Here is a 55,602-nt window from a genome sequence, read left to right as displayed (position 1 = left end):
GTCGAATATCGACGGTCCTTCCGTGGACTTGACGGCGTTTCGCGGCCGTCTGTCGACGGACTTGAATATCGATACGAGCGGCTTGTCCGGCGTGGTGGGCGGCATCGAATCCGTGCTGCCGCCGATTCCCGGCTTGCCCACGCCGCATATTCCCAATTCCCTTAACCGCGAAGTGGTGACGGACCTGACCTCCTTCGGCTTGCTGGGCATGTGGCCCATCTACACGGGCGGGCGCCTGGATGCCGTCAAGGGCCTCGCTTCCAGCCTGACCCTGGCCGCGCAAGCGGAGCGCACGGAAGCGGAAGAGCAGCTGGCCACCCTGGTGGCGCAGCGCTATTTCCAGCTGCTGCTGGCCAAGCGGGTGGTGGCCGTGCGGGCCGAAGTGACGGCCGGCGTGACGCAGCACCAGCGCGACGCGGCCAAGCTGGAAAAGGGCGGTCTGATTTCGCGCGCGGAACGCCTGCGCGCCGACGTGGCCCTGGACAGCGCCCGCAGCGAGGAAGCGCAGGCGCGCAGCGACGAGGAAATCGCCCAGGTGGCGCTCGACCGTTTGCTTGCCGTCAACTCGCAAGTGCTTCCCAGCACGCCGCTGTTCGTCAACAGCTTGCCGGTGGGTACTTTGCAATCGTTCATCAGCACGGGCATGCGCGAGAATGCGAACTGGAAAAAGATCGACAGCAAGCGCGTGCAGGCGGAACAAGCCTTGAAGCTGCACGGCAAGGAATACGCGCCCACCGTCTTTGCCATCGGTAACTACAATTTGAATCGCGGCAATGAAAAACTCGTACGTTCGAACTGGGCCATCGGCCTGGTCGTGTCCGTGCCGCTCGTGCACCGCATCAATACGGGCAAGATGATTGCCGCCGCCAAGCTCGACCAGGAGCGGGTGGAAGTGGTGGCGCGCCAGGCCGAGCGCGACATTCCCACCCTGATCGAAAAGAACTGGCGCGCGCTGGAAAACGCCCGCATCCAGTACCTGTCCACGGCCTCGTCGGTGGAGCTGGCGCGCGAAAATATCCGCTTGCAAACGGTGGCTTTCCAGCAAGGGCAAGTGACGTCGCTGGAAGTGGTCGATGCGCGCCTGAACCTGGCCAAGGTCGAGACCCAGCGCGCGCAGACGGCCTATAACTATGTGATGGGGCTGGCGCAATTGCTGGAAGCGACGGGCGAGACGCAGCGCCTGGGCAGCCTGGCGGCAGCGGCCGATATCCAATTACCTGTGGACAAATAATAATGAGTACCTCCAAAAAACCCTTGGTCATAGTCGCCGCAGTGATCGTCCTGGCCTTCGTGGGCTGGGGCTTGTACCAGGCATTCCAGCCGCAGCGCCTGCCTTTGCAGGGACAGATGGATGCGCAGGAAGTCAATGTCTCGTCGAAAGTGCCGGGCAGGGTGGGCGAGCTGTACGTCAAGCTGGGCCAGACGGTTCCGAAAGGCGAGCTGCTGTTCCAGCTGACGAGTCCGGAAGTGGATGCGAAGATCGCGCAAGCGACGGCCGCCACGCAAGCGGCCGACGCCGTGGCGAAAAAAGCGGAAGCGGGGGCGCGACCGGAAGAAATCGCCGCCGCCAAGGCGAACTGGGAGCGGGCGCAAACGGGGGCCACCATCGCCAAAACCACTTACACCCGCGTCAACAATATGTTCGAGCAAGGCGTGATCGCCCAGCAGAAACGCGACGAGGCGCAAGCCCAATGGCGCGCGGCCGACCAGCTGGCGCAAGCGGCCCGCGCGCAATATGACATGGCGCAAAAGGGTGCCCGTCCCGAAGACAAGACGGCCGCCGCCGCCCAGGCGCGCCAGGTGGGCGCCGTGCTGACGGAAGCGCAGATCGCCCTGGCCGAGACGAAGATCGCCGCGCCCGTGGCGGGCCAGGTCAGCAAGATCCAGATACAGCCGGGCGAACTGGCGCCGCAGGGCTTTCCCGTAATCACCCTGGTGAACCTCGACGACGCCTGGGCCGTGCTGCAAGTGCGCGAAGATGAAATGGCAGCGTTTTCCATGGGCAGCACGCATACGGCCAATGTGCCCGCGCTGAAACAGCAACTGAGTTTCAAGGTCAGCTCCGTGGCCGTACTGCCGGACTTCGCCACGTGGCGTGCGGCCCGTCCGGGCGGCACGGACTTGCGCACGTTTGAAATCCGCTTGCGTCCCGCCATCAAGGTCGAGGGCTTGCGCCCGGGCATGTCGGTCGTGTTCCCACCGCTCTGATAAGCGATGAACGAAGCGGATAAAGAGCCGGTTTCAGCGCTGGCACGCGAGTGGCGGCGCTTGCGCGGCGACTTCTGGGATATCGGCATGCTCAGCTGGATTCCGGTGGTGCTGTGCGGCATGTTGTGGCTGGTGTTTTCCGCCGGCATCGCGCGCGACTTGCCCATCGTCGTCATCGATAACGACAATTCCACCCTGTCGCGCCAGCTCACGCGCTGGCTCGACGCTTCGCCCGGCATTGCCGTGGCGGCGAAAGTGGCGTCCAGCGACGAAGCCCTGCACCGGCTGCGCGAGCGCACGGCGTTCGGCTATCTGCTGATCCCGAACGATTTCGAGCAGAAACTGCTGGGCGGCCGGCAAACCACCGTGCAATGGCTGTACAACGCGCAGTTTTCCTCGCACGCGGGCGCCTTGCTGCGCGACGTGCGCACGGTCAGCACGACCTTGTCGGCCGGCATCGAGATGACGGCGCGGGTAAAGAAAGGTATGTCGGGCGTGCAGGCGGCGGCCCAGTTCGAACCGATACGCACGACCTTGAACAGTTTATACAACGAAAACACCAGCTATGAAGCATTTTTGACCCTGGCCCTGATGCCGGCCATGCTGCAGATTTTCATCGTCGTTGCCGTCGTCACCAGTATCGGCCGCGAGTTGCGCGACGGCACGGTGCCCCAATGGCTGGCCTCGGCCGATGGCAGCTGGCTGCGCGCCATCGGCGCCAAGTTGCTGTTTCCCCTCGTCGCCTACTGCGCCCTGGCGCTGCTGTACTTGCTGTTCTTCAGCCTGGCGCGGGGCTGGGCCGTGGCGGGCAGCTTGCCGGCCTTGCTGCTGAGCATGCTGCTGCTGGTGCTCGCGTATTGTGGCCTGGCCACCTTGCTGATCGCCGCCACCCTGTCGCTGCGCCTGGCGCTGTCCGGTGCCGCCTTCATCACGGCGCCGGCCTTTGCGTTTGCGGGTCAGGCCTTTCCCCTGATGGCCATGCCGGCGCCAGCGCGCGCCTGGGCGGAAGCCTTGCCGCTCACGCATTATCTGCAGCTGCAAACGAAATACTGGCTGGCCGGCGCACCGTGGCGCTATGGCGTGCAGGAAATGCTGATACTGGCCGGCTTTGCCGCCGGCTGCGGCGCCGTGGGCGTATTCCTGCTGGCGCGCCGCGCGAATGCGCCTGCCGCCTGGGGACGCACATGATGTGGCCAGCCTTTCTCGCCACCTGGCGCGCCATGCTGACGGACAAGGGCGCGCTGACCTTGCTGTTCATCGGCGGCATCATCTATTCCTTCTTCTATCCGCTGCCGTACTCGACGGAAATCGTCCAGCGCGTGCCGGTGGCGGTCGTCGACCAGGACCGCAGCGCCATGTCGCGCCAGCTGACGCGCTTTGCCATGGCCCATCCGTCGCTGCAAGTGATCGCCGTCACGCCGGACTTGCCCGTCGCGCAAGATTTGCTGTGGCGCGATAAGGTCATGGGCGTCTTGATCATCCCCGACGGCTTGCAGACGGACGTGCTGGCCGGCCGCGCCGCCCACGCGCAAGTGGCGGGCAATGGCTTGTATCTGATGTTGAACAAGGTGGCCCTGAACGGGCTGGCCGAAGTGGTGGGCACGGTGTCGGCCGGTATTGAGCTCAAGCGTCTGGGCGCGGGCACGCCGTCCACCATCCAGGCCAACCAGCAGCGCTCGCCCATCGCCTTCGACGCCGTGCCCCTGTTTAACGTCAAGGAAGGCTATGGCGCGTATGTCGTGCCGGGAGTGGCTACGCTCATTGTGCAGCAGACCTTGCTGATCGGCATGACCATGCTGTTCGGCACCTGGTATCAGCGCAAGGCCTTTCCCGTGGCGGGCAGGCGCACGGCGGGTGGGTATATGGGCATGCTGCTGGCGTTCGCCTGCGTGGCCTTCTTGAACTGCTGCTATTTCTTCGGCTTTGTCTTCTGGTTTCAGGATTACCCCCGTGGCGGCAACTTTGGCGGCATGCTCTTGCTGCTGGTGTTGTTTTCCCTGGCGGAAGCGGCCTTCGGCATGCTGCTGGGCATGCTGTTCCGCACGCGCGAACGGGGTACGCAGCTGATGATCGCCACCTCAATGCCGGTGCTGTTCCTCGCGGGCCTGACCTGGCCCGTGTCGTCCATGCCCGTCGTGCTGCAATGGCTGCGCTGGCTGCTGCCATCGACGGCCGGCATCCAGGGCTTTGTCGCGCTCAACCAGATGGGCGCCTCGCTGTATGAAATCCGCCATGAAGTGGCGGGCTTGCTGGCCTTGCTGCTGGCCTGCGTGGCGCTGGGCTGGTGGCGCTGGCGCGCCGAGGCGCCGGCACCCGTCATCAAACAAGGATGAGCATGAAATCAGAGCAAGCGCTGGAGCCCCCGCTGGCTGTGGCGGAAGAAAGGTATGCCACGATTTTGGCATCGATACTGGCTTATACGCAGTTCTGTGATACACATGGCGACGACGACAACGCCGAATACGACAGACTCGCGGATCAATTGCAGGCACTAAGCGGAAAGGATATTTCCCGCTTCAATTTGCGCGAGTGGTGGGAAGAGGAGGGCGCGGAAGTGCTGGCGTTCAGGATCGCCTTGCCCGATCCCGTGAAACTCGACGGCGTCAGCAGGGCGGACATCGCGCACATCGTTGCCAGGTTAGGCAGCTTCGAGCTGCCCGAAAAAGACGCCAGCGAACCACGCTTCCAGCAGATATTCAGCGCTTTTCTTGATGACTACTACCACGCCTGGCTGAAGCTGCACTGCAAGACCTACAACTACCAGAAAATATTCGGTGTGCACAAGGACAAGGACGGAAAGCGCTGGTGGCTGAGCGACGAGGAGAAGGTTGACCTGCTCTGGCCGCATCGCTAGCGACGGGATCCATCATGCCTCCTGTTCTGCAATGCTGCCAGCAGCAGCTGGCAAAAACCGTCACGCACGGGGTCGGGCAGGTTGTCATTGGCCCGCAGCAGGCTGGCGACACGGGGCAGAGGCGCCAGCCGTTCCAGTGCCGCATGCCGGTGCACGCCCTGGCCCAGGTTGCGTTCATTGACCACCGCCATGCCCAGGCCGGCGGCAATCGCGGTCAGCACGCCCGCCACCGACGGGCATTCCAGGCCCACGCTCCAGGCCATGCCGGCCTGGCCCAGCTTTTCCTCGGCCAGCCGGCGGTAAAAGCAGTGCGGCCCATAGGTGATCAGCTTGACGGTCTCGCCCGGCAAAGTCTGCTCTGCCGTGGCAGCGCACCAATGCAGTGTTTCTGTCCATAACAGCGTGTCGGCCGGCGCCGCCATGCCGGCAAAATCCTGATGCAAAATCACATCGAACACGCCGTCGGCAAAGCGTTCGCGCAATACCTGGCTTTGCTCCACCACCAGTTGCACGTCCACCTTGGGGTGGTGATGCGAGAACTGCGACAGTACCGCGCACACGTCCGTCAATGAAATCTGCTCCGTCACGCCGACGCGCAGCCGGCCATGCATCGCCGATGGCGAAAAATGGGCGACGGCGTCATCGTGGGCATCGAGTATGTTGACGGCATGCCGCAGCAGCACGGCTCCCTGGTCGGTCGTGCCAAACAGCCCGCCGCTACGCGCCAGCAGCTGGCAATCGAGCTGCTGCTCCAATCGCTTGATTTTCCAGCTGACAGCCGACTGGCTCAGATGGAGCAGGCTGGCGGCCTGGCTCATGCTGCCGGTTTGTACCACTGCCCTGAACACACGCAGGGCATCGACGGATAGGCGCAAATTCATGGGTCATGACAAAAGTTGGATTGAAGGTCAAAAGAATGTCACTGGCGTCATGTCCAGTCAAGCCTTAGCCTGCAGGTTCCGCAAACAAAAGGACATCTGATGACGAGTCAAGAACCGCTGTTGAATGGTCACGCCCTGATCCACGGCCACCGTATCGCCACCGGCATCCATGGCGCAGGCACGCCGCTGGTGCTCGTGCATGGCACGCCGGCGCACAGCATTATCTGGCGCGAACTGGTACCGCTGTTCGTCGATGCCGGTTGCCAGGTGCACCTGTATGACTTGCTGGGCTTTGGACGGTCGGAGCGGCCCGTCGAGGCCGATACCTCGGTAGCGGCGCAGGTGACCTTGCTGGCAGCCTTGCTCGACCACTGGCAACTGCCGACCACCCATTTGTTCGGCCACGATATCGGCGGCGCCATTGCGCTGCGCCTGGCGTTCGACCACGCGTCGCGCCTGCGCAGCTTGAGCATCGCCGACGCGCCCAGCTACGATTCCTGGCCGTCGCCCACCTGGAAGCATCTGCGCGATGATTTCGCCCGGCGTGCCTTGACGCCGGCCAGCGAGCATCGCGGCACGATGGCGCGGCAGTTGGGCATGGCCGTTTTTCACAAGGACAGGATGCAGGGCGAGCTTCTGCGGTGCTACCTGGAGCCGCTGTGCGGCGTGGTGGGCCAGCCCTCGTTCTACCAGCACCAGGTGGCGCACTATAACGCCTGCTATACGATGGACTTTGCCGAAAGACTGCCGCAGTTGACAGTGCCGGTACAGGTGTTATGGGGCCAGCAGGACGAGTGGCAGCCGGTGGCTTACGGCCATCGCCTGCAGCGCGATATTCCCGGCGCCACCTTGCATCTGTTTGACGAGGCCGGGCACTTCCTGATGGAAGACGCGCCCTTGCCCGTCGCGGCGCAAGTCATCGCGTTTATTCATCAGATGGAGAGGAGAAGGCCATGATATTGATCGGCATGTTCGATTCGCCCTACGTCAGGCGCGTTGCCATCGGTATGAAAGTGCTGGGCCTGGAGCACGAACATCGGCCCTTGTCGGTGTTTTCCGATGTCGACCAGGTACGGAGCATCAACCCGGCCGTCAAAGTGCCGACCCTGGTCACGGACGACGGCCAGGTGCTGATGGACTCGACCCTGATCCTGGCGTATCTGGAGGAACTGGCCGCGCATGCTCCCCGCATCAGGCCGGAGCCGGGTCCGGCTCGCCTGCGCGCGCTGTGCCAAACCAGCTATGCTTTGGCCGCCTGCGACAAAGCCGTGCAGATCGTCTATGAACGGCGCTTGCGCCCGCAGGAAAAACAGCACCAGCCCTGGCTGGACCGCGTCCAGCTGCAGTTGCATGGGGCCTGGGCGCAGCTGGAGGCGTCATTGCGCGAAGAGGCGCCAGACTGCTTGAGTATTGCCGGCATCACCATTGCGGTGGCCTGGAGTTTTGCTCAGCAGATGGTGCCCGACGTGATGGCAGACAGCGATTATCCGGCCGTGGCCGCTTTGACGGCGCTGGCCGAGCAGCAGCCGGTGTTTTTGGCCACGCCGATGGCGGGCTGAGTTGCTTGTCATCCGAACCGGTGCTTGCAGGTGGCTTGTGCAATAATTTCATTTCCTTAATGGAAGAATATTGCCATGCCGTCTTTTAACCTGTTCCAGCGCCTGTCCCAGGCCCCCACCAAACCCAAGTCCGCGCCCGCCGCGCGGCAGTTCGACGTGGCGGACCTGTACCAGGGCCCCATCGCGCTGGGAGCGGAAGGCGAGGCGCAAGCGCGGCCGTTCGATGAAAAGCTGCGCCAGGCGTATTTCTGGATCGTCAATCACGCCATCATCAGCCCCCATTACGACATCGAATACAACGATGGCCCGTCGCAGACGTATTCCGTGGGCGACAGCCGCCGCACCCTGAATCTGCCGTCGGCGCAAAGCTATTCCAGCTTCATTTTGCTGCCCCTGCTGACGTTCGCCACGCGCCGCAAATGCCTGTTCGTCGGCGGGCCGGGGCGGGGCAAGACGGCCAGCGCCCTGCTGATGGGCGTGCTGGCCGGTTCGACGGTGAAAGAGGTGAAACGCGCCATGCAGCATGGCCACCCGCAGATGACGGTGGCGGACTTGCTGGGCAATCCGCTGCCGGCGGACCTGGTGAACGCGCAAAGCATGGACGATATCCGCATCGCCTGGCGCGCCTGGCTGGGCATGCGCGTGAAAATCGTCGATGAATACAACCGCATCCCCACGCGCACGCAAAGCGCGCTGCTCACCGTCATGGGCGACAATTACGCGGAAGTGCTGAACCATATTTACGAATGCCCGGAAGCGGCCTGGTATCTGACGGCCAACGACGACCAGGGCGGCGGCACCTACCAGGTAATCGAAGCGCTGCGCGACCGGGTCGACGTGACGGTGCAGGCGCTCGCTTTCAACCCGCGCTTCCTGAACGAACTGCTGCTGCGCGTGGAAGAAAACGTGCGGCCCGAAGAGCTGGTGCCGCCCGATATCATCTTCACGGAAGGGGAGGTGGATCAGATCGGCGCATCCATCCGCCAGGTGGCCATACCCGACGCCGTACGCCGCCGCCTGGAATTCTTTGCCAGCCAGTTCGAGCTGTTCGAGACGGCCGGCGGCCAGTTTGAATACATGACCAAGGATACGGCCCGCCTGGCCGGCGCCGACCGGGGCGCCGCGCAGGCGGCCGACAATGGGCGCGACCGCCTGAAAGACCTGGGCTGCCAGACCTTGAACGGCATTTCCGTGCGCACCCTGATGGCGCTCATGATCTACGCCAAGGCCATGGCTTATTTCCGCGGCAATGGCGAGGTGGCGCTGGAAGACTTGCGCCAGGTGCTGCCGTTCGTCCTGCATAACAAGCTGCAGCCGGACCCGGATGCGCCATTTTTCGCGCTGCCGGAAAACGCCGCCTACCGCAGCGACAGGCTGGGCTGGCTGCGCCGCCTGTTCGATTTGTCGAACGATGAATTCAACCGCCTGGATCTGGACCGCGATGATCCTGTCGGCGTGCTGTCGGCCGAATTCGACCTGGGCCTCGATGGCGTCAGCGAGCGCGAGACCCTGGCGCGCCTGAACCGCATCGAAAAGCTGATCGGCGAACGCACGAAGGGCAGAAAATTGTACGGTCCCCTGTACGACGACCTGCTGAAGCTCAAGTACCTGCACCAGCGCTATACGAACTACCGCACTTGGCTGCGTTCGCAATGAATTACGCTCTGAATATCGATCACTGCCGCGGGTTTCTCGATGCGCTGGCCATGTTGAACAGCGAGGCCAGCGACCTGTGCGCAACTTACGAGCTGCAACGCCTGCCCGACGCGCCAGACCTGGCCACGGCGCTGGGCTTGCGCATCGAAGATTATGCATTGACCGTCATCGAACCCGCGCGCGACTTGCCGGCGGCCTTGTGGCAGATCGCGGCGGTGCCGTGCGGGCGCGCGCAGCTGGAGCAGCTATGCCAGCGCTGGTTCTTCTCGTCGGATCACATGCGCACGGCGCCGCCCGGCCGTTTTCGCGCCTGCCTCGTCAACGCCTTCCTCGAAGCGCTGGACATGTCGTTGACCGGATTCACCGTGCACGCCGTGACGATGACGCCGCCACCTGGTGTCTGGTACGCGATTCACTGGGACGAGATCGCCTTCGAGTCAGGGGATGAGCGCTATCTGCTGCACTTTTCGCACAGCGATTGACAGGCTGCGATGATTTCTCCTGCCTTTTCCTCGATACTTGCCAGCGGCCGCGCCCAGTTCAATGCGCGCGCCGTGGAAGCGCGCCGGCGCTTTCCCGCGCTCGACATGGCCGCCTTTGGCGCCTTCCTGCACGACGGCGTCGATCCGCTGGTGGTGGCCTTGGCCGCCGCCGCGCCCGAGCGCGTGGGCGGCGCTACCTTTGCCGCCTATGACATGGCGCTGGAACTGGTGGGCCATGGCCTGGCCGGGCCTGCCGCGAAAAATCCGTTCCTGAATACCGTCTGGCGCGAACTGGCGCCCTCGTTTGCGCCGTTGCTGGCCACCGCGCCCGTGGATGTATTGGGCATGCTCAGCAACGCCGCCATCCACATTGGCGCCGTTGCGGGAGCGCGGCCCGCGCAATGGCAGGCCGGGATGGCTGCCGTGGCGCCGCAAGTCGCCAGCGTCGCGCAGCTGCGTGCCGTGGGCCAGGTGCTGGCCTGGCGCGCCGGCGTCGCGCATTTCCGCCTGGGCGCGCTGGCCGCCGCCGACACCTTGCCACAAGCGCTGGCGCTGGCCGCCTTTGGCGAGCCGGGCGCGCAATGGCCGCAGGTGCATGCGCAGTTGCTGGCGAATCCCTGGCGCGGCAATGCCGAGGGCAGGGCGTTCGGCAGCTTCAGCGGCCTCGGTGGCGACTTCGGCACACCGCCGCAAGTGCGCGCGACAAAGGACGGTTTTGTCGTGCGCAGCGCCGAGCGCCACTACCTGCTGGTGGCCGACGCCTATGGCGCCGTGCTGCACAGCGCCACGGCGCAGGAGTTCGAGCAGGCGCCAAGTGCCATGCCGGCGTCCGTGCGCCTCGAGGGGGCGACCGTGCATATCGGCGCGCGCAGCATCGCGCTCGACCTGCCGGCCGGTGATATCGCGCTTGCCGCGAATGCGCATACGCTCGCCGTCACGTCACCGTGGACGCATGCGATCCGTTTGCTGCCGCTCGCATGAAGAACGATGCCGACTTGATCGACCGCTGGCGCGCCGCCTGGCCCGAGGCCCTGGCCGCGTGGAGCAAATTTACGCGCCTGCGCGACCCGAACCTGTGCGCCAGCCGCGTCGAGGCCAGCAAGCAGGGCTTGTCCGGCAGCTTCGCCATGATCCGCTTGCTGGACCAGAGCGTGGTGGTGGACTTGCCGCTGGTGACGGAGCTGGGCCTGGACGACTATGCGCTGGAAGTGCTTGCCCATGAAATCGGCCACCACATTCTCGCGCCGGGCAGTGCCAGCGACCAGTTCCGCCTGCTGGCGCGCATGCGCCGCGCCTTGCCGACCCTGGAGCAGCATGCGCCCATGGTGGCCAACCTGTACACGGACCTGTTCATCAACGACCGTTTGCAGCGCCAGGCGAATTTGCGCATGGCCGATATCTACCGCAAACTGCAGCAGGGGCGCTCTGCGCAAGCCGATGCCAAGGGTAGCGGCGGCGTATGGACCCTGTACATGCGCATCTATGAAAATCTGTGGCAGCTGCAAAAGGGCGAACTCGGAGGCGGTAGTGCAGACGAACGCCTGGACACGGATGCCTGGCTGGGCGCGCGCCTGATCCGTGTTTACGCGAACGACTGGATGCTGGCGGCGGGCCGCTTCGCCACCTTGCTGCTGCCTTACCTGGTGGAAGACATGGATGCCTTGAGCCCGAGCCGCTATCTGCTCGACACGCGCGACGCGGCCCGTGGCTGCCAGACTTATGGCGCGCAGCAGATCGAGGACGACGAGGCGGACGGCGCCATCCACCCGGTGCACGACAAGCGCATTTCCGGCCTTGATGGCGAGGAACCTGTGACCGAGGCGCCCGCCAGGCAGGGCGGCGGGCAACTGCGCGAACCGTTCGAGCTGGGCGATATCTTAAAGGCGTCGGGCGTGAACCTGAGCGACCATGAAATCGCCATCCGCTATTACCGCGAACGGGCATTGCCGCACCTGGTGGCGTTCCCCAGCCGCCCCGCGCCCGAGTCGCAGGAGCCGCAGATGGAAGGTCTGGAAGCATGGGAAATCGGCGACCCTCTGGAAGACATCGACTGGCTGCAATCGGTGATGCAATCGCCGCGCCCCGTGCCGGGCGTGACCACCGTGCGCCGCGTGTATGGCCGCGAACCGGCGCGCGCCACCGATGCCGTGCCCGTCGACCTGGACATGTACGTGGACAGTTCCGGCTCCATGCCGAACCCGCAGGCGCACACCTCGTTCCTGACACTGGCTGGCACCGTCATCGCCTTGTCCGCACTGCGCGCCGGCGCGAAAGTGCAGGTGACCCTGTGGAGCGGCAAGAACGAGGTGATGCAAACGCCAGGCTTCGTGCGCAATGAAGACATGATCCTCGGCGTGCTGACGGAATTTTTTGGCGGCGGCACCTGTTTCCCCATCCACCGCCTGCGCCAGACCTATGCGGCCAGGCGCGAACGGCCCGCTCACATCCTGATGATTTCCGACGACGGCATCACCACCATGTTCGACAATGATGAGCTGGGCAACAGCGGCTGGGATATTTCCGCCAAGGCGCTGGAGCAGGGCGGTGCGGGTGGTACGATGGCCCTGAACCTGGAGCGCGACTGGGAAGGCGCGGCGGCCCATAAGTGGCTGCAGCAGACCTATGACGATCTGAAGCGCGCGCGCCGCGAGCAGGGCTGGGATATCCACGCCGTCGAGCGCTACGAGGACTTGCTGGACTTTGCGCGGGCGTTCAGCCGGCGCCACTACATACAACAATGACATGCATACTCACGGTCCCCACCTCGAAACCCTGACCCACCGCCTGGCCGACACCCCCGTCGAATTCCTCGCCGAGCCGCGCATCGCCGGCGTCGCCAATGCGCAAGCCGTGGCGGTTGCCGCGCTGGTCAACGACATCTTGCTGCTGCATGGCGCGCGTGCGCCGGCCGCATCCTTGCAGGGTTTTATCGGTGCGCAGGTGAAGGCGGACCGCAACCGGCTGGCGCTGGCCATGGTCCTGTGCTGGCTGTTGGCCGACGACTGGTTCATCGGCCAGCAGTTGCCGCAGCACGATTTGTTGCAGGTGCTGGGCGAGGAGGCGCGCGAACTGGCGGCTGCCACGCCGGCCCACCAGTTCACGCAAGACCCCGAGCGGCGCGAGGAACTGGCGCGCATCGTGCTGGCGCGCCTGGGCTTTCGGCCCCGCGACGAAAGCGTGGCGCAGGCCACGGACAGATTGTCCGCCATCAGCGGCACGGAGCGCCGCCGCCTGCTCGAAGCGAGTCGGCTGGCCGAGCAGCGCGCGCGGGAGATCCGCGAGGCGCTGGCGAAAAAGGCGGCCGAGGAATCGGCCGACAAGTGGTCGCGCGAATGACGCTCGCTGGCAAACCTGACGTCAACCTGCCGGGCGGCGCCTGGGAATCGGACCGCGACTACTGTCCCACCTTGACGCAGGCGGGGGCGCGCATGCTGGAAAAACTGCGCAGCCATCCCGCAGCACCCCGGTACCGCAACCGCAGCGGCAACAAGCTGCTGGCCGGGGAGGTTGAAGCGCTGCGCGCCTATGAGCAGGAAGTCATGCAGGCGGTAGTCGCTTGGAGCGCGGCTGCGCCGCCATCCTGGCTGCCCGATTTTCTCAAGGCGACCTACGCCACCGTGCCGTACTACCGCGCCTGCGGTTCGCCTCCTTCTCGCCTGGCGGACGTGGCGCCCATCAGCCGCGCCGAACTGGCCCACGATATCGCCGCCTTCGTGCCCGACGAGGCGGATCTGGCGCGCATGATCAACTTCCAGACGACAGGCACGACTGGCCACCCGCTGCTGATCGCCTCGCACCCGCTGGTGGCGGGGCGCTACCTGGCCTTCCACAAGCGTGCGCTGTACCGCTTCGGCGTCACCCTGCGCCATGGCGCGGGCCAGGTGGGCGTGATGCTGCTGGGGCATCAGCGCCGCTGCTTCACCTATGTCTCCGTCACGCCGACGATGAACGAATCGGGCCTGGCGAAGATCAACCTGCACGAGGACGACTGGCGCGACCCGGGCGACCGCGCGCGCTACCTGGACGCCATGGCGCCCGAGCTGATTGCGGGCGACCCCATCTCGTTTGCCGAGCTCCTGACCTTGCCCATGGCGCACAAGCCGGCCGCGCTGCTGTCCGTGTCGATGATGCTGTTGCCCGGCATGCGCGCGCGCCTCGAAGCGGCGTTCGGCTGCCCCGTGCTCGATATCTATTCGCTCAATGAAGTGGGGCCCGTGGCCGTCTACGATGAACAGGCGGGTGGCCACGTGCTGCTGCAGCACCGGCTGTACGTGGAAATCCTCGATGGCGCGGGCCAGCCCGTGCCGGATGGCGCACGCGGCGAAATCACCGTGACGGGCGGCTTCAATTTTTGCCTGCCGCTGGTTCGCTACCGCACGGGTGATTACGCTTCGCTGGCGCATGGCCCGCATGGTCCCGTGCTGGTGGGCCTGGCCGGCCGCAGTCCCCTGCGCTACAGGACGATCAATGGCGAATGGATCAACAATATCGACATTACGCATGCCCTGAAACCGCTGGCCATCGCCCTGTTCGGCGTGCACCAGCATGGCGACGGCGCCATCGCGCTGCGCCTGGCGCCGAACGCCATGCCGCAGGCTGACCGGGCGCGCTCCTTGCTCGCGCCTTTTTTCGGCGCCATCGCGGTCGAGACCTTGCTGGCGGAAGACAAGATCATTCAATACACTTCGGATTTGCAGGAAGCCGTGGCATGAACCTTTATAAACGCGGCCTCGTGGTCGGTAAATTCTGCCCGCTGCACCAGGGCCACGAACTGTTGATCCATCGTGCGCAAGAGGCCAGCGAAGAACTGCTGGTGGTCAGCTACACCAGGCCCGAATTTCCCGGTTACGAGCCGGCGCGCCGGGAACGGTGGCTGCGCGCGCAATTCCCGCAGGCGCACATCGTCGTGCTGGACGATGCGCGCCTGGCCGCTCTGTGCGCCGCGCGCGGCATGCCGGCGCGTACGCTGCCGCACAACGACGACGATGGCGACGCGCACCGCCATTTCATGGGCTGGTTGTGCTGGACGGTGCTGGCGCTGCCCGTCGATGCCGTCTTCACCAGCGAGGACTATGGCCCAGGCTTTGCGCGGGTGCTGGAACTGCATTATGCCGGCGGGCCGGTGGCGCACGTGAGCGTGGACCAGGCGAGAACTGCGGTGCCCGTGTCCGGCACGCGGGCCAGGCAAGACCCGCATGCGCACAGCGCCTTCCTGTCGCCGATTGTGCGCGCCGATTTTGTCACGCGCGTGTGCGTGCTCGGTGGCGAATCGAGCGGCAAGACGACCTTGGCGCAAGCACTGGCGGCGCATTTCGAGACGGCCTGGGTAGCCGAATATGGCCGCGAGTTGTGGGAAAGCCAGGATGGCATATTGAACTATGACGATCTGCTGAAGATCGGCCGGGAACAGCTGCGCCGCGAAGCGCAGGCGCTATTGGCTGCGCGGCGCTGGCTGTTTTGCGATACCTCGCCCATGACGACGTATTTTTACTGTGTCGAGATGTTTGGCAGGGCCGAACAGGAATTGGCGCAGCTGGCAGAACACCGTTACGACCTGGTGCTGCTGTGCGCCCCAGACTTCCCCTTCATCCAGGATGGCACGCGCCGCGACGAGGATTTTCGCGCGCGCCAGCATGCGTGGTACCAGGACGAGCTGGCGCGGCGGGGGATCGCTTTTATCGATGTGTCCGGCACGGTGGCCGACAGGGTCAGGCAGGTGGCGCAGATGTTGGAGGTGCAAACGTGGCGCTGACTGCCGCCAGGATCTCATCGGAAAACGCGGCATCGTCGACGGCGCGCGCCAGCGCCACGGCGCCCACCATGGCTGACAGCATGACGATGGCTTCCTGTTGTCGGTTGCGCTTTTTCTGCCACGGAAAATGCGTGACCAGCTTGCCGATGATGGTTTTCAGGTGGACGGTGAAGGCGGGGCGCACGGCCGGCTGCTTGCGCGCGTCGCTTGCCAGGGCGGCCAGCAAACAGCCATCGCCCGGCGCGTCTCGGTGGGCAGCGCTCACGTAGTCGCGCACATACTGGCGCATGGCTTCCGGGCTTGCCGTTGCCGCATCGAGCGCCACGCGCGAGTGTTCCGAGCCATGCAGGGTGCTTTCCGCCATCAGCGCTTCCTTCGAAGCGAAGTGGTTGTAGAAGGGGCCATGCGTGAGCCCCGTCGCCTGCATGATCTGTCCCACGCTGACGCCATCGTAGCCCTTTTCACGGAACAGTCGCGCCGCTTGCGTCAGGATGCGCTGGTGCTTTTCAGCGGTTTCTTCGGCGGGATAACGCATGGCAGGTTCCTGATCGCGGTTCAAAAATAATGGTTGACATCATACATGATGTTCGTCATGCTTCAACACATTAAACATGATGACCGTCATATTTAATGTGTTGAAGCATGATGGCTGTCATGTTTGGTGACGCCAGTCCACCCCCTATATTGAAGAAGGAATGATCATGAATGCAGTTACTACCCAAGGCACGGCCCTCGTCACCGGCGCATCGTCGGGCCTGGGCGCCGTGTATGCGGACCGCCTGGCCAGCCGTGGCTTCGATTTGATCCTGGTGGCGCGCCGGGTCGAACGCCTGGGCGTGCTGGCCAAGTCGCTGGCGGAAAAGTATGGCGTGTCCGTGCGCGCCATGGCGGCGGACCTGTCCGCACCGGCCGACCTGCAGCGCGTGGCCGATGAACTGGCCAGCAATCCGGCCATCACCATGCTGGTCAATAATGCGGGCGCCTCGACCCTGGCGCCCGTCGTCGATACGCCGAAAGCGGGCATCGCCACCATGGACAAGGTCAACGTGACGGCCGTGGCGGAGTTGAGCTACGCCGTGCTGCCGCAGTTCAAGCTGCGCAACAGCGGCACCATCATCAATATCGGCTCCGTGCTGTCCTTCCACATCTTGCCCGTCAGCACGATCTACAGCGCCACCAAGGGCTATGTGATGAATTTCACGCGCGGCTTGCAGCAGGAGCTGGCCGGCACGGGCATTACGGTGCAGCTGGTGCTGCCCGCATCGACGGCGACGGAAATCTGGGAATTGAGCGGCGTGCCGTTGGCGCAGCTGGACCAGGCCACCATCATGCGCGCGGAAGACTGTGTCGATGCGGCGCTGGCGGGCCTGGATCAGGGCGAACTGGTGACCTTGCCTTCCGTCGAAGACCAGGCCTTGTGGGAGCAGTTTGACTCTGCCCGTCTGGCCCTGTTCGCAGGCGCGATGCGCGGCAAGCCGGCATCGCGTTATGGTATCGCGGGCTGATACACGCGAAAGAGGAAGCTACAGGGGCCGCACGGGGATGCAGATGTCGCAGGAGAATTCGCCGGTGGCCGGGTCCAGCGCCGTGGCCGCGGAAAAGCGCTCGAAGCACGGGCGCTCATCCCACTGCAGGCCGCTGGCCGGCAGCCATTCGCGCGTCATGCGCGTCCATGTTTCGGCAATGGCGCTGGATGGTCCCTTGAATTGCGCCACCGCATAGCGCCCGCCCGGCAGGGTGGTGCTGCTGGCCCGGCCGCCCGACTGGAACGCATCGGGCACGGTGACGCAGGCGTCGTAGCGGCATTTGTCTGGCGGCGTGATGCTGGGATCGTCATGGCCGATGCCGTAGCACGTCGCGTCGCCCAGGCCGTGCGACTGCATCCATGGCGCGATGGTGTCGCGCCAGAAGGCGCCGATGGCGGGACCGTAGGGGCCGATATGGCGCTGGCACGCCACGGTGGCGGGCGGCAGGTCGAGGATGGTGACTTGCATGGGACTCTCTCTATGAAGTGGATTGGAGTGCCCATGGTGCTGGAAGTCCGGCCCGTTTTCCTGACCAGGATTGCGCATGGCCTGATCCGGATTGCTATCTTGCCGGCGCAGGCGCATGGCTGCGAGCATGGCAGCGTTTTTTGCGGCGATGCCGGCGCGCCAGGCCGTTGGCGTGCAGCCGAATTTCAGCTTGAAGGCGCGCGCAAACGCTTCGCCGGAACCGAAGCCCGTCGCCAGCGCGATGTCCAGTATCGTTTCGTCGGGACGGCAGGCCAGCCGCAGGGCTGCCGTTTCCAGGCGCCGGCGGCGCGCATAGTCGCCCAGCGTCTCGCCCATCCAGGCAGCGAATACGCGGTGAAAGTGGAAACGTGAAAAATGCGCGACGTCGGCCAGCTGGGCCAGGTCCAGCGGCGTGTCGAGGTGGCGGTCGATATGGTCAAGCACGGCATTCATGCGCCGCGCGTATTCGGCGCGGAAATGGCCGGATGCCGGCTGTTCAGGGGGAGTAGGAGGGGAAGACATGCCGCCGATTATGGCATGAAGTCCCCTCCGGGCGGCGTGGAAAAGAGGCTTACGCCGCGTTCAAGGCTTGCTCCAGGTCTTCGCGCAAGTCGTCGATATGCTCGATGCCGACGGACAGGCGCAGCATGTCTTCCGACACGCCTGCCTTCGCCAGTTCTTCGGGATTGAGCTGGCGGTGCGTGGTGGAGGCAGGGTGCGTGGCCAGCGACTTGGCGTCGCCGATGTTGACCAGGCGCGTGAACAGTTGCAGGGCGTCGAGCACGCGGGCGCCGGCCGCGCGTGGATCTTCACCAGCCGCCAGTTTCAGGCCGAACGATAAAATGCCCGAGGCGCGGCCATTCATGTATTTCTTCACCAGCGCGTGGTCCGGGTGGTCTTCCAGGCCCGCGTAATTGACCCATGCGACTTTCGGATGCTGTTTCAGGTGCCTGGCCAGAGCCAGCGTGTTGTCGCAGATGCGGTCCATGCGCAGGGCCAGCGTCTCGATGCCCTGGATCAGCTGGAAGGCGGAGAGTGGCGAGATGGCCGCGCCCATATTGCGCAGAGGGACGACCCTGGCGCGGCCGATGAAGGCGGCCGGGCCGAAGGCTTCCGTGTAGACGACGCCGTGATACGACACGTCCGGTTCGTTCAGGCGCTTGAAGCGTTCTTTGTGCTCGGCCCACGGGAACTTGCCGCTGTCGACGATGGCGCCGCCCACGGTGGTGCCGTGGCCGCCCAGGTATTTGGTCAGCGAGTGCACGACGATATCGGCGCCATGCTCGATGGGACGGAACAGATAGGGACTCGGCACCGTGTTATCGACGATCAGCGGGATGCCGTGCGCATGCGCGATCTCGGCCAGTTTCGCTACATCGGTGACATTGCCCAGCGGGTTGCCGATCGATTCGCAGAAGATGGCCTTGGTGCGCGCGTCGATCAGAGCGGCAAACGTCTCGGGCTGGCGCGCGTCGGCGAAGCGCACTTCGATGCCGATCTGCGGCAGGGTGTGGGCAAACAGGTTGTAGGTGCCGCCATACAGCTGGCTGGCGGAGATGAAATTGTCGCCCGCTTCGGCGATGGTCTGGATCGCATAGGTGATCGCCGCCATGCCCGACGCCACGGCCAGCGCGGCCACGCCGCCTTCCAGCGCCGCGACCCGTTTTTCCAGCACGTCCTGCGTGGGGTTCATGATGCGCGTGTAGATATTGCCGGCGACCTTGAGGTCGAACAGGTCGGCGCCATGCTGGGCATTGTCGAAGGCGTAGGCCACCGTCTGGTAAATGGGGACGGCGGCGGCCTTGGTGGTCGGGTCGGGGGTGTAGCCGGCGTGCACGGCCAGGGTTTCGATTCTCATGTGGTCTCCGGTTGCTATGGTATGCGGTGGTGAAATCCGCAGCCATTGTGCCATGCGTCCGTTAACTGGTTGCTACGCTTGATAGAATATTAATTCATAAGCTAGTGCTATCTTGATATAAGTCATGCAGCTCTGCCAGCCCGATGAACCGTTCATGCGTGCCGTTCTGCGCGCAGGCAAATGCGCCGCCGATGGCGCCGCGGCGCATGGCATCGTCCAGGCCCGCGCCGCCCAGCCAGGCATGCAGGAAGGCCGCCACGAACGAGTCGCCGGCGCCGTTCGTGTCTACCACGGGCAGCTTCAAGCCTGCCGTCGGCGTGTGACGCACGGTCTCGCCGCCCCGTTCCAGCAGGTAGGCGCCGTCCGCTCCGGCCATGGCGATGACGGCCTGTGCGCGGCCTTCCGAGATAATGGCGCGCATGACGGACTCCGTACGCTTGCCCAGCGCGGCCGTGCTGAGGAAGACCAGGTCGGCGCGCAGCGCAAAGACCTTGTGGTGCGGGTTGACGCCATCCCAGTCGTGCAAATCCGTCGACACCGTGGTGCCGCACACTTGCGCATCGTCAAACAGCTCGGCCACCCAGCCCATGATGGAAAAGTGCGCATGGCGCGCCGGGCCCAGGTAGGGAAGATAAAAAGCGGCCGGCATGCGCACGTCTTCCGGATGGCGTCCGTCGTACAGCGACAGCCGGCGCCCTTGCGGGTCGACCAGGTTGACGCTGCGCCGCGTGCCCGAGGGTTCGACAAGGTGTGAAAAATCGAGCCGGGCTTCCTTGTAGCGCTGCAGGATGGCCGCGCCCTGCGCATCGTCGCCGATGAAGTCGATGAACTTGCAGCGCAATCCCAGCGCATGGCAGCCCAGCGCCACGCCGTTGCCCGTGTGCGCCACGTAGTCGCGGATGGGCGGCACGTGCAGCGAATCGGCGACGGGCAATTGCAGGTCGGGGACGCGCACGATCGTGTCGATGCCGGCGCCGCCGACCACTAAAATGTCATAGGTACTCATGGTGCAGCTTTCTCCAGCAGGACGGTGCCGCCCGCGTTCACCGCGACGGTGCCGTTTTTTACGATATAGGTTTGATTCGTGTAAGCGTCGCGCAGACTGGTGCCGTCGGCGAACACGCCGTGCACTTTCAGTTCGAGCGGGCCTTGCGCCTCGGGTACGGCGATGACGGCGTCGCCCTGTGTCACGCGGGCGAATGCGTACGGTTTGTCGTTGATGAAGCGGTGTTCTCCGCGCGCCAGGGCAGGGTGGCGCAGGCGGAACTGGCCCAGTTTGCGCGCATGCGCGAGGGTGGCCCCATCCATCGAGCTCCAGTTCATGTCGGAGCGGGTGGCCTGCTGTTCGTCGCCGACGGGCGCCGCGCCAGGCTGGCGCGCGCTTTCATCACCATAGAACAGCTGCACGCCGCCCGGCGCCAGCAGCAGGGCGGACAAGCCATGTTTCAGCCGGTCGCGCGGGAACAGGCTGGTGTCGTGCGACGAGATATACGACAGGATGTCGTAGCGGGGGCCCGGGCCCTTGCCCAGCAAGCCCGCGTACTGGCGGTAGACGCCATCGATGCTTTTCCAGTCGCCGCCAGCGCGGCTTTGAAAGTCGAAATTGATCATCGAATCGAAACCGGCGTCATGCCAGCTGCTGCGCTCGGGGCCGTGGCCCCACGCTTCGCCCGTCATCCAGAACGGCGCGTCATCGATCTTTTGCTGCGGATGGCGGGTTTTCCAATCCTTGAGGGCATCGGTGGCTGCCGCGCGCAGGGCCAGCCAGCTTGCCGGCTCCACGTGCTTGACGGTGTCGGCCCTGAAGCCGTCGACGCCGAATTCGCGCACCCAGTCGGCCAGCCAGTGGACAAGGTAAGTGCGGACAGTCGCATCGGGCAGGGCCACGGCGCGCGTGTCGGCCTTGCGCTGCAAAATCGGCGGCAAGCCCACGGCCTTGCCGCTCTCCGTGCGGAAGTCGGGCAGGTAGGCCAGCTGCATGGTGAAATCATCCTTGCCGCCGTCGGGGTAGCCGGGCAAGCCGGCGCGCACCCAGTCCGGGCCCCACCACTGCTTGAATTCGAAGTTGTTGTAGTCGATGAAGCTGTGATAGTCGCGCAGCACGGCCTGCTCATGGCCGGGCCACAGGACCGGCACCTTGTATTCGGACAGGGTGCGCAAGTCCGCGTAGCCGGGATGGTTCAGCACCACGTCGAACAGCACGCGGATGCCTTGCGCATGGGCCGTGTCTATCATCTCGCGCAGTTCCTCGCGCGTGCCCATGTTGGCATCCATGGTCGTGAAGTCGAGCGCCCAGTAGCCGTGGTAGGCGTAGTGCTGGAACTGCTGCTTGCCGCCCACCACCCAGCCGTGGATCTGTTCGTACGGCGCCGTGATCCACAGGGCGTTGACGCCCAGGTCGCGGAAGTAGCCGGCTTTGAGCTGCTGCGTAATGCCGGCGATGTCGCCGCCGTGAAAGCTGCCCACATCGCCGCCTTGCGGGTCGGCGGCGCGGCCATAACTATGGTCGTTTCCAGGATTGCCGTTGGCGAAGCGGTCCGTCACGGCGAAGTAGACGATGGGGTTGTCCGCAAAGCTCCCTGCCTGCGCCGAAGCGCTGAGTAACAGGGCGGCCAGCGTAGTCAGGGCGCGGCGCATGGTCAGCCCTTCACGCCGCCAGCCGTCAGGCCGGAGATCATCCATTTTTGCGCCAGCAGGAATACGGCCGTGATGGGCAGGCCGGACAAAATGGCTGCCGCGGCGAAGTCGCCCCACAGGTATTTTTGCTCGTACAGGAACAGTTTCGAGCCGACGGCCAGGGTCAGGTTGTTCTGTTCATGCAGCAACACGGAGGCGATCGGGTATTCGATGATGGCGCCGATGAACGACAGCAGGAATACCACCATCAGGATCGGCACCGTCATCGGCAGCAGCACGTAGATGAATGCCTGCCATTGCGTGGCGCCGTCGACCTTGGCCGCTTCCTCGATCTCGATGGGGATGGTTTGATAGTAGCCCTTGATGGTCCAGATATGCAGGGCGATGCCGCCCGTGTAGGCCAGCACCAGGCTGCCGTGGTGGTCGATGCCCAGCCACGGCACGTAGCTGCCCAGCACATCGAAGATGGCGTAGATGGCCACCAGGGCCAGCACGGCGGGGAACATCTGCAGCAGCATTAGCGCGGAAAGGGTTTGCGACTTGAAGCGGAACTGCATGCGCGCGAACGCATACGCGCAGGTGGTCGACAGCAGCACGGTGACGGTGGCGCTCATGCTTGCCACCTTGATGGAATTCCACAGCCACAGCAGCACGGGGAAGTCCGGCTCGACCAGGGTGCCGTTGGGCGCCTGGTAAGACATGCCCAGCGCCAGGCGCCAGTGCTCGAAGCTGATCTCGGGCGGTATCAGGCTGCCCGAGGCGAAGTTGCCAGGGCGCAAAGAGATCGACAAGATCATCAGGAAGGGGAACATCACCAGCGCGATCAGCGCGATCACGGCGACGTGGGCCGCCAGGATGCGCCAGCGGTTGGAACGGTCGACAACGATAGCCATATGCTGTCCTTTATGCTTTGTTCATGCGCGTCAGGCGCATGTTGACCAGCGAAATCGCGGCCACGAGGAAGAAGATCAGGGTCGAGATGGCGGCGGCCAGGCCAAAGTTCTGGCCGGAATCCTCGAACGCGATGCGGTAGGTGTAGGACACGAGCAAGTCCGTCGTGCCGGCCGGCAAGGTGGTGTCGAGGAAATCGGGACGTCCGCCCGTCAGCAAGCTGATCAGTACAAAGTTATTGAAGTTAAAACCCAGGCTGGCCACCATCAGCGGCGTCAGTGGCTTGATGATCAACGGCAACGTGATCTTGAAGAAATTCGTCAGCGGTCCCGCGCCGGCCAGGGCCGACGCTTCGTACAGGTCCGACGGGATCGCCTTGATCAAGCCCATGCACACCACCATCATGTAGGGGTAGCCGAGCCAGGTGTTGACGATCAAAATCATGGCCTTGGCCAGCGTGGTGTCCGAGAACCAGGCGGGCTTGATGCCGAACAGGGCGTCGAGCACGAGGTTGATTTCGCCGAAGTTATTGTTGAACAAGCCTTTGAAGACCAGGATGGAGATAAAACCCGGCACGGCGTACGGCAGGAACAGCAGGGTGCGGTACAGGCCGCGGAAGCGCAGCGCATCCCAGTTCAGCAGTACGGCCAGCACCATGCCCAGGCCCGTCGTCGTGGCCACGCTGATCAGGGCGAAAACGATGGTCCACACGAAAATGCGCAGGAAGGGGCCGCGGAACGCTTCATCGGAGAAAATCTTCACGAAGTTGGCGAAGCCGACATTGACCTTGAAGCCCGGTTCCAGCTTGGTACCGTCCGGCATTTCATAAAAGCCCGTCTTGAAGTTCGGTGTCACGAGCTCGCCCGTGGCGATTTTCTTCAGGGTCTTGTCGGGCAGTTGTTTGTAGACATGCGCGACGGGGCCGAATTCGCGCAAGCCCACCATGCGCAGCTCGATCTTGTTCGGCATGACCAGGGTGAGCAGCTTCAAGTCCTTTTGCAGGGCGATGATGTCCTTGATGGGCAGCGGCGCGGCCAGCACGGGCGCCTGCACGGGATCCAGCGGCGCCACTTCCACGTTCAGGGGGACGGCGCGCTTGAGGGCCAGCGGCTGCGTCAAGAGCACTTCGCCCGTGTCCGGGCTTTCCAGGCGCAGGCGGTATTCCTTGTTGTCGGCATGCACGGTCATGGCATAGCCGGCGCTTTCCACGCGCTGCGTCTCGTCGAGCAGGTATTGCGTGGCCCGCTCATACGTGAGCAGGTTGCGCGAACTGAAATTGGTAAAGCCGATCGACACCGTGTACACCATCGGCAGCAGCACGAAGACGATGACCGCCGTAATGCCGGGAAACAGATAGCGGTAGGCATAGGCGCGCGGTGACGTGAAGACAAACGTCGTCAGGGTCAGCAAGCCGAGGAAAACGGCGGCCAGCATGGTCTGGCCGGAAATGTACAACATGAAGAGCAGATACAGACCCAGCGCCATGCTGATGGTCAATACCGTAGGGCCGATAAACTTGCGCACGATGGATACCTGTGAAGATGGAGTGATACGAGATGGCGTAGGTCGGATTAGCGGCTATGCAGCGTAATCCGACAACATTGTTGGCTGCTGGTGTCGGATTACGGCCCTTCGGGCCTAATCCGACCTACGCCTTGACCTGCTTAATTGGCGGTCGTAATCCGCTTTGCCGCCGCATCCAGGCCATCCTTGGTCGTCTGGCGGCCTTGCGTGATGTTTTCCAGCGCCGATTGCATCGACGACCAGAAGCGGCCCATTTCCGGGTTGTTCGGCATCGGACGGCCCGCTTGCGCGCTTTCCATCGTCGCCTGGATGTTCGGGTTGGCTTTCAATTCCGCGAACAGCACCTTGTTCGCTGGCGTGCCCAGCGGGACGTCGGCGTTGATGGTTTTCAGGCCATTGATCTGCAGCATCTGGTTTTCCAGGAATTCCGTGGCCAGGTCCTTGTTCGGGCTAGCCTTGGAAATCATCGCGCCCAGCACGCCCACGAACGGGGTGGCCGTCTTGCCTGCCACGGTAGGGATCGTTGCCACGCCAAAGTTGATCTTCGACTTGCGCGCATTGTCCCACGACCATGGGCCGTTGATCATCATGGCGATCTTGCCCTGGTTGAAACCGGCTTCCATTTCCGCGTAGCCCGCGCCCTTCGGCATGGCGCCGCTGTTGATCAGGGTCATCAGCGCATTCACGCCAGCCTGCGAACCGGCATTGTTCACGCCCGTTTTTGCCGCATCGTAGCGGCCGTCGGCCTTGACTTCAAACGGGAAGCCGCCGCCCGCGCCCAGCAAAGGCCACGTGAAATAGGTGTTCGTGTAATCCCACAGGATGGCTTTCTTGCCCTGAGCGGACAATTTCTTGTCCAGCGCGGCGATTTCTTCGAAGGTTTTTGGTGGCGTCGGCACCAGGTCCTTGTTGTAGACGAGGGCGACGGCTTCGATGGAGATCGGGTAGCCCCAGGTCTTGCCGCCCACCGTGAAGGCGTTCCAGGCCAGCGGCAGGATGGCGGCGCGCGCTTCCTTGCTTGGCGTCAATGGCTGCAGCAAGCCGGCGTCGATCCAGGTGCCGATGCGGTCATGCGGCCAGATCCAGATGTCCGGACCCTTGCCGGCGGCCGCCGCTTGCTGGAATTTGTTCGGTGCATCTTCCGGATGCTCGACGACGACCTTGACGCCTGTCTTCTTGGTGAATTCCTCGCCGACCTTTGCCAGGCCCTTGTAGCCCTTGTCGCCATTGATCCAGATCAAGAGGGTGCCTGCTTCGGCCGCGTTCGCCATGCTGACGGCGGCCAGGTTGCCGATGCCGGCCAGGGCGGCGGCGATCAGGGTGGTTTTGATGAAGCTGCGTTTCGCGTGTGTGAAGGACATGTCAATCTCCAGTGTCTTTTTTTATGTTAAGTATCAAGGCTGAGACGATACAACCAGGCCAGGCGGCGCCTGTAGCGCCTGGCCCTTTAAATTCGGAATCAGGTACGGGTCTGTCCATGCTCGTCGAACACGTGGACGCGGGCGGGCGCCACTTGCAGCGCCACGGATTGGCCAATGGCCCAGTCCGTTTCCGCATCGGCGCGCACCACCAGCGGCTCGTCGCCGCCCGGTACTTGCACATACAGATAGCTGATGTCGCCCAGTTTTTCCACCGCCTGCACGGTGGCCGTGATGGCGGCAGTGGCGCCGGGCGAGCACGCTTGCACGTGTTCGGGACGCGCGCCGACGGTGACGGGGGTGCCGCTGGCCAGCGGCTGCGTCAGGACGGCCTGCAGCATGCCGCCCGCGTTGGTGGCGATGGTGGCCACGCCATCGGCATAGCTGTGGATCTTGCCTTTGAGGAAGTTCATGCGGGGCGAACCGAGGAAGCCGGCCACGAACAGGTTGGCGGGATGGTGGTACAGCTCCAGCGGCGCGCCCACCTGTTCGATGCGGCCCGCGTTGAGCACGACGATGCGGTCGGCCAGGGTCATCGCTTCGACCTGGTCATGCGTGACGTAAATCATGGTTGAGCGCAATTCGCGGTGCAAGTTCGCCAGTTCGATGCGCATCTGCACGCGCAGCGAAGCGTCGAGGTTGGACAGCGGCTCGTCGAACAGGAAGACGTCGGGCTTGCGCACGATGGCGCGGCCGATGGCCACGCGCTGGCGCTGGCCGCCCGACAAGTCCTTCGGTTTGCGTTCCAGCAAAGGTTCGATGCGCAGGATCTGCGCGGCGCGTTGCACGGCGTCGGCGATCTGCACCTTGCTCATGCCGGCCAGTTTCAAGCCAAACGCCATGTTCTGCGCCACGCTCATGTGCGGGTACAAGGCGTAGCTCTGGAACACCATGGCGATGCCGCGCTTGGCGGGCGGCACGTCGTTCATGCGGGTCTTGCCGATGAATAAATCGCCGCCGCTGATTTCTTCCAGGCCGCAGATACTGCGCAGCAAGGTGGATTTGCCACAACCCGACGGGCCCACGAACACCATGAATTCGCCATCGGCGATCTCCAGGTCGATGCCGTGCAGGGTTTGCACGTCGCCATATGCCTTCTTCAGGCCTGTTAACTTCAGTCCAGCCATGTCTGTCGTCCTCAATCTCACTGAATGTGCCTGGCCAAATCTACTGCGCGTCGAGATTTGCGGCTGGCGATGCTCACTGTGCCTTCGCACAGCTGCGCTTCTCTGCCACAACTCTCATCCGCTCGCTACGATTTTGCCAGGCACTGATACGCTGTTATTTGGCCCCGCTGATGCGCGGGGCTCGTTATTGTAATTGGCGGCATGGCCGCCAAAGCCTGCGATTTACGCCAGGGTGCCGAACCAGCCGCCATGTGGGGGCAGGCTGAGCTGTTGGCCATCTTTGCTACCTGGCAAGCCGTGACCGGCCAGGTCGGCCGCTGGCGCCGCGTCCGGCCAGGCGAAGGTGACCGCTTGCGTGCCCAGGTTGAAGGCGGCCAGGACGGACGGTTGACCAGGCAAGTCGCGGCGCAGGGCCAGCACGGGTTCCGGTGCATCGAAGAAGACGATATCGCCGCGCAGCAATTGCGGCAGGGTGCGGCGCCAGGCGAGGATCTTCTGCGCAAACTGCAATGGTGAAGCGGCATCGTTTTCTTCGACATCAACGGCGCGGGCCAGATGCTCGGGCGGCACGGGCAGCCAAGGTTTGGCATTGCTGAAGCCGCCATGCGGCGCCTCGGCCACCCACGGCATCGGCGTGCGGCAGCCATCGCGGCCCTTGAACTGGGGCCAGAACGGGATGCCGTACGGGTCTTGCAGCGCCTCGAAAGGAATGTCCGCTTCCGTCAGGGCCAGCTCGTCGCCCTGGTACAGGCAAGGCGTGCCTTTCAGCGCGGCCTGCACGGCCAGCACCACCTTGGCCAGCGATGGCGACGGGTTTTCGCCACCCCAGCGCGTCATGACGCGCACGCTGTCGTGGTTGCCCACGGACCAGGAAGCCCAGCCGTCGGCCACTTGCGCCTCGAATTCTTCCACCTGGGTGCGGATGTGCGCGGCCGAAAATTCCGCCGTCAGCAAGTTGAAACTGTAGGCCATGTGCAGCTTGTCGGCGCCCGTGTAGGCAGCCATGGTGGCCAGCGCATTGTCGTCGCCCACTTCGCCGATGGAAATGGCTTGATATTCGTCAAGTATGGCGCGCACGCGCTGCAAATAAGCGATGTTTTCCGGCTGCGTCTTGTCGTACACGTGCGCCTGCATGCCGTACGGGTTGATGGCCGACACGCTGCTCGCGTCGCGCTGCACGGCTGGTGGATTGTCGCGCAGCAGCTGGTCGTGATACGGGAAGTTGCAGGAATCGAAGCGGAAGCCATCGACGCCCCGTTCCAGCCAGAAACGCAGATTGTCCAGCTGGGCCTGCTGCACGGCCGGATTGTGGAAATTCAGGTCGGGCTGGCTGGCGAGGAAATCGTGCAGGTAGTACTGGCCGCGGCGCGGCTCCCATTGCCAGGCGGAACCGCCGAACACGGACAGCCAGTTGTTCGGCGCCGTGCCGTCCGGCTTCTGGTCGGCCCACACATACCAGTCGGCCTTGGCATTGTCGCGGCTGGAGCGGCTTTCCACGAACCACGGGTGGTTGTCGGACGAATGCGACAACACCTGGTCGATCATCACTTTCAAGCCCAGCTCATGGGCGCGCGCCACCAGGCGGTCGAAATCGGCCAGAGTGCCAAACATGGGATCGACGTCGCAGAAGTCGGCTACGTCGTAGCCGAAATCCTTCATCGGCGACGTGAAGAAGGGCGAGATCCACACGATGTCGGCGCCCAGGGCGGCGATGTAATCGAGCTTGGAGGTGATGCCAGGCAAGTCGCCGATGCCGTCGCCATTGCTGTCGAGGAAGCTGCGTGGATAAACCTGGTAGATGACGGCGCTGCGCCACCAGTCGGCGGGCAGGTGGGCGAGATTGTTCTGGATGGTCGGCATGAATGATTTCTTAAAAGTTGCCTGTAGCCGTGGCTATCAGGGCGGCGCTGCTGGTTGGTAGGCGAACGTCTTATTTTAAAATTCAAAGCGCTTTGGGTATGAAATGAGTATAGTTCAAAGCGCTTTGAAAAGTAAAGCGATACACGCGCCAGACATACGATTTTTTTATGAGGGTGATTCAGGGAGGGGATGTTCATCCCCTGGCCGAAGACGAAACCCTATGCAAGGGCTGGGGTCAGACCCTGAGGGTCTGACCCCGGTATTTCGCGGGTTACGCGGTGAGAGGCTGAATCATGCGTGTATTACGGGCCCTGCCGACTCGCCCGGCAGCAGTTCGCACGGCCACAGTTCCTGCAGGTCGGTGACGGGCGTGCCATCCATCAGGGCCAGCAGCATGTGGATCATCTTCGCGCCAGCGCCGCGCGGGTCGGGCTGGACGACGGTGGTGACGTTGTGGCCGGCCAGGGAATCCTCCATCACGCCCCAGACGATCAGCGACATTTCGCTGCCGATGGCGATGCCCGCGTCGAGCAGGGCGCGCACGGCGCCCACGCCCGACATGTGATTGTCGACGATGACGGCCGTGGGGCGGGGCGAGCGGGCCAGCAGGCGCTGCATGGCCTGGTAGCCGGCGCGGCGGTCGTGCGCATTGTCGACCAGGTTGTCCGGGTCGACGGCCAGGCCGCCCGCCTGCATGGCGTGCTGGAAACTCTCGACGCGCTGGCGCACGAAGTTCAGGTCCGGCGTGGCGCTGATCAGGCCGATGCGCTGATGGCCCAGCTGCGCCAGGCGCTCGACGGCCAGGCGCATGCCCGCCTCATTATCGTAGTCGAACCACGCGTGCGGCTGGTTCAGCTGGGTGCGGCCATGGGCGACGAACGGCATGCCCTGCTGCGCCAGGTAGGCGATGCGCTCGTCGAACGGTTTCGTGCGTCCGACGATCAGGCCATCGATGCGGCGGCCCTTGACCATGCGTTCATAGGTGTGGAATTCGTTGCCGGCCGAGGCGGGCGCGATCATCATGTCCATCTGCTGGGCTTCCAGCGCTTCCGACATGCCGCCCACGATTTCGATGAACATGGGGTCGGCCAGGTCGTTCGGCATCAGCGGGTAGATGATGCCGACGATATTCGTGCGTCCCACGGCCAGGCTGCGCGCCATGGGGTTGGGACGGTAGCCGGCCGCCTGCGCGGCGGCCAGCACCCGCTCGCGCGTGCGTTCGCTCACTTCCGGATAGCCATTCAAGGCGCGGCTGACGGTGGTTTCGGATATTCCTAGCGTTTTGGCGAGATTTTTGAGGTTCATGGATGCTGCAGTTGGGGTCTATCCAGGGTGGGTCGGGAGCGATGCGGTGCGATGACGGGTAGTTTATCTGATAAATGCCGGAATGATCAGGGGTATGACAAGCGGCGGCAGCGCCCAAAAAAATACGCGGGCAAACCCAGGGGCGCCCGCGCTAAAAGAGGATACTGCTGAATCACTACATTGAAGCTGCCGGCCATCGCGTGCAGCGGCGAAATGGTGGGTCCGGGTACTGCCTGCCCCTTTCATAGCGGGCGGTGTTGCTGCCAGTGGCTGGTGCCTTGCGGCATCAGCCAGTGTTGGGTAGGTTTGAACAAAGAGCGTCTGACAAAACGTTCAGGGCAAGGCGCACGGTCGCAGACAGTACGCTAGTACGGCAAGACCGTGCAACGCCGCCATGGGCGTTTTTCAGATGCTCTTACCACCAGGATTCCACTTGGAAACCGACCGAGCTGCCGTTGGTCTTGCCACCGAACACGCCCGTCGACGACAGCGCCGATTCCGCGGCGGCGGCCGACTGGGCTGCCTTGTTCCATTTGGCATAGGTGTAGAAGGCGCGCAGCACGGGACGCGACCAGAAGCTGTTGCCGGCCGACAGTTGCGGTGCGAACGTCAGCTTGGTTAGGTTGCGGCTTTCGCCGCCTTCCGGCTTGACGATGTCGTGGCCCAGTTCCACGGCCAGGCTGTAGTTGTCCGTGAAGTGGTAGACGGGGCGCGCGCCGATCGATGTCCACTTGCTGCTCACGCCTGCCGTTTCCTTGTCTTCGTAGACGAAGGTGCCCATGCCCGACCAGGCGCCTTTGGGCTGGATCATGATCTGTTCCGTCAGGCGCACGACCTTGTCATCCTTGCCGGCGCCCAGGCTGAAGCCGCCCGTGTTGGCGGCGCTGCCCTTGCCGTACTGCAATGCCACCTTGTTGAAGCCGCCCAGCAGATTGCCTTGCGTATGCATGATGGTCAGCAAGTGGCCGCTGGCGATGGGGGCCGCGCCTTGCGCATTGCGTTTCTGGTTGAATTGCAGGCCCAAGGTCAGTTCGCCATCGGGGTTGACCTTGATGCCGGAGAAGCGCAGGTCGTGGGACAGGCCCATGCGCTTGCTGTCGCCGTCGTCGGCCGTGCGCACGACGGCGTAGGCCAGCTTGGCGGCGCCCAGGTCGATGTTTTCCAGGCCGGCGCCAGGGCCGCTGTTATTCCAGAAGTAGTAATCGGTGATGTGCACGTCCTGGCGGTCGTAGTAGCGCTTGCCGACCCAGGCGCGCGCTTCGGCGAAGGCGCCCGTGCCGATCTTGTCGGCGACCACGTTCATTTCGCGCCACGATGGGTCCGATTGCTCCCAATCCTGGTTCTGATTGACGGAAAACGCCACCAGGGTATTGATGCGGAAGGTGGTGCCGTTGGCTGCCTTGAAGGCTTCGCCGCCGAATTTCAGTTCGCCGTAGGTTTCGCACTCATTGCCCAGACGATACTTGGACGAGGCGCCGGCCAGGCCGAAACACGCTTCCTTGCCGCCTTCGCTGCTGGTGCCGAAGCCCGAGCGGATATAGCCGCCGAAGTCGATCGGCAGGGCGGCCTGGGCCGACGCACTCAAGGCCATCAGCACTGCCGCCGGCAACGCTTTCAAGAAAAATTTGTTCATTGTGTCTCCAGTGTTTTTATAGGTGTGGGATCGGCGCGCATCAATTTGCGAAACCAAAGCGCTTTAACTATGTTTCAAAGCGCTTTGAGTATAGTTCAAAGCGCTTTGATAAGTAAACTCGTTTTGTTCTTGAAGACTTTTGAGGTGTTGCAGAGAAACATCAAAGGCGCGCGGCGGCGCGTGGGCGCCGCCGGGTATGGCGGGACAGGGGATGGTTGCCGCGGGAAAGCCGGGCGACTTAGTTTGGCGCCTTGCAGGTGGGCAGGGCGGCCGTGTCCGTGGCCGCTGTGGCCGGATGGCGCAAAAAGGCGAGGATCAGCAGGGCCGATGCCGTGGTGATGCTGGCCAGCACATACAGCAAGTGGCGGAAGGCCGTGCCATAGGCTTGCGCCAGCTCGGCGGCGCCCGCCTGCGGCAGCAGGGTAGCGGCATGGCGCAGCTCGCCCAGCGCCAGGAAGGGGCCCGCGTGCGCTGCCTGTTGCGCGCCGCTGCCGGTACCGCCCAGCGCCGCGACGGTGAGCGTGCCCAGCAGCGCGCTGACGATGGCCAGCGCCAGGCCTTCGCCCGCCACGCGCGTCGTATTGAAGATGCCGGCTGCCATGCCGGCCCGCTCGACGGGCACGACGCTGATGGCCAGACCATCCATCAAGCCCCAGGGCAGGCTGATGCCGCAGCCGATCAGCAGTAGCGGCCCGATCAAGGTAGCGGGCGCTTGCCCTGGCGCGCAGGTGGAGAGCCACAGCAAGCCGCCCGCCGCCAGCAGCAGGCCGGTCGCGCAGATGTGGGCGGCGGCGAGGCGCTGCGCCGCCATGCCGGCCAGGACCGGCAGCACCAGCATGGGTGCCGACAGGGCGATCATCATGCGTCCCGCTTCCAGCGCGCTGTAGCCTTCGATGCCGATGAAGCGGGCCGGCAGCAGTACCAGCAGTACGACAAAGGAAAACGCGGGCGCTGCCGCCAGCAGTTGTACGCCAGCAAAAGCAGGCAGGCGGAACAGGGTCAAGTCCAGCATGGGCCGCGCCGCGCGCCGCTCCACGCGGATGAATGCGCCCAGCAGCAAGGCCGCGCCACCGAGCAGTCCCAGGCTGGCAGCACTGCCCCAGCCGCTGTCGGGCGCCTGCAGCAAGCCATACGTAAACAGTGACAATGCGCCGGTAAACGTCAGGGCGCCGGGCCAGTCGACGCCCTGCGCCTGCGGATCGCGCGATTCGCGCATGGCGCGCGCGGCGGCCAGCAGGGCGGCCAGGCCGGCCGCGGCAGTGGCGACAAAAATGGCGCGCCAGCCCGTGTGGGTGATCAAGGTGCCTGCCAGGAAGGGACCGAAGGCCAGGCCCGCGCCGAAGGCCGTGCCGATCAGGCTGAAGGCGCGCGCGCGGGCGGGGCCGTCGAATTCCTGTGCCAGGGCCGCCAGTCCGCTCGACAGGGCCATGGCGCAGCCCAGGCCCTGGACGGCGCGCAGCACGTCGAGCCACAGGATGCCGGGCGCGGCCGCCAGTGCCAGCGCGGCGGCGGAAAACACGCCCATGCCCAGCAAGAACACGCGCTTGCGGCCATAGCGGTCGGCCAGCGTGCCGGCCACCATCAGGCATCCGCCAAAGCTGAGCATGAAGGCATTCGTGATCCACGCAAGCGCCAGCGGCGAGCCGTGCAGGTCGGCGGCGATGGCGGGAATGGCGATGGCCGGTCCCGTAAAACTGAGCGGCATGCATAGCGCGGCCAGGCAGACGGCGGCCAGCACCAGCGTGCGCCGTGCAGTCGCTTGGTCCGGGGCTTGCGCGGGAAGATTCGTATCCATGGGAATGATTCCAGAAAGAGGGAATCCGATGATAATATGGGCGTAATCAATGAAAAAGTGGCTGAAAATCCGCTCATAACGGACAAATATTCCCTAATCGAAATGGCGACATGGCATGGATAATCTGAATGGCATTGCCGCCTTCGTGCGCGCGGCGGAAACGCGCAGTTATGTGGCGGCCGGGCGGCTGCTCGGCGTGTCGGCCTCGGCCGTGGGCAAGAGCGTGGCGCGGCTGGAAGAAAAGCTGGGCGTGCGCCTGCTCAACCGCAGCACGCGGCGCATCAGCCTGAGCAACGAGGGGGCGCTGTTTTACGAACGCTGCCAGCGCATCCTGGCCGACCTCGGTGATGCCGAGGCGGAACTGTCGCACCTGGCCGAGGCGCCGCGCGGCAAGCTGCGCGTCAGCCTGCCCGTGATCGGCTACCGCATCATCCTGCCCCTGCTGGCCGAGTTTACGCGCAAGTACCCGGAGATCGAGCTCGACCTCGATTTCAACGACCGCCTGGTCGACGTGGTGGCCGAAGGCGTCGACGTGGCCGTGCGCAGCGGCACCTTGACGGATTCGCGGCTGATGGCGCGCGAGCTGGGGCCGTTTGCTTTTGCCATCGTGGGCGCTCCCGCATATTTCGCCCGTCACGGCGTGCCGGCCACGCCACGCGCGCTGGAAGGGCACGCCTGCGTGCGCTATAAGTTTCCCACCACGGGCAAGCTGCAGGAATGGGCGCTGCAGCGGGCCGACGGCGACAGCGGCGGCGAGTTGCGCTTGCCGACCGCCTTGACCTGCAACAATATCGAGGCCTTGATCGGCGCCGCCACGCAGGGCGTGGGCCTGGCTTACCTGCCTGACTTTATCGTGCGCGACGCCATCGCGCGCGGCGAACTGCAAGCCGTGCTGGCCGATTGCCTGCTGTACTCGAGCAAGTTCTGGGTGCTGTGGCCGTCGAGCCGTCACCTGTCACCTAAAATCCGCGTCTTTGTTGACCATTTGTGTACCCACCTGCATTTTTCTCCGCCCCCTCCCGACCCTGCATCATCCCTTTGATGGCCCTGGCCGCCGCGCTGGCGGCTGCTTGGGGAATATTCCTACCCCAAAACGATTATTCCTAACGCCGCTGGATTTATATTTGCTGCGCCGCATCACGCCATGCCGCACGGCATCAACTTATGGCCTTCCTGAATACCCGTCATTCGTTATGGAAATTGCCATAAGGAATTTATTTATGTTAATTTCATATCTGTTTCTGCAACATTGCATCAGCTGGTCGCTTGCGGGAACATGTGCAGGATTAGGCGCCATAAGCGTGTAGTAACCAACAATTAAGGGATGGTAACCCCGTTCCGTTCAGGGAGTGTGCATGAAGACAGTCACTACGACGCCGCAGGATCCGGCGCCAGCCACGACAGCGAAACCGGCCCGCAAAACGGGTTTGCTGCTGGGTGGCGGCGCACCAAATTCCACCTTGATCGCCGGCGCCCTGGCTGCTTTCCTTGACGAGGGCATCGAGTTCGACGTTATTTCCGCCTCGGGCGCCGGCGTGTTGATGGGTTTGCTTTACACGACGCCGCACGAGGCCACGCCGCGCCAGGCCTTGCAAAGCTGGGCCGACACGGGCGTGGCCGACAGCATCTACAAGATGATCCCGATCAACTACAAGGTGTTCCAGAAGCCGGGCATGCATGCGAGCACTTTCCGCGACGCCTTCCAGCCGCCGGCCAACAATCCTTTTTTTCAGGCCTTCCAGCAAACGTTTGCGGGCGTGCCCACGGCCTGGTCGGACTGGGGCAAGTTGATGGTGTCGTCGCTGTCGCCGTCGGACCTGTCGGCGAAAAGCCTGGGCCTGTGCGCGCACTTGCCCTTCCTGGAAAAAGCCGTGGATTTCTCGGGCGTGGCCCGCATGCGCCCCGATTTCTACATCAATGCCTACAACCTCAGCGAGCACCGCATGCAAATCTGGGGCAAGCACGAAATTGAACCGATCCACGTGCGCGCCGCGTTGTCGTTCCCGTTCCTGTATGCGCCCACGACCATCGCCGGCGACGACTACATCGAAGGCGCGGCGCTCGATACGCTCAATTTCGACCCGTTTATCGAAGGCAAGGGCGAGCACCATGACGCCGATACGCTGGTCATCCTCGACATCCTCGGCGACGAGCGACTGCTGCGCAAGCCGCGCAACCTGTACGACGCCTGGGTGCGCTCCATCATCACGCCGCTGGTGAAAATTTCCAAAAGCGAGCTGCGCCTGTTCGAACTCGAACACAACACGGATGCGCGCACGGGCCAGCCCAAGCGGCGCCTGCTCAAGCTCGACTTGATGGGCGGCATCCCGGAGCAGCACTGGCCCGATACGCTTGACTGGTCCAGTTCGAACATGCAGTTGCTGTTCGACGTGGGCCACAAGGCGGGCCTGGCATTTTGCCGCCAGCATGGCGACTTGCTACGCCGCGCGCCCGAGGCTTCCCCGCTGGCGGCCTAGCAACCGATCCCCGGCCACCTGATCGGCAGCTACTTATCCTGCCTGGCCTTGCCAGGCTACCTTTTTACTGTGACACACCATGAATATCACCAAGCAATTAATTCTGACCCTGACCATCGCCTTGCTGGCCCTGCTATTGCTGGGCGCCGGCGGCGCCATCCAGCTGCAGCGCGCCCAGGAGCGTTTTGATACCGTGCAAAACCGCATCATTCCCAGCATCCAGGGCTTGAATGCGGCCAAGGGTTTCCTGGCCGACTCGCGCCTGGCCGGCTACCGCCTGTCCGTATTCTCGAACCTGGCCGACAAGACGGCGCTGGACAAGGCCGTGGCCGATGCCAACACGAATTTCGACAAGGTCATCGCCACCTACCGTGCCGAGCGCCTGTATGACGCGACGGACAGCAAGATGCTCGACGCCGACCAGGCCGCGATGGAAGCCTACCGCCGCGCGCTGGCGCCATTCTTTGCCGCCGCCTACGCGGGCGACATGGATGGCGTACGCGCCACCTTGCTGGCCGGCACGCCGCTGGCCATCACGGCCGCCGCCGCGAAGAAAAGCATGGATGACCATATCGCCTACAACAACAAGCTGGTCGATGACGTGAAAGCGGAAAGCCTGGCCGCCTACGACACGGCGTTCAACACCATGCTGGCCGTGCTGGGCGTGGCCGTGTTGCTGACGGGCGCGCTGGCCTGGCATATCTACCGCACCATCAGCGGCGGCCTGGGCAATATCGAACACACGCTGGAGCGCGTCAGCGCTTCGCTGGACCTGTCCGCCGCCATGCCCGTCGAGCGCATGGATGAAGTGGGCCGCACGGCCACCGCCTTCAATAAATTCCTCGAGCGCATTGTCGGCGTGATCGCCACCGTGCGCGCCTCGGCCGATACGGTCAGCGTGGCGGCCGCGCAGATTTCCGCCGGCAACGCGGACTTGTCGGTGCGCACCGAACAGCAGGCGTCTTCCCTGGAAGAAACGGCATCCAGCCTGGAAGAGCTGACCTCGGCCGTACGCCAGAATACGGACAATGCGCGCCAGGCGAACTCGCTGGCCGTGTCCGCCTCGGACGTGGCCCGCAAGGGCGGCGCCGTGGTGGCGCAAGTGGTGGGCACGATGGGTTCGATCAATGAATCGGCGAAGAAGATCGCCGACATTATCGGCGTGATCGATGGCATTGCCTTCCAAACCAACATTCTGGCGCTGAACGCGGCCGTGGAAGCGGCGCGCGCAGGCGAGCAGGGCCGGGGCTTTGCCGTGGTGGCCACGGAAGTGCGCAACCTGGCGCAGCGCTCGGCGGCTGCCGCCAAGGAAATCAAGGGCTTGATCGAAGATTCCGTCGACAAGGTCAACACGGGCAGCGCACTGGTCGACCAGGCGGGCGCGACGATGGAAGAAATCGTCGCCAGCATCCGCCGCGTGACGGACATCATGGGCGACATCGCCAACGCCAGCCACGAGCAGAGCGCCGGCATCGAGCAGGTGAATCAGGCCATTTCGCAAATGGACCAGGTCACCCAGCAAAACGCGGCCCTCGTGGAAGAGGCGGCCGCCGCGGCTTCCTCGCTGCAGGATCGTGCCGTGGAACTGGTCGACGTGGTGGCCGTGTTCCGCCTGCGTGGCGACGCCCAGGGCAAAGCGCTGACAGTGGCGGGTGGCTTGCCGGCCGCGGCTTCAGCCTCAGCCAGCCGGCGCCTGGCGCTGCCTGGCCGCAGTGCCCGCGCTTAAGTTTAGTCATTGAATTGCCCCGGTACGCCGGGGTTTTGGTGATGTCATTGTTCTATTCGGGGGGGGCGTTGATGTTCGGTATCTGTGACGACGGTAAGTAAGGTTTCCCGGGCTGACAGGGAAGGAGGGCACTGCCCTGTTTCGCAAGTCAGGGTGCCTGCCTTTCGCACACGTGAGTCCGCTTTCGCCCCAAAGCGGACCATCGAGAACTAGGATTCCTTCTTGATGGTAATGTTGTTTGCGCGAATTCTGATGTCGCCGAAGTCACCTTCAAGGATTGCACCATCTTCAGTTGTCGCCGCACCTTCAAGCTCACCAAGACTTGGAACATTCTCACGAGTTGTGATGTTCCCGGCAAAACGAAGTTCGCCAACTTCAAATCCAATTGGCGAGCCATCGGAATTTGTCGCCAGCAACTCAAATCGTGTCCCGTCATAGCCAATCAACTTCGTCAGAAAATAGGAATGGCGCTGCTCCAGGTAGAAGGAGAGCACGTAGGTCTCAGCTAGGTCTTCGATCTTCATGCGCGATCATTCCTTTAATATTCCTGGCGTTGTTCACGTATTTGGCTAGGTCCGCTTTTGGCCGGTTGCCGCCGTTCATGTGAGACAGCTTCCGTCCCACAGCCGACCTTTCCTAACCAATGCTAGCTTGGAAAATTCGATCGCTGGAAGCGAGAAATGCGTTTGGATCCTTGACGAATCTGGATGCAGACGATGCTTTCAGGGCTTCTGTCACTTGTTCCACTATGGGAGCGATAACTCGTCCCCCTTCGCACAGTACTATGCAGTACCCACAGTCATCAGCAATAGCAACGATGCTTTCGAGCAGCCTGATGTTCAGATTTGAACAATCCAGACGAACGTCAACGGAATCGTCCCAAACCTGTATGTCGTCTGTTTTAGAATTGCCATACATAGTCGCCTCAGCGCTCCAAGAATCAGCTACGGGCAATACACTCTTCGCGAGGGCCTGTATGGCAGATTTGTCTACGCCTTCCCAATAATTTGGCCAAACCATTTCATCATCGAAACTTGCGTCTGGCACAACAGCAGCAAACTGAAGCAGGAAATCAGGCACTTTGCCATGTACTTCGACAATCCTTCTTGCGGGAATCAAGGTGAACTTGAATTGCCATACAGCCATTGAAATTCTCCAGTATTCAAAAAAGCTCGACCGTTCTGCCCCCGAACGCTTTGTCGAACGACTGCTTCTGGCCGGTTGCCGTCGTTAGCAGGTTACGCCCCGAAGCAGACATAGATCTGACGCATTCGACATATGCCACCGCAGCCGATTAAGCGTCGTGATAAACAACGCCGTATGTGTCGAACATAGCTCCAGCTAGCTCGACCATGCTTAAGCCGCTGCGCTCCCAAAAAAACAGAAAGTATTCCAACTTGTCGTAAGGTGCTTCAGCGTCCATGCCGTGCAGCGCACAAATCGTGGTTCTGATACGCAACACCTCAGGGTCATCCGACATATCGCGTCCTCGGATGGTCTCCCAAAGCCTCACCCGGACAGCTAAGGCCTCGCTATCCGTTGCCGCGCCCTCAAGATATCGTTTAGCAGCCAAAACAGAAGACTGCGCGGTAACGGGTAGACATTCGATCACCCGAGCCAGGGCGTTAACCATAAAGCGTTGAGCATCACCGTGCTCTACCGGATCATCCAGATCAACGGTGGATGAAATAACATCAAAAGGATCACGGTGAGACATGCTGACTTTCTGAGTAAAGCTTAATTGGTCAATTGCCGACTGTCCGCTTCTGGCCGAAAGCGGCTTGCCCTGAGCTAACTTACCGCAATAAGCGGACTAGGTAGCTCATATGAGGACTCTGCAATCACCTCACCAGAAAAAACACCAAGCATTGCATGCTCGAACCTCTCCGTAAAAGCTAAAAGCTGATCTGGTGACAAATTACTAATCAGGAACACGTCATTAACGTTGTAATGTGCCAAAATCAAACTAGAGACTTTTGCGTAGAGAGTTGCAACAGCCAGCGCTAGTTCTCTGCTGACAGCCCCATGATGTGCTTCAGAACGTGCGGCTTCCACCAAATCCCAGTGCAGTTTCCAGAACTCGACAATATTCCAATCACCGTATTCAGTCAGCCTTTCATAGAACGAACCTTGCCAATCAGGATTCCCGGGAAGATTTCTGAATATTTGTTCGTACATGATCGGGCTCGGTACTCCTGGGAATAAATTTCTATGACTGCTTCTGGCCGGTACCGGGCCTAGAGCAATTAGCCGTCAAGCGCCAAATCGAATTCGCTTGGCGAGGCAGCGCCAATCGTTAAGCGTGCACCTCGTTCTAATATTGCCAAAGCATCTGGTCCAACCCAATAAGCTTTAACGCGGACAAATTTCTTGGTCAACGCAGTAGAGAACGCACGTTGTAGCCTCGTGGCCACCGGAGTGTCTGATGCCGTCGAGATACGACCAGATAACAAAATCTGGTCAGAATAAAAGCCGCCGTGCTGGAAAACAATACTATCAGGATTCATCAACTGGTCGATGGCGAATTTTTTTCGCCCATAATTTTGTTGGATGCCCCTACTCTGGATAAGAGACGCCCGATCAGTGACAAGGTATCCTGGCCCCGCTACCGCACTAGTAACAACTAAGGCTTTTGTTAGTGTCGGAAGTTCAGCCCCGCTGTCAAACGTCGCGTAAGTATCCTCGTCAAATAGCCCAGTTCGCGTATAGCCAAGCGGAATCTTCGCCTCAACAAGTTCGAAAACTGGAAGAAGGTCCTTTGCTGTCGCGTAGAAATGGCGTTGCATAAGCAATTTTCAAAAAAATATCAGTCCGCTTGTGGCCGACACCCGTCAGGTCGGTGAAAGCGACAGCACTCTATCAGAAAGAATCACGCTATCCTTTTCATGCTGCCCGTGACGCCAAGATGCATCTTCGTAGCGCACATAATACTCAGCACTACGCGCAGCCAAGGCCAACTTGCTTAACATCGACAGGAAATCTATGAGTTTGAAGGTTTCGCCGTCAAAGTCCTGGGGGAAAAACGTGATCTCACAGAATACTCTGTCTGGTTCATCCCAGCGGAAGTACGCTTGGATATGCTCAGGGTTGCTGCCGCCATTCCAAACAGTGGATAGCGAGCCAGATGCCTGTCGAAGATTGCTTTGCAACTCGGCTTTTGCAATATCATCGCCCTCACCCGTCATCGCCTGAACCAAAGTCCAAGATGATGCTAGAACCCTTAGGACGTCAATGGCTCCAGATGTCGAAATGCATTCGGCGAAGTTGATATCTCTACACGAACCATCACAGTCCAGAAGAGCGGTTTCAACGCGGCGTCGAGTAAGTTCGTCTATGTTCATCAGAATTGTAGTTTGGACGGGTAGGTCCGCTTTTGGCCGAACTCGGTCTCTAATCAAAAACAATTCGCTGTCCCACTTCGAATTCATTCTCATGGCAATAAAACAGGATAAGCGGTGTGTCGTGCGAATAGATCATCGCGTCGTCACGTGATGGGATAAAAATATCCGACCAATTCTCGACCAGGAACACACTGCTGCACAAGAAACATTCGTCTTCTCCAAACACCACTACGACCTGCTGAGTTCCAGGCATACGGGCGCGTAACCATTTTGTTGCGGTGGCCACATCATTTCCGAATACGAGGCGCTCGATCGAGTCAACGGTGTTTATGTTCAGGCCGAGATGGGTCTTTGAGTCGTGAAGGCCTGCTACCTCATAGGCGCGGCGGGCGTCTTCGGCATTCAGCCAGGCGATATCCGCTGAGTGATGCTGTAGTTCCTGAACCCGCCAATGTGCTGTATTCATCATTTCTCAAAGTTTCATATGCTCATGGCCATGGCGAGCAGTAGCTTGCGGTCGAATCCGGAGCATCCCTTGATCCTGGCGCAAAACAAGGCTGTCATCATGGCCCGGCTTTATCTGCGACCAGTATAACCAGAATATGATTCTATTGGCATGATAAAAAAACAGTGTATCCTGCAATTCCAGCGGATATATTTTTTGTCGAGGCAAAGAAAAGGCTGCGGCATTTGTTCCTGCTGGCGGAGTATTTTTGAATTGGCGCAATGGCATGGCGATATTGCGTGATGAATGCTATGCCGCGGGCCAATATCCCCAATTTCCATATGCTGCGCGACGCCGGATAACAGGCCCAGTTACTTTCACACAATGATAGGGAGATCCCCCAAATTGGCGCAAATTCAAGAAAGCATCCACATTGCCGTCCCGCCCACGGTCATCGATCAGATTTGGAGCGAGGTCGACCGCTGGCACTTGTGGGATCCGGATACAAAGCAAGCCCGGCTCAATGGACCGTTCGCGGTGGGAACACAGGGCAGGATAGTTCCCAGCAAGGGGATGGGTATTGCGATGCTGGTCACGGAGCGCTCGGCAGGCCGCTCGTTCACCGTCGAGGGCTACATCCCTTGGTTCCGCATCCACTTCGAGCACACGGTTGTTGCGGCAGAGGGCGGGTCGCAAGTCGTTCACCGCGTGTGGTTCACTGGAGCCCTTGCCTTTCTGTTCGGCCCAGGCGTTGCCAGACAGGTCCGGGACGGGCTTCCCAGGACGATGCGCTCGCTCAAGGCCTATGCCGAGAAGCGCAACGACACTCGCCACAATGCCGAGGAGGGCGGAGCTAACGCGACAACAGCCTGATAGATAGTTTCTCTTCGTCAATTCCTTGCAAACTGCCCCGTCAAATTAACGTGCCGTTCCCGTCATGATGGAATACAATTCCTGCGTGGCAGCCAGCTTGCCTGGCAAGGCCGGGCACGGCGCCTTTGACCTTGGAAAGATGTTGGCTTATGACTCTGCAGTTCCCTCAGCGAACGGCGCCTTGCGCGCCATCCACGCTCCGCATTTCACGCAAGCCCCCCGTTTCCCTGTTCGTCCTGACATTTTCGTGCCTGCTGGTCACGGCGCCCCTCATGGCGGCTGCGCCTGCCAGCAGCAGTGTCATGCTGGAAGAGCTGACCAGCACGGAGTTGCGCAGCCGTATCGACCACGGCGCCACGACCGTGCTGGTGCCGATTGGCGGCGTCGAGCAGAGCGGGCCGTATATCGCGCTGGGCAAGCACAATGTGCGCGCCGGCCTGCTGGCGCGGCAGATTGCGCAAAAGCTGGGCAATACCATCGTCGCGCCCGTCGTCTCCTACGTGCCGGAAGGCGCGGTTTCTCCGCCGGCCGGCCACATGCGCTTTGCCGGCACGATCTCGATTCCGCCTGCCGCCTTCGAAGCCGTGCTGGAAGGGGCGGCCGCCAGCCTGCGCCAGCATGGTTTCCGCGACATCATTTTTCTCGGCGACCATGGCGGCTATCAAAAAAATGAGCAAAACGTGGCCAACAAACTCAACCGCGCCTGGGGCAAGGCTTCCTCCGGCAAGGATGCGCGCGCTTACGCCTTGCTCGACTACTATGACATCACGCAATCGGCCTATATTGCCGAGTTGCAGAAACGTGGCTACAGCAGCACCGAGATCGGCCTGCACGCGGGCTTGGCGGATGCGGCCTTGATGCTGGCGACGGACCCGTCGCTGGTGCGCAGCGACGCCATGGCCCACGGACCCAAGCCCGGCGTGGCGGACGGCGTGCGCGGTGACGCGACGCGCGCCACGGCTGAACTGGGCCAGATCGGTGTCAAGCTGCAGGTGGATACCTCGGTGGCTGCCGTCAAACAGCTGCTGAAACGTAATAAATAACTTCCGCTGGAAGTGCTGAACTTCCGGCTTTTTGCAACGAAACGACGCGAAATCACATGAAAAAATCTCAACGACGCACCATCGTCACCTTGTCCGCCCTGGCTGCCGCACTGGCCGGCCTGGGCGTGGCCAGCCAGGTCACCGGCGCCAGCACAGCGGCTCCAGCCGCCGTCGCGCCGGCCGCCGCCTATTCGCCGCTGCCGGGCATGCCGCCGCTGGTGGATCCGAAAAACGTGTACGGCAGCATCGCCAGCAGCAATATGAGCCCCGTCGTCAAGGATCATTTGCGCCGTGTCTACGTGCCCAACCTGCGCTCGAACGATGTCTACGTGATCGACCAGGAGACCCTGAAAGTTGTCGACAAGTTCAAGGTCGGCAGCGGCCCGCAGCACGTGGTGCCGTCGTGGGACTTGCGCACCCTGTGGGTGGCGAACAATGCCGAGCGCACGGACAAGGGCAGTTTGACGCCTATCGACCCTTTGAGCGGCAAGCCGGGCAAGGAAGTGCCCGTTGATGATCCCTACAATATGTATTACACGCCGGACGGCAAATCGGCCATCGTCGTGGCCGAAGCGCGCCACCGCCTCGATTTCCGCGATCCGAAGACCATGGCGGTGCAGTATTCGATCGACACGCCCCAGTGCGGCGGCATCAACCATGCCGATTTCTCCAATGACGGCCGCTACGCCATGTTCACTTGCGAGTTCGACGGCACCATCGCCAAGATCGACCTGGTGGGCCGCAAGGTCGATGGCTACCTGAAATTGCAGATGCCGGCCAAGCGCTTTGCGGAATCCGGCCCCGTGGGCGGCCCGGCAAATGAGATCTGCAGCGTCAAGAAGGGCATGCCGCAAGACATACGCATCTCGCCGGATGGCAAGAAATTCTATATCGCCGACATGGACGCCGACGGCGTGCACATCGTCGATGGCGCCACCCTGAAGGAAATCGGCTTCATCCAGACGGGCGTGGGCGCGCATGGCTTGTACCCTAGCCGCGATGGCAAGAAATTGTACGTGGCCAACCGTGGCACGCACCGCATCCACGGCAAGCCCAAGGGCAAGGGCAGCGTCAGCGTGATCGATTTCGCCACGGAAAAAGTCGTGTCGAACTGGCCGATACCTGGCGGCGGCAGCCCCGACATGGGCAATGTGTCCGCCGATGGCAAGTACCTGTGGCTGTCCGGCCGTTTCGACGACGTGGTCTACCGTATCGATACGAACAGCGGCGACGTTGCCAAGGTCAAAGTTGGCCAGGAACCGCACGGCTTGACCGTATGGCCGCAGCCGGGCCGCTATTCGCTGGGCCACACGGGCAACCTGCGCTAGGCAGGCGCATGGCGTTTCCTGAGCAGCCGGATTCGCAGTTGCGGTTGCTTAAAAGGCAATGTTGACGCATACTGTACTTCCATTTCACTATCGCCAGGGAGCGCCATCATGATTCTTGATCACATCGGTTTGAATGTCAGCGATGCACAGGCCAGCAAGGCCTTCTTTTCGGCCGCCCTGGCGCCCTTGGGCGTCGCGGTGGTGATGGAAGAGCAGGGTTGGGTCGGCCTGGGCAAGGATGGCAAGCCCGATTTCTGGTTCGGCGTGGGCGGCACGCCGCATGCCGGCATGCATCTCGCCTTCGCGGCGGACAACCGTGCCCAGGTGGACGCCTTTTACAAGGCCGCGCTGGAAGCGGGCGGCAAGGATAACGGCGCGCCAGGCATCCGCGCCCTGTATCACCCGAATTACTATGGCGCTTTCGTGCTGGGGCCGGACGGTCACAATGTCGAAGCAGTCTGCCACCATCCCGAGCCCTGACACCGTTATTTCCTGAAGAGAGCAGCATGAAGCACAGCGCCACCCTGTTTGCCGACGATGCCGGCCGCTATGCCTACGTCAAGGCGGGTTTTTCCTGGCCGGCCCTGTTCCTGGGCTCGTTCTGGGCCGTCGCCAAGCGCCGCTGGTGGCTGCTGCTGCTCATGCTGGCGATGGATGCGTGCCTGTGGTTTGGCAGCCATCTGGCCACCGAACTGCGCATCGGCCCGATGATGCTGCTGATGGCCGTCTCGGAGCTCAGTTACCTGCTGGCGCGCGGCTGGTATGGCAATCGCTGGCTGGAAGCGTCGCTGCGCAGCCATGGCTACAAGCCCGTCGTGCCGGGCGCGGGCGCCGCTTGTTGAGCTTGCCTGGCACAGATTTTCCTTCCCGTCACTGACGTTTGCCAAAGGCAAGCCGTCCAGCCAAAACTTTCTGCGCAGCCTAGCGCACCTTTGATCCAGATCATCCCTCGCCAGCGGTGCTCACGTAGCCTTGGGACTCGCGTTGCAAAGCATCTTCCCACCAATCGGATATGTTTTTTCGCGTTTCGTGGCGTAGCCTGGCCGTTTGCCTCACCGTTCGACTGCCGGTGGTGTCGCCATTTGTTTGTGTCCACCCAACCGCTATTTAATGAGGAACTCCATGTATCCATATTCCCGTAGTGTTACCCCTGCCGCCAAAAACCACCTGGAAGCCCAGCTGGCTTTCTTTAATGGACTGTCGAAGTCGCTGTTCCAGTCGGTGCAGCACTTCAGTGACCTGAACATGCAGCTGGCGCAAGGCTTGCTGGAAGAAACCACGGTCACCAGCCAGAACCTGCTGACGGTCGAGCGCGCTGAAGATGTGTTCCAGGTGGCTGCCGCCTCGGGCCAACCTGCCGCCGAGCAACTGCGCAAATACCAGCAACAGGTAGCGCGCCTGGCAGCCGATACGCAAGTCGAGCTGGCCAACGTGGCAGAGCGGCATGTGAATGAAACGAGCCGTACTGCCAAGGCCCTGGCCGAAGAAGTGGCTCGCACGGCGTCGGAAGAAACGGAGAAAAACGTGCGCAAGCAGCAGGAAGCCATGCAGCGCATCGCCGAACCGTTCCAGGCCTATCATCAGAACGGTGCCAACCGCGAGCAGCAACGCGGCGCGCAAAGCCGTGACGGCCAAAGCCTGCAAAGCGGCAGCCATCAGGGTAGCCAGCAGTCGGCCGGCAGCGAAAGCTCGGCCAGCGGCAGCGTATCGCAAGCGGGCTCCGCTCAAAGCAAAAGTAGCAGCAGCGCCAGCCGTAAAGAGTAAGCGGGCCGCTGCAGTCAACTGAATCCGCATTCGGGGGCCGAGCCTTGAGGTGCGGCTGGTTGACACGCAGCGTTGCGCGTCGTGGCCAGGCAGAGCGCCCGTCCCTCAGGGGACGGGCGTTTTGTCGTGGACGCGCGCCGCGGCTGCTTGCGTGGCGGTGCCCTGCGCCATTGCCGGCTGCTGCGGCGTGGCCGGAGGCGTTGGCCTGGCGTCTTGCGGCGTGCCTCCGTTGTTTGCCGTGTTGTCCGCCGCATGGTCTGTCTTGCTGTTGGCGTCGATAAAGGCGCTCACGGCGTCGAGCGTGGGCGCCAGCATGCGCAAGGGGCTGGCCAGCGAGGCGACCAGGGTGGTATGGCTGACCTTGTCGAAATACGTTTCCGTCACGGGCCTGGCAAGCGCCCGCAAGGCCCTGGCCAGGCCACCCGTGTTGCGTTGCGGATCGACCAGCTTATCCTTGCCGGGCGCCGGTGCGATCAGCAGGGCGGGCGGCGCTTCGGCAGTCACGTGATGGATGGGCTGCGAAGCGGCGGGCGTGTCCGGGTAAAAGAAAACGGGGCGGGTGATGGTGTTTTCTATTGGCAGGAAATCATAGGGGCCGGCCAGGCCGATCCAACCCCGCAAGTCGTGCGGACGCATGCCGTGGCGCGCCAGCAGACTGGCGTCGAGCGCTAACATCGCCGCATTGTAGGCGCCGGCGCTATGGCCCATGACGAACAGTCGCGTCGGGTCGCCGCCATGGCGGCTGGACTCCATCGCGGCCCATGCCACGGCGCGGGCCGCATCCTGCAAGATTTCGGGATAGTGCACGTCCGGATACAGCCGGTAGTCGGCGATCACGGCCAGATAGCCGCGCGCCGCGAGCGCGTGACCAACGAAGGCATAGTCGGCGCGCTCGCCCGTTGTCCAGTTGCCGCCGTAAAAGAACACCACCACGGGCACGGGCCCCGTGCGGGTCCTGGGGGCGTAGACATCGAGCTTTTGCCGTGGCAGAGGGCCGTAGGCCAGGCCGCGCGTCACTTGCGAGGCGTTGCCGGACGACAAGGCATTGATGGCTATCAAGGGCGAGCAGGCGGCCAGGCCGACAGCCAGCGGGATGGCCCCCAGCAAACCGAGCAGGGTGGTGCGCAGGATCGTCATGCTTGCTCCTGATGGTGATGGCTGATGCTTGCAGTGTAGGCCAGGCAAGGCAGGGCGCACACGGAGAAGTTGCTGTCTGGCATAGATAAATGTTGCATGCGTCAATCAGTCCTGTAACAGCCATTTGCGCGCCGTGGCGATGACGGCGTCCGACAGGGTGCGTGTGAGGGGCGTCTGGATATCCCAGGCATGCCAGGTCAGGGGCACATCGAGCGCCTGCCCGGCCGCCACGTCGACCAGCCTGCCGGCGGCCAGCGCTGTTTCCGCCTGCAGCAAGGGCACCATGCCATAAGCATAGCCCGCTTCGATGAAGCGCACGAAGTCGCGCGCCGAACCGAGCACATGGTGCGGATAGCGGCCCGTGTAGCCGAGGCGGTGCTGCAGGTAGCGCTCGTGCAGGGCATCCTTGCTGCCAAACGTGATGGCCGGCGCCTGGCTGACGGCTTCCACCGTAAAACCATGGGGAAACCATTGCTGCGCGAACGCGGGCGAGGCTACGCACAGGTAGCGCATGCCGCCCAGCGGCGTGGCCGTGGTGCCGGCCACCAGGTCGTTGGCGCTGGTGACGCAGGCAAACACGCGCCCTTCGCGCAGCTGGCTCAGGGTGTGGTCCTGATCGTCGAGGCGGATATCGAGCAGGCACGACGGCGGCGACAGCAGCGGTCCCAGCGCTTCCGGGATCCAGGTGGCGGCGCTGTCGGCGTTGACGGCGATGGCCAGTTCCGGCAAATGCGTGGTGGGGCCGGGCTGGGCGTCGAGCGCCGCTTCGAGCAGCTTGACTTGCCGGTAATGGGCGATCAGGCGTTGGCCCGCTTCCGTGGGCAGGGGCGGGTGGCTGCGGATGATCAGCAGGGTGCCTTCCAGGTTTTCCAGGGTGCGGATGCGCTGCGACACGGCCGGTTGGCTGATCGCCAGCGCCTGCGCGGCCTTTTCAAAGCTGCCCAGGCCGATCACGGCGTCGAGGGCGGCCAATCCACGGTAATCGACGACGCGCATAAGTTTCTCTTATATATGGTTAGAATCATTCATTATACTTATATTTACTTTTTCTTTACACTGTTGAAATAGGGTAACAACTCCACTCTCCCGCGCGGTCCTGCTGGTACCGCTACACCCTCCACCTACCTTTGATGACTTTGCCGTTGCCGGCAGAGCGTGGGCGGCCGTGCGCGTGATGGAAAGCAATAAAGGAATCGATATGGACAGCGCAATCTTCTTGAAAGGCATGGGGCTCGGAGCGAGCCTGATCGTGGCCATCGGCACGCAAAACGCTTTCTTGCTCAAGCAGGGCTTGAAGCGCCATTACGTGCTCACCTGCATCCTGGTCTGCCTGGTGTGCGACGCCATCCTGATCACGGCCGGCGTGGCCGGCATGGGCACATTCATTGCCGACAATCCCAATTTCCTGCTGTGGGCCAAGGCCGGCGGCGCCACCTTCCTGATCGCGTATGGCTTGCGTGCCGCCAAGTCGGCCTGGCGCCCAACGGCCCTGACGGTGTCGGCCGCCAAGTCGCCCGAAGGCTACTGGGCCGTGATCGGCGCGGCACTGGCGTTCAGCCTGCTGAACCCGCACGCCTTCCTCGATACGGTCATCCTGCTCGGCTCGATCGGCGGCCAGCATGAAGGCGTGGGACGCTTCTACTTCGCCGGCGGCGCCATCATGGCTTCGGCCCTGTGGTTCTTCCTGCTGGGCTTTGGCGCCCGCTACCTGGCGCCCGTGTTTGCCAAGCCCATGGCCTGGCGCGTGCTCGACGGCATCATCGCTCTCGTCATGTGGGCCATCGCCGCCTCGCTGTTCCTGTAAAGCATCAGCGCGTCAGGAAGGCCAGCACGCGGCTGGCCAGCTTGCCATACGGTGGCCACAGCAGTTTCAGCACACTGTAGCGGGCCTGGTAAAACACGGGCCGCAGCTTGCTGAAGGTGTGGAAACCTTCCACGCCATGGTAGTGGCCCATGCCCGATTCTCCCACGCCGCCGAAGGGCAGATCGTGCTGGCCCACGTGGAAGAGGGCGTCGTTGACGGACACGCCGCCCGACATCACGCGGTCGATCAGCAGCTGCACCGTGTCTGCCTGCTTGCTGAACGGATAGATGGCCAACGGGCGCGGACCCGCGTTGATGCTGTCGATCACGGTGTCAAGGTTCGCATAGCCGCGCAGCGGCAGGATGGGACCGAAGATTTCCCGCGTCAGCAACAGGCAATCTTCGGGCGCGTCGAGCACGATGTGCGGCGCGATCTTGCGCGTGACCCGGTCGTACGCTGGGCCCGGCAACAGCGAAATCACTTGCGCGCCCCGTTCCCGCGCCTCGTCGAGCGCCAGCAGCAGGCGCTCAAAGGCGGCCTCGTCGATGATGGAGGTGTAGTCGGGCGTGTCCAGCCGCGGGTAGCGCGTGGGCACGATGTCGCGCGCATGCGCGACGAAGGCGGCGATGCTGGCTTCGGGCAGCCAGGCGTGGTCGACGCTGGTGCAGATTTGCCCCGCGTTCAGGTACTTGACGAACAGGATGCGCTCGGCTGCCGTGCGCACGTCGAAATCGGCGCAGACGATGGCCGGCGCCTTGCCGCCCAGCTCCAGGGTGACGGGGCATAGATTGCGCGCGGCCGCCGCCATGACGGCGCGGCCCGTCTGGCCGGAACCCGTAAACAGCAGGTGGTCGAACGGCAATTGTGAAAATTCCATACCCACGCCGCCCGTCTCGTCAAAAAACTGCAGCTTTTCTGGCGGAAAGTAGGCGGGCATGGTGTCGATCAGCAGCCGTGCCAGGTGGCGCGAGTTTTCGCTCATCTTGACCATGGCGCGGTTGCCGGCGGCGAAAATATAGGTCAAGGGCACCAGGCTCAGGTTCACGGGAAAATTCCACGGCACGATGACGCCCACCACGCCCAGCGGCTGGGGCATCACGCGGTTGCGGGCGCCAGGAAAGCTGCGCCAGTCCACGCCGCGGCGCTGCGGCCGCATCCATTTTTTCAAGTGTTTTAATACATGGGCTATGCCGTCGATGGCGGGAAAAATCTCCGCCAGCAAGGTTTCGTGCCGGGAGCGGTTGCCATAATCGGCACTGATCGCTTCGCATAGCGCATCTTTATGCTCGCGGATAAAGCGCTGCAGAGTCTGCAGGTCGCGTTGGCGCTCGGGCAGGGTCGGCACGGGGTGGGCCAGGCAGGCCGCGCGCTGCAAGCGCAGGGCGGTAGCCAGCTCGGTGTTCTTCAATTCCATGTTTTCTGCGACATCAGGCATTGTTTTCCTTGGCCGGCCCGGCAATGTGCGCGCCGTTCCAGCACACTATAGTGGACTCTGCGGATAAGCGCCGCCAGCGTGCCGGCGGCGTTGTACGATACACCGTAAAATGTCCATCAACTTGACACTACGCTTTCCAGGAATGCCATGACCTCGACCCCGCCAGACTCCCTGCACATCGTGTGCCCCCATTGCGACGCCGTCAACCGCCTGCCGGCAGCCCGCCTGATTGAGCAGCCCACGTGCGGCAAGTGCCAGAAGGATTTATTTACGGGCCAGCCCGTGGACCTGGCCAGTGCCCGTTTCCTCAAGCATATCGAACGCAGCGACATTCCCGTGCTGGTCGACTTCTGGGCGCCGTGGTGCGGTCCCTGCCGCAGCATGGCGCCATTCTATGTGCAGGCCGCCAAGACCCTGGAACCCGCATTTCGCATCGTCAAGGTGAATACGGAAGCGTCGCCGGACCTGGGCAGCCGTTTCAATATCCGCAGCATTCCCACCCTGGCCCTGTTTATGCGTGGCGTGGAAGTGGCGCGCCAGCCCGGTGCCATCGATGCGAATGCTATCATCGCCTGGGCGCGGGACAAAGCCCGCCTTTGAGCCGGCAGGAAAACCATCGCAGGTTTTCCATTTGACATTTTATATGGTGCCATATTATATTGCGCCATATGATAAAACTCGAACAGAAATATACGGCCCTGCTGGGCGACGTGCAGCGGCGCGCCAGCGGTCTCGACATGACGCGCTCCATCGGTCAGTTGCGCCTGTGCTTTGAAGTGCTGGGCCTGGCCTCCGCCATCGATGGCGATTGCGCCGCGCGCCTGGGCCGGCATGGTTTGTCGGAAGGCAAGTTTGTCTTGCTGGCCCTGCTGCGCGACGTGCCCGGCGGACTGTCGCCGCACGAACTGGCCGAGCGGGCCGGCGTGACGCGCGGCACCATCACGGGCTTGCTCGACGGCCTGGAACGCGATGGGTTCCTGGCGCGCCACGCGGACCAGGTCGACCGGCGCAAGCTGCTGGTGCGCCGGAGTGCCAAGGGAGAAATGGCCGCAGCCACCCTGGTCGATGAGCACGCGCAATGGATCGCCAGCCTGTTTGCCGATTTCACGCCGGAAGAAATGCAGTTGTTGAGCGCGCTGCTGGAAAAAGCCTGGCGCAAGACGGACCGAGGTGCCGCATGAGTCGTGGCGTCGCCGACATCGCTCCCGCGCGCCTGGCGCTGCTGAACGGGGGAAGCGTGGCCAGCACCACCCTGACGGAAGGGCTGGCCATCGATTTCGCCCAGCTGCTGGCGGCGGCTGTGCCCGCTATCGGCGCGGCCCGGCTGGAGCAGATGCGCGCGCAGGCCGCAGCCGGCATCACCAAACGCATGGCGCTGGCGGCGCAATTGCTGCTCGACGCACAAGTTGACTTGGCGCCATTGCTAGCGCATGTTTCCGACACGGTACGAGGCTGGGTCTGCTTTGCCATCGCCGCCCAGGCTGGCTGGACCTTGCCGCAACAGCTGGCCGCCATGCGGCCGCTGGCCGACGATGGCCACTTCGGCGTGCGTGAATGGGCCTGGCTGGCCCTGCGGCCCCATCTGGCGGCGCATCTTGACGACGCCATTCGCTTGCTGGCGCCGTGGACGTCGGACCCGTCGGAAAGAGTCCGCCGTTTCGCCTGCGAAGCGCTGCGCCCGCGCGGCGTCTGGTGCGCGCATATTGCCCAGTTAAAAGAGCGGCCGCAGCTGGCCTTGCCCGTGTTGCAAGCCTTGCGCGCTGACCCGGCCGTCTACGTGCAGGATTCCGTGGCCAATTGGCTCAACGATGCGGCCAAGAGCCGGCCCGACTGGGTACGCAGCCTGTGTGCGCAATGGCTGCTGGAAAGTGCCAATGCCGCCACGCAACGCATCTGCAAGCGCGCCCAGCGCTCGCTGGCCTGACGATGGATCACTGAAGGAGAAAACATGCATTACCTGTTAGAACTGTACAGTCCGAAACCGGCCTGGCTGGCCCTCGATGGCGCCGCGCGCCAGGCGTATTTCGATACGGTGGGCGCCGGCATGGCGGTCTTGTCCGGCACGGGCGCCGAAGCGCTGGCCATGGGCGCCATCGATGGCGGCAAGCTGCATGCGGCTGCCCAGCAATTCTATGCCGTCTGGCGCTTCCCGGACGAGGCGGTACTGAACGCCTTGCTGGCAGGCATCGCCGCTACGGGCTGGCATGATTATTTCGATACCATCAATGCGGCCGGCCCGGCCGTGGATTTTCCTGGCCACCTGGCGCAGCTGGCGGGCGTCTAAGCGTACGGCGTTTTCCTTGCCGCTGCGGTAAAGTTGGCATTTTCATCCGACCATTGACGTTGATGCCAATCAAACTGCTCCCCATCCTGATGCTTGCCCTAGCGCCCATGCTGGCGTCGGCCATCCCTGCTACCCCGCAAGCCCTCGTCGTCGCCGCCCGCAAGCAGGTGGGCGTGACCCTGCAGTACGACCCGCGCTACGAACGGCTCGCCTATCCGGGCGGCGACGTGCCGATAGAGCGGGGCGTGTGCACGGACGTGGTCGTGCGCGCCTACCGCCAGCTGGGGCAGGATTTGCAGGTGCTGGTGCACGAAGACATGCGCAAGGCGTGGCAGGTGTACCAGCAGCAGGGACGCTGGCAAATGAAGGGGCCGGACCGCAATATCGATCACCGCCGCGTGCCGAACCTGGGCACGTACTTTGCCCGCCACGGCACCAGCCTGTCGCCAAGCAAGGAAGCGAACGCTTACCGCGCGGGCGACATCGTCACCTGGCGCCTGCCGCGCAACCTCACGCACATCGGCATCGTCAGCGACAAGCAGTCATGGAGCGGCGTGCCGCTCATCATCCACAACATCGGCGAGGGTGCGCGCGAGGAAAATATTTTGTTCAGCTATCCCATCACGGGACATTATCGCTGGCAGCCCCGTTGACGGCCAGCGGTGCTATTTCCTGCAGGATCGCCAGCACCTGGGCCAGCGCCGTATCGATATCGAGCTTGTCGATGGCGCCATAGCCGAGGAACAGGCCTTCGTGACGCGCCACGCCATGGTAAAAGCCCGATAGCGCATACAGGCTGATGTCGGCCAGGCGCGCGCGGCGCAGCAATTCGGCGATGTCGAGCGGCGCCTGGGCCAGGGCCGCCACGTGGAAGCCGGCGCTGGCCGGCACGAGGCGGAACCACGGCGCCAACGGGCCGTTGAACCAGTGCTGCAGCCGCTCGCGGCGGCCCGCATAAATGTCGTGGCAGCGGCGTATGTGGCGCAGCAAATGGCCGTCGCCGATGAACTTGGCCAGCGCATGCTGGCCCAGGCTGGCCGTATGGCAATCGCTCAGGTATTTCACCGTTTCCACGGCGGCCACGATGGCTTGCGGCAGCACTGCATAGCCGAGCCGCAATTCCGGCAGCATGATCTTGGAAAAGCTGCCCACATGGGCCACGACGCCATAGCGGTCCATGCTTTGCAGGGAATCCTCGGGCCGGCCTTCGTAGCGGAAGGCGCTGTCGTAGTCGTCCTCGATGATGATGGCACCCAGTTGCTGGGCCCGCTCCAGCAAGGCGTGGCGTCGCGCCATGCTCATCGGCATGCCCAGTGGAAATTGATGCGCGGGCGTGACATAGATCAAGCGCGTACCGTCGGGAATCTGCCCGACGACGAGGCCATCCTCGTCCACTTCGATGCCCACCACGCGGGCGCCCTGGCTGGCGAACACGGCGCGCGCCACCGGGTAGCCGGGTTCTTCCACGGCAACCGTGTCACCGGGCTCCAGCAAGGTCAGCGCCAGCAGGTGCAAGGCTTGCTGCGCGCCGCTGGTGACGAGCACTTGTTCCTCGGTGCAATGGATGCCGCGGCTGAAGGCGGCATGGCCGGCAATCGCCGCGCGCAAGGATGGCAAGCCGGCGACAGGCGCATAGCGGCCGCGCGCCTGTCCACCCTGGCGCAGCGCGTGCAGCATGCAGGCGCGCCATTCATCCTGCGGGAAGTGCGCGGGCGTGGCGCGTCCGCCGATGAAGGCGTAGCGCGCGGGCTCTTCCTGGCTGGCACGGCGCAAGGGCGTGGGTGTCGCTTCCCAGCGGGCGATGCGCTGCGCGCTGGCCAGCGGCGTGCTGGCGTGGCGGCGCTGCGGCGAGGCGTGCGGCGTCTGCACGAAGCTGCCCACGCCCACTTTGCCGACCAGCAGCTTTTCATAACCGAGCTTGTCATACACGTCGGAGACCGTCTTGCGCGACAGCCCCAGCTGGCTGGCCAGCAGGCGTGAGGGCGGCAATTGCTGGCCGTCCGTCAGCCGGCCCGAGCGGATGGCTTCGCTGAGCTGGCGGTACAGCTGGCCGCCCAGGTCGCGCGTGCCGTCGATCAGGATATGTAATTCCATGGTGTGTCTGCTGGTGGTCTGCTGTTTTTCGGGGGGATTGGCCTGCCGCGCGTACTGCTTGCGCTTCTACAATAGTGCATCTTTACTCTATCAAGGAATGCATCATGACACAGCAACGACTCGACTTCACACAAGCTTCGCCGGACGCCGTCAAGGCCATGTACGCGCTGGAAGCGGCGATCGCCAAGCTGGGCGTGGAACACTCGCTGCTCGAGCTGATCCGCCTGCGCGCCTCGCAAATCAACGGCTGCGCTTTTTGCGTGGACATGCACACGAGCGACGCGCGCAAGGCCGGCGAAACGGAACGTCGCCTGTATGCCGTGTCCGTCTGGCGCGAAACGCCGTTCTTCACGCCGCGCGAGCGAGCCGTGCTGGCCTGGACGGAGGCGCTGACCCTGCTGCCGCAGAACCATGCTC

57 protein-coding genes (2 of these 57 running past the window's edge) are annotated in these 55,602 nt (G+C 63.0%); 31 read left to right on the top strand and 26 right to left on the bottom strand.

The window, feature by feature from the left end; all coding sequences use genetic code 11:
- The 5 genes in view from IGS58_RS17315 to IGS58_RS17295 are tightly spaced (at most 6 nt apart) and all read left to right on the top strand, a layout consistent with a single transcriptional unit that may run on beyond the window.
- Positions 1-1,231: the 3' portion of a TolC family protein gene (locus IGS58_RS17315; RefSeq protein ID WP_230522149.1), read on the top strand. Its footprint begins 179 nt before the window's first position; the window shows 1,231 of its 1,410 coding nt (coding positions 180-1,410); the start codon falls outside the window, past its left edge; its stop codon occupies positions 1,229-1,231.
- Positions 1,232-1,233: 2 nt separating this feature from the next.
- Entirely contained in the window at positions 1,234-2,208 is a 975-nt protein-coding gene (locus IGS58_RS17310; RefSeq protein ID WP_230522148.1) for an HlyD family secretion protein, read from the top strand.
- Between the two features lie 6 nt (positions 2,209-2,214).
- Entirely contained in the window at positions 2,215-3,396 is a 1,182-nt protein-coding gene (locus IGS58_RS17305; protein WP_230522147.1) for an ABC transporter permease, read from the top strand.
- A complete protein-coding gene (locus IGS58_RS17300) occupies positions 3,393-4,541 on the top strand; it encodes an ABC transporter permease (protein WP_230522146.1) in 1,149 nt (382 codons plus the stop codon). The genes IGS58_RS17305 and IGS58_RS17300 overlap by 4 nt, the downstream gene beginning before the upstream one ends.
- 2 nt (positions 4,542-4,543) lie before the next feature.
- Positions 4,544-5,062, top strand: coding sequence for a hypothetical protein (locus IGS58_RS17295; RefSeq protein ID WP_230522145.1), 519 nt, complete (start codon positions 4,544-4,546; stop codon positions 5,060-5,062).
- Here IGS58_RS17295 and IGS58_RS17290 read toward each other — a convergent pair.
- Positions 5,059-5,943: a LysR family transcriptional regulator gene (locus IGS58_RS17290; RefSeq protein WP_230522144.1), complete on the bottom strand. Its 885-nt coding sequence runs from the start codon at positions 5,941-5,943 to the stop codon at positions 5,059-5,061. The genes IGS58_RS17295 and IGS58_RS17290 overlap by 4 nt on opposite strands.
- A gap of 99 nt (positions 5,944-6,042) precedes the next feature.
- Here IGS58_RS17290 and IGS58_RS17285 point away from each other — a divergent pair, with 99 nt between their 5' ends.
- The 9 genes from IGS58_RS17285 to IGS58_RS17245 all read left to right on the top strand — a co-directional run bounded on the left by IGS58_RS17285 (position 6,043) and on the right by IGS58_RS17245 (position 15,392).
- Positions 6,043-6,900 carry an alpha/beta fold hydrolase gene (locus IGS58_RS17285; protein ID WP_230522143.1) on the top strand — a complete coding sequence of 286 codons (858 nt, stop codon included), beginning with the start codon at positions 6,043-6,045 and terminating at the stop codon, positions 6,898-6,900.
- Positions 6,897-7,502 (top strand): glutathione S-transferase, encoded by a 606-nt coding sequence (locus IGS58_RS17280; protein WP_070259209.1) that lies wholly within the window; start codon positions 6,897-6,899, stop codon positions 7,500-7,502. Before IGS58_RS17285 ends, IGS58_RS17280 begins: the two co-directional genes overlap by 4 nt.
- Before the next feature lie 75 nt (positions 7,503-7,577).
- Positions 7,578-9,158 carry an AAA family ATPase gene (locus IGS58_RS17275; protein ID WP_070259207.1) on the top strand — a complete coding sequence of 527 codons (1,581 nt, stop codon included), beginning with the start codon at positions 7,578-7,580 and terminating at the stop codon, positions 9,156-9,158.
- Entirely contained in the window at positions 9,155-9,640 is a 486-nt protein-coding gene (locus IGS58_RS17270) for a hypothetical protein (RefSeq protein WP_070259205.1), read from the top strand. Before IGS58_RS17275 ends, IGS58_RS17270 begins: the two co-directional genes overlap by 4 nt.
- A gap of 9 nt (positions 9,641-9,649) precedes the next feature.
- Positions 9,650-10,621, top strand: coding sequence for a hypothetical protein (locus IGS58_RS17265; RefSeq protein WP_230522142.1), 972 nt, complete (start codon positions 9,650-9,652; stop codon positions 10,619-10,621).
- Positions 10,618-12,381: a VWA domain-containing protein gene (locus tag IGS58_RS17260; RefSeq protein WP_230522141.1), complete on the top strand. Its 1,764-nt coding sequence runs from the start codon at positions 10,618-10,620 to the stop codon at positions 12,379-12,381. The genes IGS58_RS17265 and IGS58_RS17260 overlap by 4 nt, the downstream gene beginning before the upstream one ends.
- Position 12,382: 1 nt before the next feature.
- Positions 12,383-12,976: a hypothetical protein gene (locus IGS58_RS17255; RefSeq protein WP_230522140.1), complete on the top strand. Its 594-nt coding sequence runs from the start codon at positions 12,383-12,385 to the stop codon at positions 12,974-12,976.
- Positions 12,973-14,352, top strand: coding sequence for a capsule biosynthesis protein CapK (locus IGS58_RS17250; RefSeq protein WP_230522139.1), 1,380 nt, complete (start codon positions 12,973-12,975; stop codon positions 14,350-14,352). The genes IGS58_RS17255 and IGS58_RS17250 overlap by 4 nt, the downstream gene beginning before the upstream one ends.
- Positions 14,349-15,392 (top strand): AAA family ATPase, encoded by a 1,044-nt coding sequence (locus IGS58_RS17245; protein ID WP_230522138.1) that lies wholly within the window; start codon positions 14,349-14,351, stop codon positions 15,390-15,392. The genes IGS58_RS17250 and IGS58_RS17245 overlap by 4 nt, the downstream gene beginning before the upstream one ends.
- Here the strand turns inward: IGS58_RS17245 and IGS58_RS17240 are convergent.
- Positions 15,349-15,927 (bottom strand): TetR/AcrR family transcriptional regulator, encoded by a 579-nt coding sequence (locus tag IGS58_RS17240; RefSeq protein WP_230522137.1) that lies wholly within the window; start codon positions 15,925-15,927, stop codon positions 15,349-15,351. The two genes, IGS58_RS17245 and IGS58_RS17240, sit on opposite strands and share 44 nt — an antisense overlap.
- Before the next feature lie 166 nt (positions 15,928-16,093).
- On the opposite strand from IGS58_RS17240, the gene IGS58_RS17235 reads away from it, so the two are divergent.
- Positions 16,094-16,897 (top strand): SDR family NAD(P)-dependent oxidoreductase, encoded by an 804-nt coding sequence (locus IGS58_RS17235; RefSeq protein ID WP_070259294.1) that lies wholly within the window; start codon positions 16,094-16,096, stop codon positions 16,895-16,897.
- 18 nt (positions 16,898-16,915) lie between these two features.
- Here IGS58_RS17235 and IGS58_RS17230 read toward each other — a convergent pair whose 3' ends face one another.
- From IGS58_RS17230 to IGS58_RS17175, 12 genes are all read right to left on the bottom strand, one after another.
- Complete coding sequence (locus tag IGS58_RS17230) at positions 16,916-17,908, bottom strand: AraC family transcriptional regulator (protein ID WP_230522136.1); 993 nt, start codon at positions 17,906-17,908, stop codon at positions 16,916-16,918.
- 49 nt (positions 17,909-17,957) lie between these two features.
- The gene (locus IGS58_RS17225) at positions 17,958-19,244 is read right to left on the bottom strand and encodes an O-acetylhomoserine aminocarboxypropyltransferase/cysteine synthase family protein (RefSeq protein WP_070259189.1); all 1,287 of its coding nucleotides are present in this window, start codon (positions 19,242-19,244) and stop codon (positions 17,958-17,960) included.
- A gap of 94 nt (positions 19,245-19,338) precedes the next feature.
- Positions 19,339-20,250: a carbohydrate kinase family protein gene (locus IGS58_RS17220; RefSeq protein WP_230522135.1), complete on the bottom strand. Its 912-nt coding sequence runs from the start codon at positions 20,248-20,250 to the stop codon at positions 19,339-19,341.
- Positions 20,247-21,926 carry an alpha-amylase family glycosyl hydrolase gene (locus IGS58_RS17215; RefSeq protein WP_230522134.1) on the bottom strand — a complete coding sequence of 560 codons (1,680 nt, stop codon included), beginning with the start codon at positions 21,924-21,926 and terminating at the stop codon, positions 20,247-20,249. The genes IGS58_RS17220 and IGS58_RS17215 overlap by 4 nt, the downstream gene beginning before the upstream one ends.
- Positions 21,884-22,774 (bottom strand): maltose ABC transporter permease MalG, encoded by an 891-nt coding sequence (gene malG, locus IGS58_RS17210; RefSeq protein ID WP_070259183.1) that lies wholly within the window; start codon positions 22,772-22,774, stop codon positions 21,884-21,886. Before malG ends, IGS58_RS17215 begins: the two co-directional genes overlap by 43 nt.
- Positions 22,775-22,784: 10 nt before the next feature.
- Positions 22,785-24,296: a maltose ABC transporter permease MalF gene (gene malF, locus IGS58_RS17205; protein ID WP_071653298.1), complete on the bottom strand. Its 1,512-nt coding sequence runs from the start codon at positions 24,294-24,296 to the stop codon at positions 22,785-22,787.
- 140 nt (positions 24,297-24,436) lie between these two features.
- Positions 24,437-25,657 carry a maltose/maltodextrin ABC transporter substrate-binding protein MalE gene (malE, locus tag IGS58_RS17200; RefSeq protein WP_070259175.1) on the bottom strand — a complete coding sequence of 407 codons (1,221 nt, stop codon included), beginning with the start codon at positions 25,655-25,657 and terminating at the stop codon, positions 24,437-24,439.
- A 98-nt stretch (positions 25,658-25,755) separates the two neighbouring features.
- Positions 25,756-26,841: an ABC transporter ATP-binding protein gene (locus IGS58_RS17195; RefSeq protein ID WP_230522133.1), complete on the bottom strand. Its 1,086-nt coding sequence runs from the start codon at positions 26,839-26,841 to the stop codon at positions 25,756-25,758.
- A gap of 222 nt (positions 26,842-27,063) precedes the next feature.
- Positions 27,064-28,701: an alpha-amylase family glycosyl hydrolase gene (locus tag IGS58_RS17190; RefSeq protein ID WP_230522132.1), complete on the bottom strand. Its 1,638-nt coding sequence runs from the start codon at positions 28,699-28,701 to the stop codon at positions 27,064-27,066.
- Positions 28,702-28,992: 291 nt separating this feature from the next.
- On the bottom strand, positions 28,993-30,006 hold the full coding sequence (locus IGS58_RS17185) for a substrate-binding domain-containing protein (protein ID WP_070259168.1): 1,014 nt from the start codon (positions 30,004-30,006) through the stop codon (positions 28,993-28,995).
- A 415-nt stretch (positions 30,007-30,421) separates the two neighbouring features.
- Positions 30,422-31,639, bottom strand: coding sequence for a maltoporin (locus IGS58_RS17180; protein WP_034783044.1), 1,218 nt, complete (start codon positions 31,637-31,639; stop codon positions 30,422-30,424).
- Between the two features lie 238 nt (positions 31,640-31,877).
- Complete coding sequence (locus tag IGS58_RS17175; RefSeq protein ID WP_230522131.1) at positions 31,878-33,434, bottom strand: MFS transporter; 1,557 nt, start codon at positions 33,432-33,434, stop codon at positions 31,878-31,880.
- Positions 33,435-33,549: 115 nt separating this feature from the next.
- Between IGS58_RS17175 and IGS58_RS17170 the strand changes: the two genes are divergently transcribed.
- From IGS58_RS17170 to IGS58_RS17160, 3 genes are all read left to right on the top strand, one after another.
- A complete protein-coding gene (locus IGS58_RS17170; protein ID WP_230522130.1) occupies positions 33,550-34,476 on the top strand; it encodes a LysR family transcriptional regulator in 927 nt (308 codons plus the stop codon).
- 313 nt (positions 34,477-34,789) lie between these two features.
- Positions 34,790-35,911, top strand: a complete 1,122-nt coding sequence (locus IGS58_RS17165; protein WP_230522129.1) for a patatin-like phospholipase family protein — start codon at positions 34,790-34,792, stop codon at positions 35,909-35,911.
- A 79-nt stretch (positions 35,912-35,990) separates the two neighbouring features.
- Positions 35,991-37,637: a methyl-accepting chemotaxis protein gene (locus tag IGS58_RS17160; protein WP_070259165.1), complete on the top strand. Its 1,647-nt coding sequence runs from the start codon at positions 35,991-35,993 to the stop codon at positions 37,635-37,637.
- Between the two features lie 209 nt (positions 37,638-37,846).
- On the opposite strand, the gene IGS58_RS17155 is transcribed toward IGS58_RS17160, so the two are convergent.
- From IGS58_RS17155 to IGS58_RS17120, 8 genes are all read right to left on the bottom strand, one after another.
- On the bottom strand, positions 37,847-38,161 hold the full coding sequence (locus IGS58_RS17155; RefSeq protein WP_070259164.1) for a hypothetical protein: 315 nt from the start codon (positions 38,159-38,161) through the stop codon (positions 37,847-37,849).
- Positions 38,162-38,273: 112 nt separating this feature from the next.
- Positions 38,274-38,783: a hypothetical protein gene (locus IGS58_RS17150; protein ID WP_070259162.1), complete on the bottom strand. Its 510-nt coding sequence runs from the start codon at positions 38,781-38,783 to the stop codon at positions 38,274-38,276.
- A 148-nt stretch (positions 38,784-38,931) separates the two neighbouring features.
- A complete protein-coding gene (locus IGS58_RS17145) occupies positions 38,932-39,354 on the bottom strand; it encodes a hypothetical protein (protein ID WP_070259160.1) in 423 nt (140 codons plus the stop codon).
- A gap of 74 nt (positions 39,355-39,428) precedes the next feature.
- On the bottom strand, positions 39,429-39,815 hold the full coding sequence (locus IGS58_RS17140) for an Imm41 family immunity protein (RefSeq protein ID WP_071653730.1): 387 nt from the start codon (positions 39,813-39,815) through the stop codon (positions 39,429-39,431).
- 68 nt (positions 39,816-39,883) lie between these two features.
- Complete coding sequence (locus IGS58_RS17135; RefSeq protein ID WP_230522128.1) at positions 39,884-40,423, bottom strand: hypothetical protein; 540 nt, start codon at positions 40,421-40,423, stop codon at positions 39,884-39,886.
- Positions 40,424-40,468: 45 nt separating this feature from the next.
- On the bottom strand, positions 40,469-40,978 hold the full coding sequence (locus IGS58_RS17130) for a hypothetical protein (protein ID WP_230522127.1): 510 nt from the start codon (positions 40,976-40,978) through the stop codon (positions 40,469-40,471).
- Positions 40,979-41,027: 49 nt separating this feature from the next.
- Positions 41,028-41,447 (bottom strand): hypothetical protein, encoded by a 420-nt coding sequence (locus IGS58_RS17125; RefSeq protein WP_230522126.1) that lies wholly within the window; start codon positions 41,445-41,447, stop codon positions 41,028-41,030.
- Positions 41,448-41,450: 3 nt separating this feature from the next.
- On the bottom strand, positions 41,451-41,711 hold the full coding sequence (locus IGS58_RS17120) for a hypothetical protein (protein ID WP_230522125.1): 261 nt from the start codon (positions 41,709-41,711) through the stop codon (positions 41,451-41,453).
- A 117-nt stretch (positions 41,712-41,828) separates the two neighbouring features.
- Here IGS58_RS17120 and IGS58_RS17115 point away from each other — a divergent pair, with 117 nt between their 5' ends.
- The 6 genes from IGS58_RS17115 to IGS58_RS17090 all read left to right on the top strand — a co-directional run bounded on the left by IGS58_RS17115 (position 41,829) and on the right by IGS58_RS17090 (position 46,431).
- Positions 41,829-42,296, top strand: coding sequence for an SRPBCC family protein (locus IGS58_RS17115; protein WP_230522124.1), 468 nt, complete (start codon positions 41,829-41,831; stop codon positions 42,294-42,296).
- A gap of 272 nt (positions 42,297-42,568) precedes the next feature.
- A complete protein-coding gene (locus IGS58_RS17110; protein WP_230522123.1) occupies positions 42,569-43,339 on the top strand; it encodes a creatininase family protein in 771 nt (256 codons plus the stop codon).
- Between the two features lie 56 nt (positions 43,340-43,395).
- Positions 43,396-44,667, top strand: coding sequence for a YVTN family beta-propeller repeat protein (locus tag IGS58_RS17105; protein ID WP_034785711.1), 1,272 nt, complete (start codon positions 43,396-43,398; stop codon positions 44,665-44,667).
- A gap of 108 nt (positions 44,668-44,775) precedes the next feature.
- Positions 44,776-45,147: a VOC family protein gene (locus tag IGS58_RS17100; protein ID WP_170846428.1), complete on the top strand. Its 372-nt coding sequence runs from the start codon at positions 44,776-44,778 to the stop codon at positions 45,145-45,147.
- 26 nt (positions 45,148-45,173) lie between these two features.
- Positions 45,174-45,509 carry a hypothetical protein gene (locus IGS58_RS17095; protein WP_052140423.1) on the top strand — a complete coding sequence of 112 codons (336 nt, stop codon included), beginning with the start codon at positions 45,174-45,176 and terminating at the stop codon, positions 45,507-45,509.
- Positions 45,510-45,789: 280 nt separating this feature from the next.
- A complete protein-coding gene (locus IGS58_RS17090) occupies positions 45,790-46,431 on the top strand; it encodes a phasin family protein (protein WP_070259148.1) in 642 nt (213 codons plus the stop codon).
- A gap of 105 nt (positions 46,432-46,536) precedes the next feature.
- Here IGS58_RS17090 and IGS58_RS17085 read toward each other — a convergent pair whose 3' ends face one another.
- Positions 46,537-47,568, bottom strand: a complete 1,032-nt coding sequence (locus tag IGS58_RS17085; RefSeq protein WP_230522122.1) for an alpha/beta hydrolase — start codon at positions 47,566-47,568, stop codon at positions 46,537-46,539.
- Between the two features lie 105 nt (positions 47,569-47,673).
- Complete coding sequence (locus IGS58_RS17080) at positions 47,674-48,564, bottom strand: LysR family transcriptional regulator ArgP (protein ID WP_034785706.1); 891 nt, start codon at positions 48,562-48,564, stop codon at positions 47,674-47,676.
- A gap of 202 nt (positions 48,565-48,766) precedes the next feature.
- On the opposite strand from IGS58_RS17080, the gene IGS58_RS17075 reads away from it, so the two are divergent.
- Entirely contained in the window at positions 48,767-49,372 is a 606-nt protein-coding gene (locus tag IGS58_RS17075) for a LysE/ArgO family amino acid transporter (protein ID WP_034785705.1), read from the top strand.
- A 4-nt stretch (positions 49,373-49,376) separates the two neighbouring features.
- Here IGS58_RS17075 and IGS58_RS17070 read toward each other — a convergent pair whose 3' ends face one another.
- Positions 49,377-50,807 carry a coniferyl aldehyde dehydrogenase gene (locus IGS58_RS17070; RefSeq protein ID WP_230522121.1) on the bottom strand — a complete coding sequence of 477 codons (1,431 nt, stop codon included), beginning with the start codon at positions 50,805-50,807 and terminating at the stop codon, positions 49,377-49,379.
- Positions 50,808-50,954: 147 nt separating this feature from the next.
- Here IGS58_RS17070 and trxC point away from each other — a divergent pair, with 147 nt between their 5' ends.
- The 5 genes from trxC to IGS58_RS17045 all read left to right on the top strand — a co-directional run bounded on the left by trxC (position 50,955) and on the right by IGS58_RS17045 (position 53,744).
- Positions 50,955-51,407: a thioredoxin TrxC gene (gene trxC / locus IGS58_RS17065; protein ID WP_070259142.1), complete on the top strand. Its 453-nt coding sequence runs from the start codon at positions 50,955-50,957 to the stop codon at positions 51,405-51,407.
- 71 nt (positions 51,408-51,478) lie between these two features.
- Positions 51,479-51,988, top strand: a complete 510-nt coding sequence (locus IGS58_RS17060) for a MarR family winged helix-turn-helix transcriptional regulator (RefSeq protein ID WP_230522246.1) — start codon at positions 51,479-51,481, stop codon at positions 51,986-51,988.
- Positions 51,985-52,731: a DNA alkylation repair protein gene (locus tag IGS58_RS17055; protein WP_230522120.1), complete on the top strand. Its 747-nt coding sequence runs from the start codon at positions 51,985-51,987 to the stop codon at positions 52,729-52,731. The genes IGS58_RS17060 and IGS58_RS17055 overlap by 4 nt, the downstream gene beginning before the upstream one ends.
- Positions 52,732-52,755: 24 nt before the next feature.
- Positions 52,756-53,091: a DUF6616 family protein gene (locus IGS58_RS17050; protein WP_230522119.1), complete on the top strand. Its 336-nt coding sequence runs from the start codon at positions 52,756-52,758 to the stop codon at positions 53,089-53,091.
- A 62-nt stretch (positions 53,092-53,153) separates the two neighbouring features.
- The gene (locus IGS58_RS17045) at positions 53,154-53,744 is read left to right on the top strand and encodes a DUF1287 domain-containing protein (RefSeq protein WP_230522118.1); all 591 of its coding nucleotides are present in this window, start codon (positions 53,154-53,156) and stop codon (positions 53,742-53,744) included.
- Here IGS58_RS17045 and pdxR read toward each other — a convergent pair.
- Positions 53,713-55,185, bottom strand: coding sequence for a MocR-like pyridoxine biosynthesis transcription factor PdxR (gene pdxR, locus IGS58_RS17040; RefSeq protein WP_070279076.1), 1,473 nt, complete (start codon positions 55,183-55,185; stop codon positions 53,713-53,715). The genes IGS58_RS17045 and pdxR overlap by 32 nt on opposite strands.
- Positions 55,186-55,289: 104 nt before the next feature.
- On the opposite strand from pdxR, the gene IGS58_RS17035 reads away from it, so the two are divergent.
- Positions 55,290-55,602, top strand: partial view of a carboxymuconolactone decarboxylase family protein gene (locus IGS58_RS17035; protein WP_230522117.1) — the 5' portion only. 128 nt of this gene lie beyond the right edge of the window; 313 of the gene's 441 nt are visible here — the first part of the coding sequence; its start codon is at positions 55,290-55,292; its stop codon lies off the right edge, out of view.

The sequence above is a fragment of the Janthinobacterium sp. EB271-G4-7A genome (assembly GCF_020858075.1).
GTDB lineage: Bacteria > Pseudomonadota > Gammaproteobacteria > Burkholderiales > Burkholderiaceae_D > Janthinobacterium > Janthinobacterium lividum.
Note: the sequence above shows the minus strand (reverse complement) of the source record. Positions and strands in the feature narration are given on the sequence as shown.

Excerpts from the sequence above, each read along its gene's own strand:
- IGS58_RS17075 (WP_034785705.1), top strand. The coding sequence starts at position 48,767 with ATGGACAGCGCAATCTTCTTGAAAGGCATGGGGCTCGGAGCGAGCCTG.
- IGS58_RS17260 (WP_230522141.1), top strand. The coding sequence starts at position 10,618 with ATGAAGAACGATGCCGACTTGATCGACCGCTGGCGCGCCGCCTGGCCC.
- IGS58_RS17185 (WP_070259168.1), bottom strand. The coding sequence starts at position 30,006 with ATGAACCTCAAAAATCTCGCCAAAACGCTAGGAATATCCGAAACCACC.
- IGS58_RS17155 (WP_070259164.1), bottom strand. The coding sequence starts at position 38,161 with ATGAAGATCGAAGACCTAGCTGAGACCTACGTGCTCTCCTTCTACCTG.
- IGS58_RS17145 (WP_070259160.1), bottom strand. The coding sequence starts at position 39,354 with ATGTCTCACCGTGATCCTTTTGATGTTATTTCATCCACCGTTGATCTG.
- IGS58_RS17110 (WP_230522123.1), top strand. The coding sequence starts at position 42,569 with ATGGCGGCTGCGCCTGCCAGCAGCAGTGTCATGCTGGAAGAGCTGACC.
- IGS58_RS17225 (WP_070259189.1), bottom strand. The coding sequence starts at position 19,244 with ATGAGAATCGAAACCCTGGCCGTGCACGCCGGCTACACCCCCGACCCG.
- IGS58_RS17220 (WP_230522135.1), bottom strand. The coding sequence starts at position 20,250 with ATGAGTACCTATGACATTTTAGTGGTCGGCGGCGCCGGCATCGACACG.
- IGS58_RS17170 (WP_230522130.1), top strand. The coding sequence starts at position 33,550 with ATGGATAATCTGAATGGCATTGCCGCCTTCGTGCGCGCGGCGGAAACG.
- trxC (WP_070259142.1), top strand. The coding sequence starts at position 50,955 with ATGACCTCGACCCCGCCAGACTCCCTGCACATCGTGTGCCCCCATTGC.
- IGS58_RS17080 (WP_034785706.1), bottom strand. The coding sequence starts at position 48,564 with ATGCGCGTCGTCGATTACCGTGGATTGGCCGCCCTCGACGCCGTGATC.
- malG (WP_070259183.1), bottom strand. The coding sequence starts at position 22,774 with ATGGCTATCGTTGTCGACCGTTCCAACCGCTGGCGCATCCTGGCGGCC.
- IGS58_RS17070 (WP_230522121.1), bottom strand. The coding sequence starts at position 50,807 with ATGCCTGATGTCGCAGAAAACATGGAATTGAAGAACACCGAGCTGGCT.
- IGS58_RS17230 (WP_230522136.1), bottom strand. The coding sequence starts at position 17,908 with ATGTCTTCCCCTCCTACTCCCCCTGAACAGCCGGCATCCGGCCATTTC.
- IGS58_RS17275 (WP_070259207.1), top strand. The coding sequence starts at position 7,578 with ATGCCGTCTTTTAACCTGTTCCAGCGCCTGTCCCAGGCCCCCACCAAA.
- IGS58_RS17090 (WP_070259148.1), top strand. The coding sequence starts at position 45,790 with ATGTATCCATATTCCCGTAGTGTTACCCCTGCCGCCAAAAACCACCTG.
- IGS58_RS17280 (WP_070259209.1), top strand. The coding sequence starts at position 6,897 with ATGATATTGATCGGCATGTTCGATTCGCCCTACGTCAGGCGCGTTGCC.
- IGS58_RS17255 (WP_230522140.1), top strand. The coding sequence starts at position 12,383 with ATGCATACTCACGGTCCCCACCTCGAAACCCTGACCCACCGCCTGGCC.
- IGS58_RS17105 (WP_034785711.1), top strand. The coding sequence starts at position 43,396 with ATGAAAAAATCTCAACGACGCACCATCGTCACCTTGTCCGCCCTGGCT.
- IGS58_RS17240 (WP_230522137.1), bottom strand. The coding sequence starts at position 15,927 with ATGCGTTATCCCGCCGAAGAAACCGCTGAAAAGCACCAGCGCATCCTG.
- IGS58_RS17235 (WP_070259294.1), top strand. The coding sequence starts at position 16,094 with ATGAATGCAGTTACTACCCAAGGCACGGCCCTCGTCACCGGCGCATCG.
- IGS58_RS17270 (WP_070259205.1), top strand. The coding sequence starts at position 9,155 with ATGAATTACGCTCTGAATATCGATCACTGCCGCGGGTTTCTCGATGCG.
- IGS58_RS17100 (WP_170846428.1), top strand. The coding sequence starts at position 44,776 with ATGATTCTTGATCACATCGGTTTGAATGTCAGCGATGCACAGGCCAGC.
- IGS58_RS17150 (WP_070259162.1), bottom strand. The coding sequence starts at position 38,783 with ATGGCTGTATGGCAATTCAAGTTCACCTTGATTCCCGCAAGAAGGATT.
- pdxR (WP_070279076.1), bottom strand. The coding sequence starts at position 55,185 with ATGGAATTACATATCCTGATCGACGGCACGCGCGACCTGGGCGGCCAG.
- IGS58_RS17165 (WP_230522129.1), top strand. The coding sequence starts at position 34,790 with ATGAAGACAGTCACTACGACGCCGCAGGATCCGGCGCCAGCCACGACA.
- IGS58_RS17295 (WP_230522145.1), top strand. The coding sequence starts at position 4,544 with ATGAAATCAGAGCAAGCGCTGGAGCCCCCGCTGGCTGTGGCGGAAGAA.
- IGS58_RS17190 (WP_230522132.1), bottom strand. The coding sequence starts at position 28,701 with ATGCCGACCATCCAGAACAATCTCGCCCACCTGCCCGCCGACTGGTGG.
- IGS58_RS17125 (WP_230522126.1), bottom strand. The coding sequence starts at position 41,447 with ATGATGAATACAGCACATTGGCGGGTTCAGGAACTACAGCATCACTCA.
- IGS58_RS17195 (WP_230522133.1), bottom strand. The coding sequence starts at position 26,841 with ATGGCTGGACTGAAGTTAACAGGCCTGAAGAAGGCATATGGCGACGTG.
- IGS58_RS17135 (WP_230522128.1), bottom strand. The coding sequence starts at position 40,423 with ATGCAACGCCATTTCTACGCGACAGCAAAGGACCTTCTTCCAGTTTTC.
- IGS58_RS17290 (WP_230522144.1), bottom strand. The coding sequence starts at position 5,943 with ATGAATTTGCGCCTATCCGTCGATGCCCTGCGTGTGTTCAGGGCAGTG.
- IGS58_RS17180 (WP_034783044.1), bottom strand. The coding sequence starts at position 31,639 with ATGAACAAATTTTTCTTGAAAGCGTTGCCGGCGGCAGTGCTGATGGCC.
- IGS58_RS17215 (WP_230522134.1), bottom strand. The coding sequence starts at position 21,926 with ATGGATGATCTCCGGCCTGACGGCTGGCGGCGTGAAGGGCTGACCATG.
- IGS58_RS17130 (WP_230522127.1), bottom strand. The coding sequence starts at position 40,978 with ATGAACATAGACGAACTTACTCGACGCCGCGTTGAAACCGCTCTTCTG.
- IGS58_RS17140 (WP_071653730.1), bottom strand. The coding sequence starts at position 39,815 with ATGTACGAACAAATATTCAGAAATCTTCCCGGGAATCCTGATTGGCAA.
- IGS58_RS17055 (WP_230522120.1), top strand. The coding sequence starts at position 51,985 with ATGAGTCGTGGCGTCGCCGACATCGCTCCCGCGCGCCTGGCGCTGCTG.
- IGS58_RS17175 (WP_230522131.1), bottom strand. The coding sequence starts at position 33,434 with ATGGATACGAATCTTCCCGCGCAAGCCCCGGACCAAGCGACTGCACGG.
- IGS58_RS17310 (WP_230522148.1), top strand. The coding sequence starts at position 1,234 with ATGAGTACCTCCAAAAAACCCTTGGTCATAGTCGCCGCAGTGATCGTC.
- IGS58_RS17160 (WP_070259165.1), top strand. The coding sequence starts at position 35,991 with ATGAATATCACCAAGCAATTAATTCTGACCCTGACCATCGCCTTGCTG.
- IGS58_RS17285 (WP_230522143.1), top strand. The coding sequence starts at position 6,043 with ATGACGAGTCAAGAACCGCTGTTGAATGGTCACGCCCTGATCCACGGC.
- IGS58_RS17085 (WP_230522122.1), bottom strand. The coding sequence starts at position 47,568 with ATGACGATCCTGCGCACCACCCTGCTCGGTTTGCTGGGGGCCATCCCG.
- IGS58_RS17050 (WP_230522119.1), top strand. The coding sequence starts at position 52,756 with ATGCATTACCTGTTAGAACTGTACAGTCCGAAACCGGCCTGGCTGGCC.
- IGS58_RS17045 (WP_230522118.1), top strand. The coding sequence starts at position 53,154 with ATGCCAATCAAACTGCTCCCCATCCTGATGCTTGCCCTAGCGCCCATG.
- IGS58_RS17300 (WP_230522146.1), top strand. The coding sequence starts at position 3,393 with ATGATGTGGCCAGCCTTTCTCGCCACCTGGCGCGCCATGCTGACGGAC.
- IGS58_RS17265 (WP_230522142.1), top strand. The coding sequence starts at position 9,650 with ATGATTTCTCCTGCCTTTTCCTCGATACTTGCCAGCGGCCGCGCCCAG.
- IGS58_RS17305 (WP_230522147.1), top strand. The coding sequence starts at position 2,215 with ATGAACGAAGCGGATAAAGAGCCGGTTTCAGCGCTGGCACGCGAGTGG.
- IGS58_RS17095 (WP_052140423.1), top strand. The coding sequence starts at position 45,174 with ATGAAGCACAGCGCCACCCTGTTTGCCGACGATGCCGGCCGCTATGCC.
- IGS58_RS17120 (WP_230522125.1), bottom strand. The coding sequence starts at position 41,711 with ATGCCATTGCGCCAATTCAAAAATACTCCGCCAGCAGGAACAAATGCC.
- IGS58_RS17245 (WP_230522138.1), top strand. The coding sequence starts at position 14,349 with ATGAACCTTTATAAACGCGGCCTCGTGGTCGGTAAATTCTGCCCGCTG.
- IGS58_RS17250 (WP_230522139.1), top strand. The coding sequence starts at position 12,973 with ATGACGCTCGCTGGCAAACCTGACGTCAACCTGCCGGGCGGCGCCTGG.
- malE (WP_070259175.1), bottom strand. The coding sequence starts at position 25,657 with ATGTCCTTCACACACGCGAAACGCAGCTTCATCAAAACCACCCTGATC.